At 63.5% G+C, this 44,602-nt stretch carries 40 protein-coding genes and 1 pseudogene; 23 read left to right on the top strand and 18 right to left on the bottom strand.

Annotation, left to right across the window (positions count from 1 at the left end; genetic code table 11):
* On the top strand, positions 1-407 hold a 407-nt coding region (locus IP83_RS18240), incomplete at its 5' end, for an OmpA family protein (RefSeq protein WP_156309850.1).
* Between the two features lie 139 nt (positions 408-546).
* Here IP83_RS18240 and IP83_RS18235 read toward each other — a convergent pair.
* From IP83_RS18235 to IP83_RS21085, 7 genes are all read right to left on the bottom strand, one after another.
* Entirely contained in the window at positions 547-2,088 is a 1,542-nt protein-coding gene (locus tag IP83_RS18235; RefSeq protein ID WP_054123657.1) for an MFS transporter, read from the bottom strand.
* Positions 2,078-2,782, bottom strand: a complete 705-nt coding sequence (gene queC, locus IP83_RS18230) for a 7-cyano-7-deazaguanine synthase QueC (protein ID WP_054123656.1) — start codon at positions 2,780-2,782, stop codon at positions 2,078-2,080. Before queC ends, IP83_RS18235 begins: the two co-directional genes overlap by 11 nt.
* Positions 2,783-2,831: 49 nt before the next feature.
* Positions 2,832-3,344, bottom strand: a complete 513-nt coding sequence (locus tag IP83_RS21000; protein WP_231625123.1) for a DUF3617 domain-containing protein — start codon at positions 3,342-3,344, stop codon at positions 2,832-2,834.
* A 51-nt stretch (positions 3,345-3,395) separates the two neighbouring features.
* Positions 3,396-4,304, bottom strand: coding sequence for an Hsp33 family molecular chaperone HslO (locus IP83_RS18220; RefSeq protein WP_054123655.1), 909 nt, complete (start codon positions 4,302-4,304; stop codon positions 3,396-3,398).
* A gap of 2 nt (positions 4,305-4,306) precedes the next feature.
* Positions 4,307-5,233 (bottom strand): ornithine carbamoyltransferase, encoded by a 927-nt coding sequence (gene argF / locus IP83_RS18215; protein WP_054123654.1) that lies wholly within the window; start codon positions 5,231-5,233, stop codon positions 4,307-4,309.
* Positions 5,230-6,423 (bottom strand): aspartate aminotransferase family protein, encoded by a 1,194-nt coding sequence (locus IP83_RS18210; RefSeq protein ID WP_054123653.1) that lies wholly within the window; start codon positions 6,421-6,423, stop codon positions 5,230-5,232. Before IP83_RS18210 ends, argF begins: the two co-directional genes overlap by 4 nt.
* A 142-nt stretch (positions 6,424-6,565) precedes the next feature.
* Positions 6,566-7,345 (bottom strand): cold-shock protein, encoded by a 780-nt coding sequence (locus tag IP83_RS21085; protein WP_054123652.1) that lies wholly within the window; start codon positions 7,343-7,345, stop codon positions 6,566-6,568.
* Positions 7,346-7,658: 313 nt separating this feature from the next.
* Here IP83_RS21085 and IP83_RS18200 point away from each other — a divergent pair, with 313 nt between their 5' ends.
* Genes IP83_RS18200 through IP83_RS18190 form a run of 3 tightly spaced genes read left to right on the top strand, consistent with a single transcriptional unit; the run spans position 7,659 to position 9,534 of the window.
* The gene (locus IP83_RS18200) at positions 7,659-8,093 is read left to right on the top strand and encodes a TIGR01244 family sulfur transferase (RefSeq protein ID WP_054123651.1); all 435 of its coding nucleotides are present in this window, start codon (positions 7,659-7,661) and stop codon (positions 8,091-8,093) included.
* The gene (locus IP83_RS18195) at positions 8,090-8,548 is read left to right on the top strand and encodes a hypothetical protein (protein ID WP_054123650.1); all 459 of its coding nucleotides are present in this window, start codon (positions 8,090-8,092) and stop codon (positions 8,546-8,548) included. The genes IP83_RS18200 and IP83_RS18195 overlap by 4 nt, the downstream gene beginning before the upstream one ends.
* A 5-nt stretch (positions 8,549-8,553) precedes the next feature.
* Positions 8,554-9,534, top strand: coding sequence for a sterol desaturase family protein (locus tag IP83_RS18190; RefSeq protein ID WP_054123664.1), 981 nt, complete (start codon positions 8,554-8,556; stop codon positions 9,532-9,534).
* On the opposite strand, the gene IP83_RS18185 is transcribed toward IP83_RS18190, so the two are convergent.
* Genes IP83_RS18185 through IP83_RS18165 form a run of 5 tightly spaced genes read right to left on the bottom strand, consistent with a single transcriptional unit; the run spans position 9,475 to position 16,104 of the window.
* The gene (locus tag IP83_RS18185) at positions 9,475-10,914 is read right to left on the bottom strand and encodes a hypothetical protein (protein ID WP_054123649.1); all 1,440 of its coding nucleotides are present in this window, start codon (positions 10,912-10,914) and stop codon (positions 9,475-9,477) included. The genes IP83_RS18190 and IP83_RS18185 overlap by 60 nt on opposite strands.
* A gap of 52 nt (positions 10,915-10,966) precedes the next feature.
* The gene (gene wecC, locus IP83_RS18180; RefSeq protein ID WP_054123648.1) at positions 10,967-12,286 is read right to left on the bottom strand and encodes a UDP-N-acetyl-D-mannosamine dehydrogenase; all 1,320 of its coding nucleotides are present in this window, start codon (positions 12,284-12,286) and stop codon (positions 10,967-10,969) included.
* On the bottom strand, positions 12,276-13,397 hold the full coding sequence (gene wecB / locus IP83_RS18175; RefSeq protein ID WP_054123647.1) for a non-hydrolyzing UDP-N-acetylglucosamine 2-epimerase: 1,122 nt from the start codon (positions 13,395-13,397) through the stop codon (positions 12,276-12,278). Before wecB ends, wecC begins: the two co-directional genes overlap by 11 nt.
* A 39-nt stretch (positions 13,398-13,436) precedes the next feature.
* Positions 13,437-14,423 (bottom strand): agmatine deiminase family protein, encoded by a 987-nt coding sequence (locus tag IP83_RS18170; RefSeq protein WP_054123646.1) that lies wholly within the window; start codon positions 14,421-14,423, stop codon positions 13,437-13,439.
* A 4-nt stretch (positions 14,424-14,427) separates the two neighbouring features.
* A complete protein-coding gene (locus tag IP83_RS18165) occupies positions 14,428-16,104 on the bottom strand; it encodes a M28 family metallopeptidase (protein ID WP_369817041.1) in 1,677 nt (558 codons plus the stop codon).
* 128 nt (positions 16,105-16,232) lie between these two features.
* On the opposite strand from IP83_RS18165, the gene IP83_RS18160 reads away from it, so the two are divergent.
* The 6 genes from IP83_RS18160 (at position 16,233) to IP83_RS18135 (ending at position 24,196) form a co-directional block, all read left to right on the top strand.
* The gene (locus IP83_RS18160; protein ID WP_054123645.1) at positions 16,233-18,962 is read left to right on the top strand and encodes a bifunctional [glutamine synthetase] adenylyltransferase/[glutamine synthetase]-adenylyl-L-tyrosine phosphorylase; all 2,730 of its coding nucleotides are present in this window, start codon (positions 16,233-16,235) and stop codon (positions 18,960-18,962) included.
* The gene (locus IP83_RS18155) at positions 18,959-19,432 is read left to right on the top strand and encodes a peroxiredoxin (RefSeq protein WP_054123644.1); all 474 of its coding nucleotides are present in this window, start codon (positions 18,959-18,961) and stop codon (positions 19,430-19,432) included. The genes IP83_RS18160 and IP83_RS18155 overlap by 4 nt, the downstream gene beginning before the upstream one ends.
* A 46-nt stretch (positions 19,433-19,478) precedes the next feature.
* A complete protein-coding gene (locus IP83_RS18150; RefSeq protein ID WP_231625121.1) occupies positions 19,479-20,234 on the top strand; it encodes a ferritin-like domain-containing protein in 756 nt (251 codons plus the stop codon).
* Between the two features lie 263 nt (positions 20,235-20,497).
* Positions 20,498-21,142, top strand: a complete 645-nt coding sequence (locus IP83_RS18145; RefSeq protein WP_082364834.1) for a M23 family metallopeptidase — start codon at positions 20,498-20,500, stop codon at positions 21,140-21,142.
* A 189-nt stretch (positions 21,143-21,331) separates the two neighbouring features.
* Entirely contained in the window at positions 21,332-22,870 is a 1,539-nt protein-coding gene (locus tag IP83_RS18140; protein ID WP_054123662.1) for an acyl-CoA synthetase, read from the top strand.
* A gap of 24 nt (positions 22,871-22,894) precedes the next feature.
* Positions 22,895-24,196, top strand: coding sequence for a cytochrome P450 (locus IP83_RS18135; protein WP_054123642.1), 1,302 nt, complete (start codon positions 22,895-22,897; stop codon positions 24,194-24,196).
* Between the two features lie 9 nt (positions 24,197-24,205).
* Here IP83_RS18135 and galU read toward each other — a convergent pair whose 3' ends face one another.
* Positions 24,206-25,105 (bottom strand): UTP--glucose-1-phosphate uridylyltransferase GalU, encoded by a 900-nt coding sequence (gene galU / locus IP83_RS18130; RefSeq protein WP_054123641.1) that lies wholly within the window; start codon positions 25,103-25,105, stop codon positions 24,206-24,208.
* Positions 25,106-25,229: 124 nt separating this feature from the next.
* Between galU and murA the strand changes: the two genes are divergently transcribed.
* Positions 25,230-26,513, top strand: coding sequence for a UDP-N-acetylglucosamine 1-carboxyvinyltransferase (gene murA / locus IP83_RS18125; protein WP_054123640.1), 1,284 nt, complete (start codon positions 25,230-25,232; stop codon positions 26,511-26,513).
* Complete coding sequence (chrA, locus tag IP83_RS18120) at positions 26,513-27,808, top strand: chromate efflux transporter (RefSeq protein WP_054123639.1); 1,296 nt, start codon at positions 26,513-26,515, stop codon at positions 27,806-27,808. The genes murA and chrA overlap by 1 nt, the downstream gene beginning before the upstream one ends.
* A 2-nt stretch (positions 27,809-27,810) precedes the next feature.
* On the opposite strand, the gene IP83_RS18115 is transcribed toward chrA, so the two are convergent.
* Both IP83_RS18115 and IP83_RS18110 read right to left on the bottom strand, forming a co-directional pair.
* Positions 27,811-28,092 (bottom strand): hypothetical protein, encoded by a 282-nt coding sequence (locus tag IP83_RS18115; RefSeq protein WP_054123638.1) that lies wholly within the window; start codon positions 28,090-28,092, stop codon positions 27,811-27,813.
* A gap of 83 nt (positions 28,093-28,175) precedes the next feature.
* Positions 28,176-28,433 (bottom strand): ribbon-helix-helix domain-containing protein, encoded by a 258-nt coding sequence (locus IP83_RS18110; protein ID WP_054123637.1) that lies wholly within the window; start codon positions 28,431-28,433, stop codon positions 28,176-28,178.
* 60 nt (positions 28,434-28,493) lie between these two features.
* Here IP83_RS18110 and IP83_RS18105 point away from each other — a divergent pair, with 60 nt between their 5' ends.
* The gene (locus IP83_RS18105; protein WP_054123636.1) at positions 28,494-29,279 is read left to right on the top strand and encodes a DUF4019 domain-containing protein; all 786 of its coding nucleotides are present in this window, start codon (positions 28,494-28,496) and stop codon (positions 29,277-29,279) included.
* A 45-nt stretch (positions 29,280-29,324) separates the two neighbouring features.
* Here the strand turns inward: IP83_RS18105 and phbB are convergent, their stop codons facing one another.
* Complete coding sequence (phbB, locus tag IP83_RS18100) at positions 29,325-30,047, bottom strand: acetoacetyl-CoA reductase (RefSeq protein WP_054123661.1); 723 nt, start codon at positions 30,045-30,047, stop codon at positions 29,325-29,327.
* A gap of 112 nt (positions 30,048-30,159) precedes the next feature.
* Positions 30,160-30,975: a hypothetical protein gene (locus IP83_RS18095; protein ID WP_231625118.1), complete on the bottom strand. Its 816-nt coding sequence runs from the start codon at positions 30,973-30,975 to the stop codon at positions 30,160-30,162.
* Positions 30,976-31,398: 423 nt separating this feature from the next.
* On the opposite strand from IP83_RS18095, the gene IP83_RS18090 reads away from it, so the two are divergent.
* From IP83_RS18090 to IP83_RS18045, 10 genes are all read left to right on the top strand, one after another.
* Positions 31,399-31,812, top strand: coding sequence for a DUF3576 domain-containing protein (locus tag IP83_RS18090; protein ID WP_231625124.1), 414 nt, complete (start codon positions 31,399-31,401; stop codon positions 31,810-31,812).
* A gap of 66 nt (positions 31,813-31,878) precedes the next feature.
* Positions 31,879-34,440, top strand: coding sequence for a leucine--tRNA ligase (leuS, locus tag IP83_RS18085; protein WP_054123634.1), 2,562 nt, complete (start codon positions 31,879-31,881; stop codon positions 34,438-34,440).
* Positions 34,441-34,471: 31 nt separating this feature from the next.
* The gene (gene lptE, locus IP83_RS18080; protein ID WP_054123633.1) at positions 34,472-34,927 is read left to right on the top strand and encodes an LPS assembly lipoprotein LptE; all 456 of its coding nucleotides are present in this window, start codon (positions 34,472-34,474) and stop codon (positions 34,925-34,927) included.
* Positions 34,928-34,934: 7 nt separating this feature from the next.
* Positions 34,935-35,969, top strand: coding sequence for a DNA polymerase III subunit delta (gene holA, locus IP83_RS18075; RefSeq protein WP_054123632.1), 1,035 nt, complete (start codon positions 34,935-34,937; stop codon positions 35,967-35,969).
* A 272-nt stretch (positions 35,970-36,241) separates the two neighbouring features.
* Positions 36,242-37,603: a sugar transferase gene (locus tag IP83_RS20985; protein ID WP_231625117.1), complete on the top strand. Its 1,362-nt coding sequence runs from the start codon at positions 36,242-36,244 to the stop codon at positions 37,601-37,603.
* 203 nt (positions 37,604-37,806) lie between these two features.
* Positions 37,807-38,073 carry a hypothetical protein gene (locus tag IP83_RS18065; protein ID WP_156309848.1) on the top strand — a complete coding sequence of 89 codons (267 nt, stop codon included), beginning with the start codon at positions 37,807-37,809 and terminating at the stop codon, positions 38,071-38,073.
* A 306-nt stretch (positions 38,074-38,379) separates the two neighbouring features.
* Positions 38,380-39,696, top strand: a complete 1,317-nt coding sequence (locus tag IP83_RS18060; protein WP_054123630.1) for an O-antigen ligase family protein — start codon at positions 38,380-38,382, stop codon at positions 39,694-39,696.
* 103 nt (positions 39,697-39,799) lie between these two features.
* Entirely contained in the window at positions 39,800-40,492 is a 693-nt protein-coding gene (locus tag IP83_RS18055) for a polysaccharide biosynthesis/export family protein (protein ID WP_054123629.1), read from the top strand.
* Positions 40,493-40,505: 13 nt separating this feature from the next.
* Complete coding sequence (locus tag IP83_RS18050) at positions 40,506-42,749, top strand: polysaccharide biosynthesis tyrosine autokinase (protein WP_231625116.1); 2,244 nt, start codon at positions 40,506-40,508, stop codon at positions 42,747-42,749.
* Between the two features lie 81 nt (positions 42,750-42,830).
* Positions 42,831-43,943 carry a hypothetical protein gene (locus IP83_RS18045; protein ID WP_156309846.1) on the top strand — a complete coding sequence of 371 codons (1,113 nt, stop codon included), beginning with the start codon at positions 42,831-42,833 and terminating at the stop codon, positions 43,941-43,943.
* 11 nt (positions 43,944-43,954) lie between these two features.
* On the opposite strand, the pseudogene IP83_RS18040 reads toward IP83_RS18045, so the two are convergent.
* A pseudogene (locus tag IP83_RS18040) lies at positions 43,955-44,215 on the bottom strand (integrase core domain-containing protein); the annotation flags it as partial.
* Positions 44,216-44,602 lie beyond the last annotated feature (387 nt).

The raw sequence follows: 44,602 nt of genomic DNA, 5'->3' as shown, positions 1-44,602 counted from the left end.
CGCCGCCCCCGCCGCCGCCGCCGCCGCCCCCGCCGCCGCCGCCGCCTGCTCCGGTCTGCAACAAGGGTCCGTACATCGTCTTCTTCGACTGGGATAAGTCGAACATCACGCCTGAAGCGGCTACCATCCTGGACAACGCGGTTACGGCCTATGGCAACTGCGCCAGCGTTCCGATCATGCTCGCCGGTTACACCGACCGCTCGGGCACGCCGAAGTACAACCTCGGCCTGTCGCAGCGCCGCAACGATGCGGTCCGTGGCTACCTGACCGCCCACGGCATCCCCGACGGTTCGATCACCAGCCAGGCGTTCGGTGAAGCTAACCCGCGCGTTCCGACCGCCGACGGCGTTCGCGAACTGCAGAACCGTCGCGTGGAAATCACGTACGGTCCGGGCTCGGGCATGTAAGCTCGGCAGAAGCCGGATAAGTTTGGGGGGCCGGAGCAATCCGGCCCCCTTTTCTTTTGGATGAAGCGGCCAGGGCTAGCTTTGAGAATTCAGGCCATCAAAGCGCCGGCCACGCGAGCGCGGCGCACCGTCTACGTGCTCAGCGCTCGCGAATGATGAGATCGCGGCGGCAGACCTCAAGCGCGACCAAAGCGAACGGCACAACCACGAGGATGCCCGCCAGACCGATGCGCAGGTTCGCCCCGAACGCGCCGGAGATTTTGCCTGCAGCATAGGGGCCGAGCGCGAGGCCGATCATTGTCGCAAAGAGGAAGAAGGCCGCCGTTGCAGTAGCGCGGGTCGTGGCCGGCACAATGTTGACGATCGTTCCGGCAGCCCCGCCAAGCGCGCAGCTGGCGAGAAACCACATCGGGAAGACGCAGATGTAGACGACGGTCAGTGAATGGGTCGCCAGCATGATGCAGTTCGGAACCAGCGATGTGAGCAATGCTGCGATCACCACCAGGATGCGCCGCGAGTGGTATCGGTCGCCAGCCAGCCGATCTCCCAATGCCCCGCCTGCGATCACGCCCAGCGCGCCGCCGATAGCCGCCGATCCCCCGACAATCAGCGCGACGGCACCGGCCGACGCACCAAACTCGCGGATCACCAACGAGGGGCCGAACGCCGAGTTGGCGTAGGTGATCACGCACATGAGCCCGTAGCCGAGGTTTAGCCCGACAACGGACTTTGAAGCCCAGATGACGCGGAAAGCTTCCGGATCATCGTGTCGCAAGGCGATGGCCCATGACGCAATAGCGTATGTTCCGATACCAAGTGCAATCCACTGCGCCGGATCACCGATCAGGTACGAAAGCAGGGTGCCCAGCATGGCAAGCCCAGCGGCGATGGCGAGATTGCCAACACGGGCGGAGGTGCCGCGCCGGGCCGCAGCCAAAAGTGTGAACGGCGGGACGATTGCGGCAAGATCTCGCACAAACGCAGCCCATGTAGCGGCCTGAGGTGCCGGGCGCGGAGCGCTATCCTGCGGCGGCGCCTCGAAGCGACCACGGATCGGCTCCCTGAGGCTGCGCACCCAAAACGCAAGCGCAAGGCCGGGCAGGCCGACGGCAAGGAAGGCCGCTTGCCATCCGGCCAGTCCAAACGGTCGCTCGGCAAGCGGCAAGGCGTTGTTCCAGCCGCCTGCAATTGCAGTACCAATGTAGAGCGAGAAGCCGCCGCCGAGGTAGATACCCGAAGAGAAGATCGCCACTGCAGTCGCGCGGCGATGCGCCGGGAAGTAATCCCCCAGCAGGGAGTACGAGCAGGGCCCGGCCGTTGCCTCGCCTACCCCGACACCGATCCGCGCCGCGCCGAGCTGGAGAAAGCTGCGCGAGAGGCCTGAGAGCGCCGTCATCACCGACCACAGCGCGAGCCCTGCCGCCAGCACGCGCGTGCGCATCGCACGGTCTGCCAGCTTGCCCAGTGGAATACCGAAAAGGGCGTAGAAAACGCCGAACGCCGTGCCGTACAGGAAGCCGAATTGGGCATCCGAGATGCCGAGATCGTGCTTGATATCCACGGCGAGGATCGTCAGCAGCTGACGATCAACGAAATTGACGATGTAGACTATGACCAGGACGAACAGCGCGTACCAGCTGTAGCGGTCAACACCGAACCATTGCTTCGGCTTATCCGTCATCTCCATACTTGGTGCCATCCTCTATCCCGGCTGCATCGAATCCCGCGCGCCGCAAACGGCAGCTGTCGCACACGCCGCAGGCTCGGCCGTCGGGCAGCGGGTCGTAGCAAGACCAGCTGGCCGCAGGATCGAGCCCGAGACGGGCCGCTTCTTGCGCGATTTCGCTTTTTTTGAGGTGTTGGAGCGGAGCGTGAACCCGCACGGTGCCGCCCTGGTCGCCAAGTTTGGTGGCAACCCGGGCGAGATTTTCAAAGCCGCCGATGAATTCCGGCCGACAATCGGGATAGCCGGAGTAGTCGAGCGCATTGACCCCGATGAAGAGATCCGATGCACCCGCCGCTTCGGCCCATGCCAGGGCAAGCGACAGAAACACGAGATTGCGGGCCGGGACGTAAGTAACTGGAATATCATCGCCCACGCCGTCCTTGGGCACGGCGATGTCCGCCGTCAGGGCTGATCCGCCGAACTGGCGCAGATCGAGCGGGAGGATCACCTGACGCTCGACCCCCAGCGCCTTTGCGATCCCTCGCGCAGCTTCGATCTCGACGCGATGACGCTGGTTGTAGTCGATCGTCAGCGCCAGAACCCGAAAGCCCTGCTCACGTGCAAGTGCCGCACAGACCATGGAATCAAGCCCGCCCGAAAGCAGAACAACAGCAAGAGGGGCTTGTTGGGAAACGGCTTCAGCTACCATGCCGCAGAGCTAAAGCCATGCACCGCGCGTGGCAATCCTCAGTGCGAAATCAGGAGGGACAAGCGCCAACGCGTCGCACCTCGGCGCGGACATTGAAGGGCAGCCCTTGCGCAATACCCTGCGTTTCCAGCTGAACCAGTTGCGCACTCTCGAAGCGAACCGACGTTTGGCCGTAACCGTTGCCCGGGCAGGTGTAGTGCACGGTTACCGTATCAGCCGTATCCTGCACGGTGAAGCTGCGGCACGCCTCGCGCATGTGGCGAATCTGGATCAGACGGCGACCGCTCTCGATGCAGATCCGGCTCCGACCTCCCGCCAGATCGCGATCGCGCACTTCCCATTGACCAGGCTGCAGCAGATCCAGCATGGCAAGCGACGGCCGCTGCGCAGCAAGTGTCGGTCCCGCAAAGGCCAGCAGCGCAAATGCGGCGGCGCCCAACGCCCAAACAACCGGGCGCAGCGCAACATGGGTAACGAGGCGCAGCAGGCGGTCCATCATGCAGGCGCGTCCCCCAAAGTGATCCGGCACCATGCCGGTTCGCCGAAATTCAATATAGGCCAATTTGCGCTGCGTTAAAGTGTTCTTTGGCAGCGACAAACCGAATCGGATGGATCAGTCGAGATCGATCTCGAAAACCTTCGAGCAAAACGCGCAGTCGACGAGAATCAGGCCGTCCTCGTTCCGCATTTCCTCGCGCTCTGCCGCTCCGAACCGCCCCAGAACCGAGCGGTAATAGTCACCGCTGCAGCGGCAGCCTTTGACGAGGCGCGTGCCTCGCTCCACCCGGACTTCGTTCTCCTCGTGAAACAGGCGCCAGAGGACGGTCTCAAGGTCGAGACCGGGGTCAACGAGCTCGGCAGGCGAAACCGCACCGCCCATGATGCGCATGTGCTCCCATTCCGGGTGATCGAGCTGGACGTGAAGCCGCTCGCGTCCCTCCTCGCCTTCGGGCAAGTGCTGGATCAGCAGACCGCCAGCGACACAGCCATTGGCATCACTGCGGATACCGACCCGGATCAGCGTCGGAATCTGTTCCGACTGGAAGAAGTAACTTTCGCAGGCCGCCGCCAGCGTTTCACCCTCCAGCGGCACGATGCCCTGATAGCGCTGATCGGTCGCCGCGAGATCGAATGTGATCGCGAGGTAACCGTCGCCGAACAGGGCGTGGAGCGTCGGGCTCGGGCCGAGGTCATCGAGCCGCGCCCGGTCGAACCGGGCATAGCCGCGCAGTTCGCCGGCGCGGTAGTCGCAAACCAGCAGATCGATCACCCCGTCCTGCGTCTGCGCCTGCATGGTCAGTTGGCTCTGCTCATCCTTGAGCAGCGAGCCGAGCAAGGCGGCGAGTACCAGCGCCTCGGCCAAAAGGTGACGAATTGGCGCAGGATAGGCGTGCGCCGCGATCACATCATCAAGCATCGGGCCAAGCCGCACCACGCGCCCGCGTGCGTCGCGATCCGGCACGGTGAAGGTCAGGACCCGGTCGAACCCGGTCGTTCCCGCGGATGCGCTACTGTCCGACATGCTCAGATCTGCCCGAAGGCCCAACGCAGGATCGACTTCTGGGCGTGGATGCGGTTCTCCGCCTCGTCCCACACCACGGATTGCGGCCCGTCGAGCACCTCGTCGGTCACTTCCTCCCCCCGGTGGGCGGGCAGGCAGTGCAGCAGGACAGCATCGGGTTTTGCCTCCGCCATGAGCGCTGAATTGACCTGAAATGGCGTCATGGCGGCTAGCTTGGCTTCGGCATGGGCCTGGCCCATTGATATCCACGTATCGGTCACCACCACGTCGGCCCCGCGAACGGCATCGGCAGCATTGCGGTACGTATCGATGCGAGCACCCCCGGCACGGGCAGCGGCGATGAAGGCGGGATCGCTGTCGTAGCCTTCCGGTACGCCGATGCGGACGTTGAACTTCATCAGCCCCGCCGCCTCGACAAACGAATTGAGCACGTTGTTGCCATCGCCCAGCCAAGCCACTTCGAGGCCAGGCAGCGCCTTGCCGTGTTCGAGCAGGGTCTGCAGATCGGCGACGATCTGGCAAGGGTGCGACAGGTCAGTCAACCCATTGATCACCGGCACGCTGGCATAGTGGGCCAGTTCCTCAAGCTTCGCGTGATCATCGGTGCGCAGCATGATGGCGTCCGCCATGCGGCTTAGTACGCGGGCCGTATCGGCTATGGTTTCCCCCCGCCCGAGCTGGGTCGTGCCGGCATCAAGCACGATGCCGCTGCCACCAAGCTGGCGAATGCCGATGTCGAACGAGACTCGCGTGCGCGTGGAGTTCTTCTCGAACACCATGGCGAGGACCCGGCCTTTCAACGGTGCATCGGCATCAGGCTGGCCCTTGGGCAGCCCGCGCCGCGCCGCCTTGCGATCCATTGCATCGCCGAGGATTGCGGCGAGGGCATCCCCGCCGACATCGCTCAGGCTGAGGAAGTGCCGGGTCATGCCGGCACAGCTTCTGCCGCGTAACTCGCGGTGGCGGCCGAGAGCTTCTCCATGAATTCCTCGATGTGGCTGTCGTCGATGACGAGCGGCGGCAAGACGCGGAAAGTCATGTCGCCGGCAGCCACCGTCAGCAACTGTTGGTTGTCCCGCATATGGGCGACGAACGGACGCGGCTCGATCTTCATCTTGACGCCGAGCATCAGGCCACGACCACGGACGAGTTCGAACATGTCCGGGTAGTTGCCGATGAACTGCTCGAGCCGGCCACGCAGGCGTTCGCCCTTGGCCTTGACCTCCTCGAGGAAGGCTGGTTCGGCCACGACGTCGAGCACGGCTTCGGCGGCGGCCATAGCGAGCGGATTGCCGCCGTAAGTGCTGCCGTGCGTGCCGATCACCATGCCGCGTGCAGCCTTTTCGGTTGCAAGGCAGGCGCCCAGCGGGAAGCCGCCGCCGATGCCCTTGGCGCTCGCCATGATGTCCGGCGTCACGCCGTACTGCTCATAGGCATACAGATCACCGGTGCGCGCGACGCCGCACTGCACCTCGTCGAAGATCAGCATCAGATCGTGCTCATCGGCCAGTGCGCGCAGGCCCTGCAGGAATTCCGGCGACGCATCGCGGATGCCGCCCTCGCCCTGGATCGGCTCGACAAGGAAGCCCGCAGTGTGGGGCCCGATCGCCGCCTTGGCGCCCTCGAGATCGTCGAAGTCGACATAGCGGAAGCCTTCGAGCAGCGGCATGAAGCCCTTGTGCATCTTCTCCTGGTTGGAGGCGCTGATCGTGGCCAGGGTACGGCCATGGAACGCGTTCTTGAACGTGATCAACTCATAGCGCTCGGTATTGCCGGCGTGCTGGTGATAGGCGCGCGCCGTCTTGATGGCACACTCGACCGCCTCGGCGCCCGAATTGGTAAAGAACACCGTGTCGGCGAAAGTCAGATCGACCAGCCGTTGCGCCAGATGCTCGCCCTGCGGGCTACCGTAGAGATTGGACACGTGCATCAGCGTCGCCGCCTGCTTCTGGATTGCGCCGATCAGATGCTGATTGCTGTGGCCGAGCAGGTTGACCGCAATGCCGCTGGCGAAATCGAGATAGCGCGTGCCGTCTTCGCTGATCAGATGGCAGTGCTCTCCGCGCACCGGACGCACGCCGCACCGGGGATAGACGGGCATCAACGGAGTGATCGACATGGGCTGGGTTCCTTCCTGCTTCGGCTCCCGTTTGGCCGGGAGTGTTGTCGTAAACGACAAATGGCGACCCGGGAGGGCCGCCATCTGTAGATGTCGGTGGCACAGGTCTTCAGCCGACTGGCCGAAGGACCACACGCCGCTATCAGTCTTGTCGGGGCACCAGATTGACTGCCGAGTACTTGCCCCGCCGATCGACTTCGAGATCGAACTCGAGCTTGTCGCCCTCGTTCAGCTCGCGCATGCCCGAACGCTCGACAGCGCTGATGTGTACAAAAGCATCCGGCTGGCCATCATCACGGGTGATGAAGCCGAAGCCCTTCATGGCGTTGAAGAACTTGACCGTGCCGGTCGCCTTTTCGCCGGTCAGCTGACGCTGGGGAGCGGCCGGCTTGGCCGCAACGGCGATCACATCACCGACGACCTGCAGATCGGCTGCCGAGATCTTGCCGCCGCGATCGACGAGGTTGAATTCAAGCTGCTGGCCTTCGGCGAGGCCTTCGAGGCCCGCACGCTCAACCGCGCTGATGTGGACGAACACGTCTTCGCCGCCATCTTCGCGCTGGATGAAGCCGAAGCCCTTCTGGCCATTGAAGAACTTGACGACGCCCTTGCCGGTGCCGACGACCTGGGCCGGCATGCCGCCGCCGCGCGGGCCGCCGAAGCCGCCGCCGCCACCACCGCCGCCGCGCGGACCGCCGCCGAAACCGCCGCGATCACCGCCGCCGAAACCGCCGCGATCACCGCCGCCGAAACCGCCACGGTCACCGCCGCCAAAGCCACCGCGACCACCGCCGCCGAAACCGCCGCGATCAAAACCGCCGCCGCCGAAACCACCGCCGCCGTAGGGGTCGAAGCCGCCCTCGTCACCGAAACCATCGCGCTTGTCGCGTCCGCGACCCCGCCGCCCTCTGTCAAAACCCATAAAAACCAATAAACCTTCGTTCCGCCCCTGCTTTCCTGGGTGCCGCAAGCCGGACGCGGCTGCCGACGGCACAACAAGGGAAACGCGCGAGACTCTGCTCGCCTGATCCTCTGCAGTTAAGACTATAGCCAACAAAAGGCTCCAGTGCGAACGGATTCGTTGCCGGGCACAACGTGGCGACCAAAGAGTGTGGCCTTTCTACCATGTTCTGGTGACACTTGCCCTTGACAGAGGCTTTCGGCAAAGCGGACCCCAAGCGTCGGCGCGGCGCAAGACGCCGAGAGCGCTTAGGCATTGGAGAGAGACGGCTGCCATGTTCCGCAAGATCGATGACAAGACTTTCGCCAGCCCCCAAATCGAACTGGCAGACGTCGCCGAAGCGCAGGCGCTTGGAATCGGCATGATCATCAACAACCGGCCGGAAGACGAGTCGCCAGACCAGACGCCGGGTGCCGAGATCGAAGCTGCCGCCAAGGCGGCCGGCATCGCCTATGTCGCGATCCCGGTGACGCATGCCGGATTCTCGATGCCGCAGGTCGAGGCAATGCAGGCCGCGCTGGCGGAAGCCGGTGACAAGCCGGTTCTGGCCTATTGCCGCTCGGGCACGCGGTCCACGTTGCTTTGGGCGTTGGCCCAGGCGCGGTCGGGCATGGCGCCGGAAGTTATCGCGTCCCATGCTGCTGGTGCCGGGTACGACGTCAGCCCGATCATGCCGCAGATCGATTTCCTCGCCGCGCAGGCGCGGTGAGGCAGGCATTCTCGGCCGTGTCGATCAGCGCTCTCCTTGCGATTCCCGGTGCAGGCATTGCCCTGCAGTCGCTCGGCTCGCTCATCGCAGTTCTGCTTGTCTTCGCGCTGGTCCGTGCGCTGGGCATGGGCAGTGACGTGCGGATCGCCGACGAGGCGGCAGCGCGGGCGCTCGCGGAAGAGGCGCGCTGCGGCTTTGATCCGATCGAAGTCGCACTTGATCGCGCCCGCATCGGCGCCCTTTTGCGCAACAGCGCGGGCGAAGTCATGCTCATCCGGCGGCATGGGGCGCGATTCGCCGCCCGCGTGCTGTCCTCGCATGCCGGTGCCCGTCTGGATCGCGGGTTCCTGACGCTGTCGACCGAAGATCCTCACTTCGGCAGCATCACGCTCGATCTGGGCGAGCGGGCGCAAGTCTGGGCAGCCAGCCTCCGCCGGCTGGGAGTCCGCGCATGAACGAGATGATCGCACCGATGCTTGCGGCGCTCGCCACCCCGATCACTCATCCGATCGACGCGATCGCCTATGCGGTCCCGGCTTTTGTCGCGCTGATCCTGATCGAAATCGCCTGGGCACGCCGCCATGCGCCCGATGCGTATGAAGCGCGCGATATGCTGACGTCGCTGCTCATGGGCCTTGGCAGCACGATCGCCGGAGCCCTCGTTGCGGGCGCGATCTGTGCTGCCGCAACATGGCTTTACGCCCACCGGGTTGCAACGGTGCCCTACGCTTGGTGGTCGTGGATGGCGGTGCTCGTGTTCGATGATTTCAACTACTACTGGGCCCACCGCACCGGACACCGCGTCCGCTGGTTCTGGGCGGCGCACGTCAACCACCACACCAGCCAGCACTACAACCTGAGCACCGCATTGCGGCAGACCTGGACCGGCCCGCTGGCGCTGTCATTCGTGTTCCGCATCTGGCCCGCCTTCATCGGCGTGCCGCCGGAGATGCTGCTCACAGCGGGCGCGGCCAACACGGTCGGTCAGTTCTGGATCCACACCGAAGCTGTCCGCCGCATGCCCGCCTGGTTCGAATGGATCTTCAACACCCCTTCGCACCACCGCGTCCACCACGCGACCAATCCGCTCTACCTCGACCGCAACTATGCGGGTGTGTTCATGTTCTGGGACCGCCTGTTCGGCACCTTCCAGCCTGAACTCGACGAGGAACCGGCGCGTTATGGCGTGATCCGCCAGCTCGGCACATTCAACCTGCTCCACAGCGTGTTCCACGAATGGAAGGGCATGCTGAAGGACTTCGCCGTCGCCCCATGGCGCTACAAGCTGGCCTATCTGGTGCGCGAACCCGGTTGGAGCCACGATGGCAGCCGCGACAGCAGCGACACGATCCGCGCCCGCTGGATGGAGCGCAACGGATACCTAGCGCCCGATGAGCCCCAGCGCATGGCGGATGAAGGCATCGCGGTCAGCCACCCATAGCATGTCGTCCGCGAGCTGGGGGTTCGCATAGGTCCAGCCGTCTGCTGAATAGACTTTGCCGAACGTCCCGCGCGTGCCGAACGCCAGCGAAACCGTGCGCTGCTCGCTCTTCAGCGTAAGCCCCTCACCCGCGATGGTCGCCGTCCCCGGCTCGAAGCCACGCCCCCACGGGCGCAGCGCAAAGACATAGGATTCGTTGCGGAAGCTGCGCACATCGGTGTTGAAGAAGACCGAGAGGTACACCTTGTCGAGCGCCGAGAGAGGCACTGCAGGCATGCGCCAATCGGATGTCGCGATCACCGGCCAAGGATAGTGCTGCGGATTGCCGTAGAGAATCTCGCTGCGCAGATCGACCAGCGCCTCGCGCGGGGGCTGATAGGGCTGCACCCGCTCGATCCTGAGGTTGTTCGACCAGGTGAAGCCGAATGAACTCGCATCGATCAGCGGCATCGCGGAGGGCGAACCAAGCCCGGGCGCGTTCGAGACGGTAACGTTCTCGTAGATGCGCAGATAGGCCTTGTCCTTCAGCTGATGCCCGCTCGCAATGTCACGCCAGCCCTGCTGCCCCTGCCAGCGCACATTGCGGAAATGCGAGACGAGCGTGCCGTTGATGTAGGTCGAATGCTCCTGATCGGCGATGCCGCCGACATTGCCCATGATCTCGCTGTCTTCGGCATAGATCATGGTCTCGCCGCCGGGTGCGAAGATCGCATTCTTGCCCCCGAAGATCCTCGCGCGCCGCAGCACTGCCGTAAACAGCCCCGGCGGCGCACCGCCATAGGTCTCGAGATGCAGCGCCCCCATCGGCTGGACCGCGCCCGGAAAATCAAGCTCGATATCGCGCAGTTCGAAGTGGATGCGGGCCCGGCCCATGTCGAGCGCACGCATCCGCAGGACAGCCCATTGGTCGCCCGTCCGGAATGTCACCCGCTCCCCCGGTATCGACGAGCGGAACATGTACTGCGTGCCATCAAGGTTACCGGTGATATCTGGCAGGTTCGGCGCAAAAGGATAGACACAGGGGCGCCCGGCACGGTCACGCGCCTCGTAGACGAACTCCATGCCGCCTTCGGCCCGGCCATAGAGCGCGGCGACATCGTTGCCCTGATAGACTTCGCGGCCCGCGGCCTGCGAAGCATCGCACTTCACGAAGAAGCGGTTCGCCGGACGGCGCAGCCCGCGCATCGGCATGTAGAAGGGATAGCTCGCATCGTGCGCGGCGTATTCGGCTGGCGTATGCGGCGGCGGCAATTCCGCCGGGACCACCGGCTGCAGCGGCGGCACGGCTGCCTTATGCGGCGCGGTCTGCGCATTTGATTCGCTGCCGAGCCCGCTGCAGCCGATCGTGCCGAGCAGCGCCGCTCCGGCTGCGAGCCACAATGGAACTCTCAAGGCGATCCTTCCAGCAACGGGCAGGCCCGCCCGCATCGCATCAGCTCGCGAGGCGCAGTGCGGTGCCGGCCGTGTCCGCATCCGGCTGATCGGGCCAGATGCCGCGCGTGTCATAGACGACCTTGCCGCTGCGCTCGGCGAGCGGGACAACCTTGAACACATCATGATCGACCAGCACAACAAGCAGATCGCAGGTCTCAAGCGCGTCATCGAGATCGATCAGGCCCGCCCCGGTATCGGTGAACTCGACCGGCAGCGCCTGCGCATAGGGCTCCACGACGCTGACGCGCTTGCCATACTTGCGCGCGATCCGCGCCGCGACAAAACGCGCCGGACTTTCGCGGAAGTCATCGATGTTCGCCTTGAAGGCGAGGCCGAGGCAGGCAATGCGCGCTTCGGGATGCGCGTCGATCAGCTGCGTGGCACGCTCGATCACATGGTGCATCTTCTGGTCGTTCACGCCGCGTGCGGCGCGAATCAACGGGGTGTGTTCGGGTGCGCTCGCGACGATGAACCACGGATCGACCGCAATGCAGTGCCCGCCGACGCCGGGGCCCGGCTGCAGAATGTTCACGCGCGGATGGCGGTTGGCGAGGCGGATCACTTCCCACACGTCGAGGCCCATGCGGTCTGCCACGATCGAAAGCTCGTTGGCGAAGGCAATGTTCACATCGCGATAGGCGTTTTCGACCAGCTTGGTCATCTCGGCCGAGCGCGCATCCGTAGTGACGCAGGTCCCGCGCACGAAGCGCTTGTAGAACGCCAGTGCTTTGCGAGCACAACGCGGCGTGATGCCGCCGATCGAGCGGTCGTTGTTGGTCAGCTCTTCGAGAATGCGGCCCGGCAGCACCCGCTCGGGGCAATAGGCGATCGAGACATCGGGCGTCTCGCGCGTCAGGCCGGGGAACTTGAGGTCAGGACGCAGGCCCGCCATCAGATCGCGCATCATCTCGGTCGTGCCGACGGGACTGGTCGATTCGAGGATCACCACGTCGCCAGCCTTGAGCACGCCGGCGACTTCGCTGGCGGCAGCTTGCACGTAGGACACGTCCGGCGTGTGGTGGCCGTCCTTGGCGAACGGTGTCGGCACCGCGATCACGAAGACGTCGGCTGGCTCGATCTGGGTCGAGGCGCGCAGCAAGCCGCGCTGGACGACGCCCTGCACGAGGCCATCGAGATCGACTTCCTCGATATGGATCTCGCCGCGGTTGATCGTGTCGACCACGCTCTGCGTCACATCAAGCCCGAGCACCTGGCAGCCCGAGCGGGCAATGATCGCGGCGGTCGGAAGTCCGATATAGCCCAAGCCGACAACGCAGACCTGCGGCTTCACATCACCGTTGCCGATTTTAGCGGACATTCCCCAAGAGCTCCACGATACGGCGCGCCGCGTGCCCGTCCCCGAAGGGATTGTGCGCGCGCGCCATGGCCGAATAGGCAGCCTTATCGTCGAGCAGGGTAAAGATTTCGGAAACTATCCGGGCGGTTTCGGTGCCCACGAGCTTGGCCGTGCCAGCCTCGACGCCCTCGGGCCGCTCGGTCGTCTCGCGCATCACCAGCACCGGCTTGCCCAGCGCGGGCGCCTCTTCCTGCACCCCGCCGCTGTCGGTCAGCATGATTTCGGCAAGGCCCAGCAGGCGGGCGAAATGCGGGTAGTCTAGCGGCTCGATCAGCGCGACATTGGTAAGGCCGCCGAGCGCGCCTTCCATCACCTTGCGAACATTCGGATTGGGATGGACCGGGAAGATCAGCGCGACATCGGGCCGGGCGGCAATCTGCCGGATTGCCTCGGCTATGGCTTCAAGGCCGCCGCCGAAGTTCTCCCGTCGGTGGCTGGTGACGCCGATGATCCGCTTGCCCGCAAAGCGCGCTTCGAGATCGGCAAGGCCATTGGCCAGCGCCGGTTCGGCCTCGATCTTCGCGGACACCCACTGCAAGGCGTCGATCACCGTGTTGCCGGTCACGTGGATAGCATCGGCCGCCACATTCTCCGCCCGCAGCGCAGCGGCCGAAGTCTCGGTCGGCGCGAAGTGTAGCGCGGCAATGGTGCCGATGATCTTGCGGTTCACCTCTTCCGGCCAAGGGTGATAGATATTGTGGCTGCGCAGCCCAGCTTCGACATGGGCCACCGGAATCTTGCGATAGTAGGCCGCCAAAGCCCCCGCCATCGCCGTCGCGGTATCGCCCTGAACCACCACCCAGTCCGGCTTCTGGGCATCCATCACGCCGCCAAGCCCTGTAAGCAGCGCGGCGGTCAGCCCATCGAGTGTCTGGTCGGGCTTCATCAGATCGAGATCATGGTCCGGCACGATCCCGGCAATCGCCAGGACCTGATCGAGCATGCCCCGGTGCTGCGCCGAAACGCAGGTCACCACGCGAAAGCGCGGATCGGAGGCGAGCGCATGCACCACCGGAAACATCTTGATCGCTTCCGGCCGGGTGCCGAAGACCACGAGAATCGTCTGTGTCATGCCAAGCCCCCTAACACCGCCGGGTTAAGGGGCGCATAATCAGGCGGAAGGCATCTGCTGGCTGGAGCAGTGAAAGCCGCCGCCGCCGGCCAGCACCGCATCGGCCATCAGCCCGATCACCGCGCGCCCCGGAAACAGTTCGGCAATCGCGGCGACGCCATCATCGTCATGTTGCGTACCAAACACCGGCACGATCACCGCATTGTTCGCAATCACAAAGTTCATGTAGCTCGCCGGCTGGACCATGCCGCTCCACTCGACCAGCCCCGGCGAAGGGACTTCCGCCACCTCGACCCCGAAATCGCGCGCCCGCGCCGCCGCATCCGCATAGATCGCGGCATTGGGATCATTCGGCCCCGTCGCACGCGGCAAGGCCAGTCGGTTCGGCGCCACGAAGCGGGCGAGGTTGTCGACATGCCCGTCGGTATGGTCGTTGATCAGGCCATCCCCCAGCCACAGCACCCGGTCGTAGCCAAGATCACGCGCAAGGCGGGCCTCAAGATCGTCTTGCGAAAGCGCGGGATTGCGATTCGGATTGAGCAGGCACTGCGCCGTCGTCGCGACTAGCCCGGTGCCATCGCCATCAAGCGCACCGCCTTCGAGAATCCAGTCACAGCGGTCGGCGGCAAGCCCGGCACTGGCGGCCAGATCAGCCCCGATCGCTTCATCCCCCGGCATCAGATACTTGCCGCCCCAGCCATTGAAGCCGAACAGCCGCGCGCGCCGCTCACTCTCGCCGCAAACAACCAGCGGCCCGGTATCGCGCAGCCAGACGTCGCCATAGACCCGGCGCTCCAGCCTCACCGCGCTAGAAACTAGGCTCCGCGCCCGCGCTTCGTTCGCCGCATCGCGCACGATCAGGCGGACTCGCTGACCGCTGTCGGCCACAGCGCTGGCGAACGCCGCGATCTGCACTTGCGCGGCCTCGATCACGCCGGACCATTCCTCCGCCAGATGCGGAAATCCGATCCAGAGCCAGTCCTGCGGATGCCATTCCGGCGGCATCCGCAGCGCAGTGTCGGTCATGGGATCACTTGCCCTTTGCTGCGGCGAGGCTCTTGTCGCGAACCGCGCGGAATTCGTCGTTGGGGTGCCAGTTGGGCCAGACATTGCTGTCGGCAAGCTCGCGGCCCAGGCGGTAGAACAGCTTCACGTCCTGCACCATGCCGGAGATGTCCCAGCTTTCCTGATACTCGTCGCTCGGCTGGTGGTAGCGCACGTTGACGTAATCGTCCGAAGCCGCCTGCCCGGCTGCGGTGCCGCCGTTGACGAGATCGACCCCGCGCCCGACGTCGAACATCGGCACGCCGCGCTTGGCGAGGCTGAAGTGGTCCGAGCGGTAGTAATGGCCGCGCTCGGGATGCTCTTCGGGAGATTCGCGCAGACCCATCTCGCCTTCCACCTTGCGCAGGATCGCCGTCAGCTCGGACTTGTCGCCGCCGGTCACGGTAATGTCCTTGGCGGGACCGCCTACCGCCAGCGCATCCATGTTCACCCCGCCGACCGTCTTCGCCAGCGGGAAGACCGGGTTCTGCGCGTAGTATTCGGAGCCGAGCAGGCCCGATTCTTCCAGCGTGACCGCAAGGAAAACCTGGCTGCGCGCCGCCCGGCCCGCCGCCGCGTTCATCTTCGCCAGCGCTGCCAACGCGGCGACGCCGGTCGCATTGTCGACCGCGCCGTTGCAGATGTCATCGCCCGTCGCATCGGGCTTGCAGCGGCCAAGATGGTCCCAATGCGCGCTATAGAGAACGTACTCAGCGGGGCGCGTCTTGCCCGGCAGCAGACCGACTACGTTGTGCGAGTTGGCCTTCTCGATCGTGTTGTCGAACGAGAGGTTGGCCTTCAGGCCAAGTGGCACCGGCTTGAAGCCCTTCTGCTGCGCCGCCGCCGTCAGCGCAGCAAGGTCCTTGCCCGCCGCCTTGAGGATCGCCTCGGCCACCGGCTTCTGGATCCAGCCGTTCGCCACGGTCTGGTCCGCGCCGTCATTGGCGGTCTGCACGAAGTGCTGCGCGCCCGACCAGCTCGATTCGACCACCTGCCAGCCATAAGCCGCCGGGAACGTATCGTGGATGATCAGCGCCCCTGTCGCGCCCTGCCGCGCGGCCTCCTCGAACTTGTAGGTCCAGCGCCCGTAGTAGGTCATGCGGCGCCCGCGGAAGAGGCCGTTCTCGCCTTCCATCGCGTAGTCCGGATCGTTGACGAGGATGACCGCCGTCTTCCCCTTCATGTCGATCCCGGCATAGTCGTTCCAGCCCAGCTCCGGCGCATTGATGCCATAGCCGACGAAGACCAGCTCGCTGTCCTTCACTTGCGTTTGCGGCGTGATGCGATAGCTGCCAGCCACGAAATCGCTCGAAGGCTGGAACGTCAGCACCTGCGCACCGCCGGTCACAGTCAGCGGGCTCTTGTTGATCGCCTTGATCGTCGCCGTGGGCACATCCTGCAGCCACTGCCCCTTGTTCCCCGGCTGAAGCCCCGCTGCCTTGAACCGCGCGATGATCGCCTCGAGCGTCTTGGGCTCGGCCGCCGTCCCCGGGCCCCGCCCCTCGAATTCGTCGGACGAGAGCGTGCGGATCGTCTCACGCATCAACGCTTCGTCAACCGCCGGGACCGCCGGGGCCGCACCGCTTGCGGCCAGCGGCATTGCCAGCGCAGCCCCGCAGAGCAGGACCAAAGCCTTGCGACCAAACGATTTGCCGATCTTCATCCTCGTATCCCTCATACCAATCACATCGCCCTTTCCGGCATGGCGCGCAGAGGTGGCAGAGCCCCCGCCCGCTGGCAAGCCGCACGCGCGCGCTTGATCGCGTGGCGCCGACCGTGCATCGCACCCGGATGACCGGCACCAGCCACACAGCGGACTGGGCGCACGCCCTCCACCGCGCCCGCGCCGAAGCGCCGTTCCTTGCCCGCGGGCTCGATCGCTTGCCCGAACTCGAGGCCTTGCTGCAGGCCGGGCGGATCGAGGATGCCCTCACTGCGGCCCACCAGGCTGGCGCAAACGAGGCCGACACCGGCATTGCCCTGCGCCGCCAGCGCCTCGCCCTCGCCGTCGCGCTTGCCATCGGCGATCTCGCGGGCGCGCTCCCCCTCGCGCGCGTCATGGCCGAACTCTCCACCTTTGCCGACCACGCGCTCGACGCCGCCATCATTGCCGCCATGCGCCGCCGCCTGCCCGATGCCGAGCCGCAGGGCTTCTCCGCCATCGCGCTCGGCAAGCACGGCGCGGGCGAGCTCAACTACTCGTCCGACATCGACCCGATCCTGCTCTACGATCCCGACCTCCTCCCCCGCCGCGAGCGCGATGATCCGGCCGAGGCCGCCCAGCGCATCGCGCGCACCGTCGTCGAACTGCTCGGCGCGGTCACCGGCGACGGCTATGTCTTCCGCGTTGACCTGCGCCTCCGCCCGGCCGCCGAAGTCACCCCCCTAGCTCTCCCCTTCGTCGCCGCGATAACGCACTACGAATCGAGTGCCCTTGCCTGGGAACGCGCCGCCTTCATCCGCGCCCGCCCCGCCTCGGGAGATATCGCAGCCGGGCAAGCCTTCCTTGATGCCATCCGCCCCTTCGTCTGGCGCCGCAGCCTCGATTTCGGCGCGATCGCCGAGATCGGCCGCCTCACCACGCGCATCCGCGACCACTACGCCGTTGGGCAGGCGGTCGGCCCCGGTTACGACCTCAAGCGCGGCCGCGGCGGAATCCGCGAGGTCGAATTCTTCGCCCAGACCCATCAACTCATCCACGGCGGCCGCAACCCCGCGTTGCGCCTGCGCGGCACCCGCGCCGCGCTTGATGCGCTGGCCGAAGCGGGCATCGTCGCCACCGAAGACGCCGCGCTGCTGGGCGAGAGCTACGACCGCCTGCGCACGCTCGAACACCGCCTGCAGATGATCGCCGACCAGCAGACGCACAGCCTGCCGACCGATCCCGCGATGCTCGAAGCCGTCGCGCGGCTGGATGGCCTGCCCTCCGGCACCGCGCTGGTCGAAGAACTCGCGCAGATCTCAGAAACCGTAGGCACCCGCTTCGACAACCTGATCGCCACCTACGCCCCGACCGGCGCGGTGCCCGTCACCACGCGGCCGCTCGAGCAGGAACTGAAAGCCCTAGGCTTCAGCGAACCCGGCGCGCTCGCAACCCGCATCGAGAGCTGGGAAAACGGCCAGTACCGCGCCCTGCGCAGCGCCGAAGCCCGCGCCGCTTTCGCCCGCCTGCGCGATACGCTGCTCGGCGCCCTCGCCGCCGCGCCTGATCCGGAGCGCGCCCTCCTCAGGTGGGAAGGCCTGCTCGCTGGCCTCCCCAGCGCGATCAACATCTTCCAATTGCTCGAAGCACGCCCCGCGCTCCTCGGCGTCGTCATGCGCGTGCTTGCCCATGCGCCCACATTGGCGGACGAACTCGCCCGCCGCTCTGACCTGCTTGACACCCTGATCGATCGCAGCGCTTTCGATTTGCCCGGCAGCGTCGAAAGCCTCGTCGCCGAATTCCGCCGCTGCGAGGCGGGCGACGATTACCAGTGCCTGCTCGATGCGGTGCGCCGCAAGGTCGGCGAGTGGCGCTTCGCCCTCGGCGTCCAGCTGATCGAGAACCAGCTCGGCGAGACCTGGCGCGATCCGCTCGACGTTGCCGCCGCGCTCTCGCGCCTTGCTGAAGCGGCTATCTTGGTCCTCTCCGAAGCGGCGACCGCAGAATTTGTCCGCGCGCATGGCAAGATCGCCGGTAGCGAACTCGTCATCCTCGGGCTTGGCAGGCTAGGCGGCGCGGCGCTGACCCATGCCTCCGATCTCGACATCGTGTTCCTGTTCAGCGGCGATCACACCGGCGAATCCGACGGGACCCGCCCGCTCGGCAGCACGCTTTATTTCAACCGCCTCACCCAGCGCGTGATCGCAGCACTTTCGGCCCCGACTGCCGCCGGCGCTCTCTATGAAGTCGATGTCCGCCTCCGCCCCAGCGGTGCCCAGGGCCCCATCGCCGTAAGCCTCGAAAGTTTTGCGCGGTATCAGCGCGAGGACGCATGGACCTGGGAGCACATGGCGCTGTGCCGCGCGCGGCCCTTGTTCGGTTCGCCGGAAGACTGCGCCGCGCTCTCGGCGATCATCGCAGACGTACTTCATCGTCCGCGCGATCCGGACAAACTAAGGGCCGACGTGCTCGCGATGCGCACCGAGATGGCGCAGCACAAACCGCCCGCCGGCCCGCTCGACGTTAAGCTCGCGCGCGGCGGGCTCGTCGATCTCGAATTCCTCGTCCACTACCTGCAGCTGCGCGAGCGGTCCGGATTCGATCCCGATCTCGGGCGTGCAGTAGACAGCCTCACGGCGGCCAAGCTGCTGCCCTGCCCCCTGCGCCTCGCACACGATCTGCTTGCGCGGCTGCTGATTGCCGTGCGCCTCGTTGCCCCCGACGGACGCTATCCGCCCGAAGCCAGCCGCGCTATCGTCGCACGGGCATGCGGCCTGACCGATTGGCCGGAACTGCTGGCGGCCGTGCTGGCAGCCCGCCACGCCATCGCGGCCTGCTGGCACACGATATTTGGCGAAGAACTGGAGATTGTTGAATGAGCGATACCATCGGCGCGGGCAGCCCGCTGCCTGACATTGCCATGACCACGCCCGAAGGCGGCACGGTGAAGCCGTCCGATTTTCGTGGTCGCAAGCTGGTGCTGTTCTTCTATCCCAAGGACGATACACCCGGCTGCACGACCGAGAACAAGGACTTCTCGAGCCTCGCGGCGGAGTTCGGGGCGGCCGGCACGGCGCTGCTCGGCGTGAGCAAGGACCCGCCCAAGAAGCACCTCAAGTTCATCGAGAAGCACGGCCTCGCTGCGCCGCTTGCGACTGATGCCGAAGAAGGCGGACTGTCCGACGCGCTCGGCATCTGGACCGAAAAGTCGATGTATGGCCGCACCTACATGGGCATGGAGCGCACGACTTATCTCGTCGGTACCGATGGCAAGATCGCGCAGGTCTGGTCGAAAGTGAAGGTCAAGGGCCACGCCGAGGAAGTCCTCGCCGCTGCCAGAGCGCTCTAATCCGGCGATGGCCCAAGCATCCGTTGCCGCTGCGATCCGCGGAGCCATGCTCACCGCGGATCCTGCGGCCAAGGCCATGGCAGCGCGCGCCGTCCGGCGTGACTGGGCAGCGGGGCGTCTGGCATTCATGTTCGATGTCGCGATGCCCGATGAGCCCGCGCGCCCCGCACGGCCCGAATTGCTACCGCCCAACGCCATGCCCAAGCGTGGGCGCGGCGGGTCGGAGCGCGGACGGCTCGCGCTGCTTCATGCCCTCGCGCATATCGAGTTCGTCGCGATAGACCTCGCGCTGGATGCGGCCGGGCGTTTTGGTGAACAGCGCGGGCCAGAGTTCGTTACCGACTGGCTCGACGTTGCGGCGGACGAAGCGATGCATTTTTCATTGCTCGCCCGCAGGTTACGCACGCTGGGATCGGATTATGGTGCGCTTCCGGCACACGACGGGCTGTGGGACGCGGCGCGCGAAACGGCACATGATCCCGCTGCGCGCCTCGCTGTGGTGCCGATGGTGCTCGAAGCGCGCGGCCTTGACGTTACCCCCGTGACGATCGAGCGGTTTACCGCCGCCGGGGATCTGCGCTCCGCACGTATCCTCGAACGCATCCTGGGCGATGAGATTCGGCATGTGCGCTACGGGACAACGCACTTCCTGAAATTGTGCGACGAACGCGGTGAATCGCCGCCCGACCTCTGGAAAACCCTTGTGGCGCGGCATTTCCGCGGGGCTGTTAAGCCACCGTTCAACGACTCGGCGCGTCGTGCTGCCGGTTTGTCGTACGAATTGATGACAGGGGTTGTCTGATTAAGACACTTCCCCCTAACCCGAAGCCAACGAGGCGGCGGGAGGGGTTTCCGCACAGTCTCTGAGAACTTTTCAGGCGGACCGGAATGATCCGGCGAGCCGTTGGGAAGGTCCAGATGGATCGGTTTCGGTCTCAGCGGCGCAGGTGATGCTGCAGGATCGGTGCGATTAAGGGTTAGCGGGTCGTAATGGTTAACAACAAGATTGTGAAACTGGTACTTGGCTCCATCGGCGCCGTTGCCTGTTTCTTCTCGGCTCCCGCCATGGCGAACAGCGCCGCGTCTGCCGATATTGCTGCCCCGCTCCGCGCCGCCGAAGCTGCCCGCAACGGCACTAGCGCTGCCCCAGCTGACGATGAATTCCACAAGCTCTTCGCAAGCTGGAAGGCCCTCGAAACGGGCGCACCGCTTGGCGCCGCTGCCCCCGCCCAGCGCAATGGCGGCGTTTCAATCCCATCGCTGGTTCCTGTTTCTTCCAACCGCGCGATGAGCAGCGGCTTCGGCATGCGCGTTCACCCGGTTCTCGGCGGTATGCGCGCGCACAAGGGTATCGATCTTCCTGCCACCACCGGCACCCCGATCCACGCGTCGGCTGATGGTGTCGTTGGCAAGGCTGACTGGTTCGGCGGTTACGGCCTGTTTGTAGAGCTGGAGCATGGTGGTGGTATGGAAACCCGCTATGGCCACATGTCGCGCATCGCGGTTGCCGAAGGCCAGCGCGTTCGCAAGGGCGACGTGATTGGTTATGTCGGTTCGACCGGTCGCTCGACCGGTTCGCACCTGCACTATGAAGTGCGCATCGGCGGCGAGGCGGTGAACCCCATTCCCTACATGCAGACCGTCGCCCCGGGTGTCTCAACCGACACCGTTCTGGCGCAGAGCGACGTTCCGGCCCCGCTGGCGCGCTAAGCGCCGCGACGAAAAGTCATCTTGGAGAGGATGGGAAGCAGGCGGCGGAAACGCCGCCTTCTTCTTTTTTGGCGTTCACTCGCGTCCGGAAATGGATTTGACTGACGAATCCCGTTGCGCCCTTTAATCGAGCGGTTAAACTCTCTCGCAAAGCGGACTGTCTGAGCCGCTGATCCTGAGAGGATGCGCATGCACTACCACCCGAGTTTCCACGCGAGGACCAACCCGGAAAAACCCGCCGTGATCATGTCAGGCAGCGGCGAGGTTGTGACTTATGGCGAGCTGGAAGCACACAGCAACCGCTTCGCCCAGTTGCTGCGGTCCCGCGGGATTGGCATCGGCGATACCATTGCGCTTTGCTTCGAAAATCACCCGGCATTCTTCTCGCTTTGCTGGGGCGCGCAGCGTGCAGGCATTGTCTACGTTGCCATATCTTCGCGTCTGGCGCCGCCCGAAGTTGCCTATATCGCGCGCGACAGCGGCGCGAAGCTGCTGGTCGGTTCGGGCACACTAACGCCCCTGCTTGATGCCGTTGCTGCCGATGCTCCCGAAGTTGCGCAGCTCCGCCTTGGCGGCTCGGGCGAGCATGACCTCGCCGCCGCGCTGGCAGCCATGCCGATCGACCCCATCGCCGACGAACGCGCGGGCTGCGACATGCTCTATTCGTCCGGCACGACCGGCAAGCCCAAGGGCGTGCGCGTACCGCTGCCCGAGGACCCGGCGATCGGCGGCGCCAATTCGCTCATCATGCTGGCAGGCGGCCCCTTCGGCATTCGCCCGGATGCAGTGTACCTTTCACCCGCACCGCTCTATCATGCTGCTCCGCTCCGCTGGTCGATGACCATTCACCGCTTTGGCGGCACGGTGGTCTGCATGGAAAAGTTCGATCCCGAAAAGGCGCTGGAAGCGATCGAGCGCTACAAAGTAACCGATAGCCAATGGGTGCCCACCCATTTCGTCCGCATGCTCAAGCTGCCGGAAGAAGTGCGCGCGCGCTACGACCTGTCCTCGCTGCGCGGGGCGATCCACGCGGCAGCACCCTGCCCCGTGCCCGTCAAGCGCGCGATGATCGAATGGTGGGGCCCGGTGCTCAACGAGTACTACGCCGGCACCGAGGGGAACGGCTTCACCTTCATATCGAGCCCTGAATGGCTGGCGCGCCCAGGCTCGGTCGGGCGCGCGCTGCTCGGCACGATCCGCATCTGTGACGAGAACGGCGATGAAGTGCCGCGCGGAACCGAAGGCCAGGTCTTCTTCGAAGGCGGTAATCCGTTCGCCTATCACAACGACCCCGACAAGACGCGCGATGCGACCAACAAGCACGGCTGGACCAGCCTAGGCGATGTTGGCTGGGAGGACGAGGATGGTTACCTTTTTCTCACTGATCGCAAGAGCTTCATGATCATATCGGGCGGGGTCAACATCTACCCGCAGGAGATCGAGAACCTCTTGATAACACACCCGAAGGTGGCAGACGTCGCAGTCATCGGAGCCCCCGATCCGGACATGGGCGAGCGCGTGGTCGCCGTTGTTCAACCGCACGACTTTGGTGAAGCTGGCCCCGCGTTGGCAGAGGAACTCACTGCCTGGCTCGCGCCCCAGCTAAGCCGGGTCAAGCTCCCCCGCCAGATCGATTTCCGCGCCGAGCTGCCGCGTGAGCCCACCGGCAAGCTGTTCAAGCGGCTGCTGCGCGACGAATACAAGGCCGCCGCCGCAGCTGCCGTCTGATCTCCACTTCGAAGGACGCTTACCATGGCCACCAAAGCCGACCACATCGTTCCCGAGGAAATCGGCCGCGCCGTGATTGATCCGGCAGCCTATGCCGCCTGGGATCCGCTGCTTGACCAGTTCGATATGCTGCGCAGCGACGGCCTGCAGGTCGCTCGCGTGGTCTCTTCGGCCGATCTGCACGAGCCGTTCTGGCTGGTCAGCTCGTTCGACGAGGTAATGGCGGCGAGCAAGGACAACACAACCTTCCTCAATCATCCCAAGCCGACCGTGTTCACGCTGCGCAGCACCGATGCGCTCGCCCGCGCGATCACCGGAGGCAGCCCGCACCTCGTGCAGTCGCTCGTCCAGCTGGATGCCCCGCTGCACCCCAAGCTGCGCCGGCTGACGCAGGACTGGTTCATGCCCAAGAACCTGCGCACGATCGAGCAGCGCGTGCGCACCATCGCCGAAGCAACGGTCGACCGCCTGCTGCAGGCCGGCGGCGAAGGTGATTTCACCAAGCTGGTCTCCTCACCCTATCCGCTCCACGTCGTCATGCAGATCCTCGGCGTCCCCGAGGAGGACGAGCAACGCATGCTCGTGCTGACCCAGCAGATGTTCGGCGGACAAGACGAGGAGCTCAACCAGTCCGGCATCAAGGATCTTCCGCCCGAGATGATCACCCAGATCGTCGCCGGCGCGGTCAAGGACTTCGAGGCCTACTTCGCCGCGCTCGCCGCAGAGCGGCGGAAGAACCCGACCGACGATGTGGCGACGGTCATCGCCAATGGCACAATCGACGGCCAGCCACTCGATGACGTGGTCACCGCAGGCTACTATATCATCACCGCAAGCGCAGGACACGATACGACAAGCGCGTCCACCGCCGGAGCGATGCTGGCGTTGGCACGCGATCCGGAGCAGTTTGCCCGGGTCAAGGCGGAACGCAGCCTTCTGGCGGGCATTGTCGAGGAAGCGATCCGCTGGACGACCCCGGTGCAGCACTTCATGCGCACCGCATCGGTCGATACCGAGCTTGGCGGCCAGAAGATCGCCAAAGATGATTGGCTGATGCTGAACTACGTTGCGGCCAACCATGACCCGTCGCAGTTTCCCGACCCGCGCCGGTTCGATGCCGCGCGGGAAGGAAACCGCCATCTTGCCTTCGGCGCGGGCGCACACCAGTGCCTCGGGCTCCATCTGGCCCGGCTCGAAATGCGCATCCTGTTCGAAGTACTGCTCGACCGGCTGGACAGCGTGGAGCTGGCGGGCGAACCCGCGCGCGCCAAGTCCACCTTTGTCGGCGGGCTCAAGCGCCTTCCGCTAAGGTGGAAGGCGGCTTGAGCCGCCACGTTACTGCGCCAGCAGACGCTGCATGATCGCGCGGACGTCGTCCGCCATGTCCGGTCGTTCGAGCGCGAGCGAAAGAGTGGCCTCGACGAAACCGGCCTTGCTGCCGCAATCGAACCGCCGTCCGGTGAAGGTTACCGCGTGGAACGGCTGGCTTCCGATCATGCGCGCCATTGCATCGGTCAGCTGGATCTCGCCGCCAGCCCCCTTCTCCTGGCCTTCCAGCGTGCGCATGACCTCGGGCTGCAGGATATAGCGGCCAGAAATGATGAGATTCGAAGGCGCTTCCTGGCGCTTCGGCTTCTCGACCAGCGCGGTCACTTCCGTCAGCTTGTCGGAAATGCGCGCACCGGGCGCGATCACGCCGTAACTGGAGACCTCTTCTTCGGGCACTTCGAGCACGCTGATGAGATTGCCGCCCACTTCGTTGTAAGCCTCGACCATTTCCTTCATGCAGCCGGGCGTGCCGATCATCAGCTCGTCGGGCAGAAAGATCGCAAACGGTTCATCGCCGACAATAGCGCGCGCGCACCAGATTGCGTGGCCCAGGCCCATGGGCACCTGCTGCCGCACTGTTACGAGATTGCCGGGCAGGATGCGGGTGGCATCAAGAATCGACAGATCCTTGCCCCGGTCACTCATTGTCCGCTCAAGCTCGAAAGCCGTATCGAAATGCTCGACGATCGCGGTCTTGCCTCGACCGGTCACGAAGATCAGCTGCTCGATGCCAGCCTCACGCGCTTCGTCGACCGCATATTGGATCAGCGGCCGGTCGATGATCGGCAGCATTTCCTTGGGGATCGCCTTCGTCGCAGGAAGAAACCGCGTACCCATCCCGGCTACAGGGAAAACCGCCTTGCGAACAGGCTTGCGAACAGGCTCGGAGGCGGTTTTGGCAGTCATGGCGTGTTGAGTCCCCTTGAAAGCGTCGGTTTTCAGGTCCGATGCGGATATGACATAACGAGCGCATAAAGCGCCACCATTTCGATCCTGTTGCGCCAATTGGCAAACAAGCTAAACGACCGCGATGGACAAGATCATCATTCGCGGCGGCAATCGCCTTTCCGGCACAGTTCCAGTCTCGGGCGCAAAGAATGCTGCACTGACACTGCTGCCTTGCGCACTCCTGACCGAAGAGCCGGTGACGCTGCGCAATCTGCCGCGCCTCGCGGATATCGATGGCTTCCAGCACCTGCTAAACCAGTTCGGCGTTTCGACCTCCATTGCCGGGGCCCGTCCGGAGGACTTTGGCCGTGTGATGACGCTGCAGGCCACCCGCCTCACTTCGACGGTCGCGCCTTACGATCTTGTGCGCAAGATGCGTGCCTCGATTCTGGTCCTTGGCCCGCTGCTATCCCGCGCGGGTGAAGCGACGGTTTCGCTCCCCGGAGGCTGCGCCATCGGCAACCGGCCGATCGACCTGCATCTCAAGGCCCTTGAAGCCTTCGGCGCGCAGATCGAACTGGCGGCGGGCTACGTCCGGGCGATTGCGCCGGATGGCGGGCTGCCGGGAGGTGACTATAGCTTCCCGATCGTATCGGTCGGCGCAACCGAGAATGCGCTTATGGCGGCCGTCCTCGCACGCGGCACCAGCACGCTGCACAATGCGGCGCGCGAGCCTGAAATTGTCGACCTGTGCAACCTGCTCGTCGCGATGGGCGCGCAGATCGAAGGCATCGGCACATCCGACATTACCATCCACGGTGTGAACCGGCTTCATGGCGCGACCTATATGGTCATGCCCGACCGCATCGAGGCAGGGAGCTATGCCTGCGCTGCCGCGATCACTGGCGGTGATATCACACTCGCCGGCGCGCGCGCCGAAGACATGGCCTCAACGATCCAGGCGCTGCGTGATGCAGGTGTTCTGGTCGAGCAGGTGCGCGGCGGCCTGCGCGTCGCCAGCGAAGGCCCGTTGCGCCCGGTCACGCTCTCAACCGCGCCGTATCCCGGCCTTGCCACCGACATGCAGGCACAGCTCATGGCGATGCTCTGCCTCGCCAATGGTTCGAGTGTGCTTACCGAGACCATCTTCGAAAACCGCTATATGCATGTGCCCGAACTCAACCGGATGGGCGCGCATATTGAGACGAAGGGCCGCACCGCAATCGTCCACGGCGTCAGCAAGCTGCACGGCGCCGAAGTCATGGCAACCGACCTGCGTGCTTCGATGAGCCTGGTCATCGCAGGCCTTGCCGCCGAAGGCGAGTCGCAGGTCCACCGTCTCTATCACCTTGATCGCGGTTATGAGCGGCTTGAGGAGAAGTTCGCATTGATCGGCGCGGACGTGGAGCGCGTCGGCGGCGACTGATGCCAGGGCCCACGCTGACAGAGCTGACCCGGGTTTTCGCGCGGATCGGTTGTCTCAGTTTCGGCGGACCTGCCGGGCAAATCGCACTGATGCAGCGCGAATTGGTCGAGGAGCGTGGATGGGTCGAGCAGGGCGCATTCCTGCGAGCGCTCAATCTCTGCCATCTTCTGCCCGGCCCGGAAGCGCAGCAGTTGGCGACATGGATCGGCTGGCGCCTGCATGGCGTGCGCGGCGGGCTGATCGCGGGGCTGCTCTTCGTACTCCCCGGTGCGGCCATCATGCTGGCGCTTTCTCTGCTCTATGTCGCAGCGTCCGGACCTGGCTGGTTTGCAGCGCTGTTCCTCGGAATCAAGGCGGCAGTGCTGGCGGTTGTGATGCAGGCCCTTCTGCGGGTGGCGAGGCGGGCCTTGGGGACGCGCTTCAAGCTTATGCTCGCTGTAGTTGCCGCCCTAGCACTCACCTTGCTGCACACCCCATTCCCGATCGTGATCGTGACCGCTGGCCTGATCGGCGCAGCGGCAGCACTTTGGGCACCGCAATGGCTGGGAGAGCATCATGCTACAGCCGCGGACGGCCCTCTCGCGCCCGCGCGTCAGCTTGTCGGCCTGACGGTCCGCACGGTGGCCTTGTGGCTCGCGATCTGGGGGCTCCCACTGGCAGCAGTATTCCTCATCCTCGGTCCGCAGCATATCCTCTGGCCGATCGGCCTGTTCTTCTCACGGCTTGCGGTAGTGACCTTTGGCGGGGCCTATGCCGTGCTAGCCTATATGGCCCAGGCTACGGTGAGCGGGTTTGGCTGGCTCACCCCGGGCGAGATGGCCGATGGCCTCGGCCTCGCCGAAACGACGCCAGGCCCGCTGATCATGGTCACCCAGTTTGTCGGTTTCATCGCCGCGTGGCGCCATCCGGGCGGGCTTTCGCCGTTGATGGCGGGGCTACTCGGGGCCGGTCTCACCACTTGGGTTACTTTCGCCCCTTGCTTCTTGTGGATCTTCGCTTGCGCGCCATGGATGGAACGGCTGGAGCGTGCCGAGCGACTTCAGGGCGCACTGGCAGCGATTACTGCGGCGGTCGTCGGCGTTATCGCCAACCTCGCGCTTTGGTTCGCCTTGCACGTGCTGTTCCGGCGCGTTGCGGAGTCTGGACTGCCTGACCTCGCCAGCCTCGATTGGCGGGCAGCCCTGATCGCGGCTCAAGCGGCGGTGCTGCTGTTTGGCCTGAAGCGCGGAATTGTGACGGCTATGGCGATCTGCGCCGCCACCAGTCTTGCGCTCTCTCTGTTACCGATCAGCTGACGTCAGACGCGGCGGCAGCGCTTTTTCGCGGTGAGCGTACGGTCGATGGCGCGACCGGCAAAGGCGCCGCCGACAGCGCCGGCAACGATCCCGACCGGGCCGCCCAGAACTGCCTTGCCGACAAGGGCGCCACCCGCGCCACCTGCGATCAGGCCGGCAGTGCCGCTCGAATGCCGACAGACGCGGTATGTACGGTTGGTGTGCCGACGCGCATCGGCTGTTTCGGGCAATGTGGCAGCCGCAAGCGTGGCTAACATGGTGACGGCAAAAAGGCTACGGCGCATCAATGGTTCTCCCGGACGAAGCATGACCCGTTGATTAGGGCTGATTGTGTCAGAATGCAGAATGAACGGGGATAGACCACGGTTCAGTCTGCGTCGGACCGCCCGCCCGATGCGGCAAGACGCGCGGCCAGCCAAAGTCGGACCGCGCCTGCCAGCCCGGGCGGTACTTCAGCCGTTATCCGTTCGGCATCGATGCGGGCGACGATGGCGTTGATGGGGACGGCTTCTTGCAGAGCGGCATCGCGCAACAAATCCCAGAACAGAGGTTCAAGGCTGATTGATGTCTTGTGACCGGCGATCTCGACCGATCGCTTGACCGGGGGGTGGTAAGGCGCTGGCATGCCTGGGGATACGAATTATTTGGGGTGGCCCGCAAGAGCCCGCCTCCGTACATCCCCCGGATGACCGCAGGCTATGACGCGCTTACCGAGAAGGAGAAAGAGACGCTGCGGCTGCTGCTGAACGGCCATGATGCGAAGTCCATTGCGCGCGAGTTGGGTCTTTCAGTCCATACCATTCACGAAAGGCTGCGCGATACCCGCCGCAAGATGTCCGTGTCGAGCAGCCGCGAAGCTGCGCGCTTGCTGCACCAGATCGAAGGACAGACCCCCGAAAAATCGTGGGACAAGGCAATCGGGGATGATGGCCCGACGACAAGCGCGCACCCCGCGGGGCAGACGACCCGAAGCGCTGGCGGTTGGCGCCGGGCTGGGTGGATCGTCGGAGGAACTGTGATGTTGATCAGTCTTGCCCTGCTCGCCATGCTAACACAGTCCGGCTCCCCTGCTCCGACTGGAAATGTTCGCATGGTTGCACCATCAACGAGCGTCTCGGTACCGGTCGCGCCTGCTTCAGCCAGCGAAGCTGCGGCAACCGATGCGGCACGGCGGTTCCTTGCGATGCTCGATCGGGACGATTGGACTGCGGGTTGGCAGGCTACCCACAAGTCGTTTCAGCTGCTCAACACCGTCGAATGGTGGGGTCAGGCGTCACAATCCGTGCGCGCACGGGTCGGGCGGCCGATATCGCGCGAACTTGCAGCAGTGGATTTCACCGCTGCACCGCCCAATGGCTACTGGGTGATCACTTTCAAGGCCCGCTACAGCAACAAAAGCAGCGTAACCGAAACGCTTCAGATCGTCTCCGACGTCGAGGGCTGGAAGGTTGCGGGCATCACGGTCGATTAACCCAACGGTGGTGCCCCGCTCCGGAAGGGGCGGGGCATGCACCCCTCAGTACATATGCTGGCCGCCGTTGATGCTCATGGTCGAGCCGGTCACGAAAGCGCCATCCTCCGAGGTCAGGAACGCAACGCCGCGCGCGATCTCGTCAGCCTGGCCGAGGCGGCCAACCGGAATCTTGGCGACAATCTTCTCCAGCACCGGCGCGGGCACCGCAGCCACCATATCGGTGTCGATATAGCCTGGCGCGATGGCATTCACGGTCACGCCATACTTGGCGCCTTCCTGCGCCAGCGCCTTGGTGAAGCCATGGATGCCGGATTTGGCCGCAGCATAGTTGACCTGGCCATACTGGCCTGCCTGCCCGTTGATCGAACCGATGTTGACGATGCGGCCCCAGCCGCGCTCGCGCATACCGGGGAAGGTGGCCTTGGCCATGTTGAAGCAGCCGCCGAGGTTGATGCGCATTACCTCGTTCCAGTCTTCAAAGCTCATCTTGTGAAGTACACCGTCGCGCGTGATGCCGGCATTGTTGACGACAATATCGATCGGACCGACATCCTCGGCAATCTTGGCACACATGGCCAGTGTCGATTCGTGATCGCCGACGTCCCAGCGATAAGACGCGATTCCGGTTCTTTCCGTAAACGCACGCGCCTTTTCCTCGTTGCCGGCATAATTGGCGACAACAGTGCGCCCCTGCGCCTGAAGTGCGAGGGAAATGGCTTCACCGATACCCCGAGTACCCCCGGTAACCACTGCAACGCGCGTCATCATCGTCTCCCTCTCCGGTCGATGATGCGAAGGGTAGTCGCAAGGCGGCTGACGGACAAGCGCTTAGGCCGCAGTCATACGACTGCACCGTAAAGGTTCGAAGCTAAAGCAATTAAAACCGGAACTGGGTTCCGACGTAGACAGCCTGGCTGTCTTTCTTGCCATCGGTCAGCGGACGAAGCCGATCGCGTTCCGGCGAGTACCGCACGCCGGCGGTGACATCCAGGTTCCGCGTCAGGCGATAGCTACCACCGAGATCGACCTGATAATCGTTCTGGCCCTCGTACGTCCGCGGAGCGTGGCCAACATGGTCACGCGTGTCGAGTTCGATCCGCGGAGCAAGCCGTGACGAAGGAGCGGGCGAAGATGCCGCGAAGCTGTCCTTGCGGCCGATGGCGCGCAGGTCAGGCATTTCGAGTCGCTGGATATCGAAGCGCGCGGTCTCACGCGAAATGCCCGGGGCTGCCGCAAAGCTCTGGTAGCCACGAGCGAGACCAAGGTTGTACACCATCGGCGCGATCCGAACCGGAGCAACGCCCGGTGCACTTGCCCCTGCCGAAAGCGAGGAGCGGACGACAAGGTTCTGCGTGCCGATTTCGCTGACACGCACCGCTACGGTCACAGCGCGATCAGGACGATTGTCCATACCGGCTGGCGTAAAACGAAACAGCCGTCCATGCCCCGGGGTGCGCCCCTGAATCTGCGCAGTGATTTCCGAAACAAGCTTGGGATCGACCGACGCCGGCGTGAAGGAACCAATGCCGCCGCGAGCAGACAGGCTTACCGGTGACGAGACGAGGCCACCGGTGAGTGCGCTACCAAGGGCTGGTGCCGCGACCATGCCAAGCAATGCGCATCCGACCAATGGCAGCACGCGCGCACGGAAAATTCCGCGCGAATTGCCTCCTTTGATCGTCTTGCCACTCATGGCCTGCACTGACTTTCCCTTTGCCGCACCGTGCAGATAGCCAAATCAGCGAATCTGCAAGCACGCTCTGTACGTGTGACATACGGTGCATTCAGGATAATTTCCAGTAGCACAACGATTTTCTGATCAGCTTGTAGCGGTCTTGGCCAACCTGTTGCACCCAGCCCACAGGCGACCGCCTCGCAGCCGACCGCGCCCATGTCGTTCATGTTTGCCCAAGCGCCAATGCGCCATTCATTGCAACGCCCTTGCGGCGCGGAGCGCGGGGGTGATAGAGCGCATTCGCAAGGCGTCTAACCGGCGCAGATTTCACAAGGCAGGACGCGCGGCGAGGCCGCTAAAGCGTTTGCCAGCAAGGACAGTATGCACGTGACGACACGCCTCCGCTCTTCTTCGTCTATCGCCCGGAGTGTCGCAGCCGGCATGCTCATCATCGCTACCACCGGGCTGGTCGCAGGATGCAGTCACAAGGCTCGCCCCAAGCTGGACCTGGCTGCCAGCAAGGTGACCACGATCGGCGTCAACGCCTATCTGTGGCGCGCAACGCTCGAAACCCTCTCATTCATGCCGCTGCTGCAGACCGACAGCAACGGCGGCGTGGTGGTTACCGACTGGTACGCAAACCCCCTCAATCCGGGCGAGCGGATGAAGCTGACCGTTTCGATCCTCGATCAGGATCTGCGCGCCGATGCGCTGAGGATCGCTGCAAGCCGGCAGGTCAGCCAGGCTGGCAACTGGGTCGATGCTCCGGTTCAGGCCGCCACAGTACAGAAGCTGGAAGACATCATCCTGACCAAAGCGCGCGATCTGCGCCGCCAAACGCTGGTCAACGGCTGATTTCCGGACAGGTCTGCGCTCGCCTGACAGTTGCACGGTTCCGCGCCGCTCCCTAGAGGGGGCGGCATGACTGCCGACCGCCAAGAACCCGTCCGCCCGGAAACCTCGCGCTTCGACCCTGCCACCGCTGATCTGCGCTGGCAGAGTACTTGGGACGAACGCCAGACCTTCCGGGCTGACGACACCTCACCTCGCCCACGCAGCTATGTGCTGGAGATGTTCCCCTATCCGTCGGGGCGCATTCACATCGGCCATGTGCGCAACTACACGATGGGCGACGTGCTCGCGCGCTACAAGCGCATGCGCGGGTTCGAGGTGCTTCACCCGATGGGCTGGGACGCCTTCGGCATGCCGGCCGAGAACGCCGCTATGGAAAAGGGTGTCCATCCAGGCGGCTGGACCCGCGCCAACATCGCCAATATGAAGGCACAGCTGAAGCGCCTCGGCTTCGCGCTCGACTGGAGCCGCGAGCTGGCGACCTGCGAGCCAGAGTACTACGGCCACGAGCAGGCGCTGTTCCTCGACCTCTACGCAGCGGGCCTTGTCACCCGCAAGGAATCGACCGTGAACTGGGATCCGGTCGACATGACCGTGCTTGCCAATGAACAGGTGATCGACGGACGCGGCTGGCGCTCCGGCGCGCTGGTCGAGAAGCGCAAGCTCAGCCAGTGGTTCCTCAAGATCACCGAGTTTGCCGACGAACTGCTCGAAGGGCTCTCCGGCCTCGACAAGTGGCCCGAGAAAGTCCGCACGATGCAGGAGAACTGGATCGGCAAGTCGCAAGGCCTGCAGTTCTGTTTCAAGCCGGTGGCGCCGCTGACCGAGGACATCGAGGTCTATTCGACCCGGCCGGACACGCTGTTCGGCGCCAGCTTTATCGCCATTGCTGCCGATCACCCGATCGCGCAGGCGATTGCGAAGGACTCGCCCGAGGCCGAAAACTTCATCGCAAAGTGCAAGCAAGGTGGCACTACGGCTGCCGAGTTGGAAACGGCGGAGAAGCTGGGCTTTGATACCGGCCTCAAGGTTGTGCACCCGCTCGATGAAAGCTGGGAGCTGCCGGTCTATATCGCAAACTTCGTGCTGATGGACTACGGCACGGGCGCAGTGTTCGGGTGCCCCGCGCATGACCAGCGCGACATCGATTTCGCGCGCAAGTATGGTCTGCCGGTCACCCGCGTCGTCGCCGATGGTGACAAGACCGATCCCGTATTCGAGGGCAATGAGGCCTATACCGGCCCCGGCAAGCTGGTAAACTCGCGCTTCCTCGACGGCATGGACGTGACCGCGGCCAAGGCCGCCGTGATTGCCCGCGCAGAGGCCGAAGGTTGGGGCGAGGGCAAGACCGTTTGGCGCCTGCGCGACTGGGGCGTGAGCCGTCAGCGCTACTGGGGCACGCCGATCCCGTTCATTCACTGCGAGATCTGCGGTGTTGTGCCGGTGCCCAAGAAGCACTTACCGGTCGTATTGCCCGAGGACGTGACGTTTGATGTACCGGGCAACCCGCTCGACCGTCACCCGACGTGGAAACATGTCGATTGTCCGCAGTGCGGCCACGCAGCCCGGCGCGAGACCGACACGCTGGATACTTTCGTCGACTCGTCGTGGTACTTCCTGCGCTTTGCCAGCCAGCCCGGTGACGCGCCGTTTGATGCGGAAGCGATCAGGAAGTGGCTGCCGGTCGAGCAGTATATCGGCGGCATCGAACATGCGATCCTGCACCTGCTCTATGCCCGTTTCTGGACTCGGGCGCTTGCCCGGATCGGCAAGGTCGAGGTGAAGGAGCCTTTCGCCAGCCTGTTCACGCAAGGGATGGTGACCCACGAGACCTACGAACGGCGCAATCCAGAGAACGGTCAGCCGGTGTATTTCTCGCCGCACGAGGTCGAGCGCACGGCGGATGGCGCAACACTGAAGGCCGACGGTGCGCCGGTGGAGATCGGCCGCGTTATCAAGATGTCGAAGTCGAAGAAGAACGTTGTCGACCCCGACGAGATCGTGGCCAAGTATGGCGCCGACGCAATCCGCTGGTTCATGCTGTCGGACAGCCCGCCCGAGCGCGATCTGCCGTGGTCGGAAGCCGGGATCGAGGGCTGCTGGCGCTTTGTCCAGCGACTGTGGCGCCTGTTCGGTGCAGCCGATGCAGCCGCATCGGGTGATGACCTCACGCTGCGGCGCAAGACGCATCAGACCGTCCATGCTGTGGCACAGGACATCGAGGCACTTGGCTTCAACAAGGCCGTGGCGCGCATCTACGAACTGACTGGTGCCACCGAGAAGGCCGCGCCCTCGACTGACCGTACCGCCGCCATCCGCACACTATTGCTGCTGGTTGCCCCGATGATGCCGCATCTTGCCGAAGAAGCCTATGCGACCTTCGGCGAAGGGCTGGTTGCCGATGCAGCCTGGCCCGAAGTCGATCCTGCCCTGCTGGTTGATGACGAAGTGACGGTCGCCGTTCAGGTCAAGGGCAAGCTGCGCGACACGCTGACCGTCGCCAAGGGCACTGCACGCGAAGAGCTCGAACGGCTTGCTCTAGCCTCGGACAAAGTGCAGCGTGCGCTGGACGGGGCAGAAGTGAAGAAGGTGATCGTGGTGCCCGATCGGCTGGTGAACCTTGTCGCATAAAGCTTTTCTGGCCGCCCTTGCGCCATTGGCGATGCTGGCCGGTTGCGGTCTACAGCCGATGTACGCAGGCGGCGGCAGCGGCAAGGTCGCGCAGTCGCTGGCCGGCGTGGACGTGACATCCATCGAGGGCAAAGCGGGCTGGCTCGTCCGTGCCGCACTGGTCGATCGGCTGGGCGCTGGCACGCAGACTACGCCCCGTTACCGGCTGGACGTGCGTCTTGATGAGCAGCTCCAGGGCCTCGGCCTGCTGTCCAACGATGCGGTAACCCGTGAGCGGCGGACATTGAGGGCACGCTATCAACTGATCGATTTGACGAGTGGCGAAATCGTGCTGGACGCCACAGCAGGTGCCGATGCGGGCATCGACATCGTTTCGAGCGAGTACGCGGTGATTGCGGCAGAACAGACCGCGCTTGAGAACCTCAGCCATGAGGTGGCCGACCAGATCGTGACCCGCGTCGCCACGAAACTGCGCAAGGCAGGCTGAGCGCGCCGTGAAGGCGACCCAGAAGACCTTTGCCGGCCAGATTGCGCGTGCCGCTGCGGATGCGACGGTCTTCTATTTCTGTGGTCCTGATGAGGCCGGCGCGGCAGATGCGGCAGCCCGGCTTTCTGCGCACATTGCGGCGCAACAAGGCCAGTTCGAACGCATCGAACTGGCCGGTGCAGACCTGCGACGGGATCCGGTTCGGCTGGCCGATGAGGCGCGTTCAGTTTCTCTGTTTGGCGACAAGCGCCAAATCCACGTCCGCTGTTCGGGCGATGAAATCCATGATGCGGTCGAGACCCTGATTGCCAGCCCAATCAAGGGTTGGCCGGTCTTCATCCTTGCCACTTCGGCCACCGACAAGTCACGCATTGCCAAACTGCTCGCAGACCGGCCTGATGCACTTGTCACCATGTTCCATCCGCCAGATCTCCGCTCGGTCACCCTCGCTGTGCGCGAAATGGCGGATCCGGTTGGTCTGCTGCTGACCGACGAACTGGCCGAACGCATTGCCCGTGGCGCGGCGCTGGACACGCGCATGGCACGCGGCGAGATTGAGAAGCTCGCGCTCTATCTCGATGCGAGTCCAGAATCGCCACGGCGGGTTGATACCGCAGCACTTGATGCCATCGCTGCAGTCAGCGAAGACGACAGTTTCATGCCCTTGGTCAACACCGTACTGGCTGGAGACATAACACATCTTGCATCCGAATTGGCGCGCATGCAGGAGCTCGAACTCAACCCGGTCGGCTTGCTTCTTGCGTTTGAGCGCCGTGCCGCACAGCTTGCGCAACTCGCAGGGCGGATGCGGGGACGCAGCGATATCAATACGTTTCTTGAGCAGGAAATGGCGGCGCGGCGTGTATTCTTTCGGGACAAGCCTGATCTCGCACAGCAGCTCCGGCGGTGGCGCGGGCGCAAGCTTGGCCGACTCGTTGAACGGCTGATGAACCTGCATTGCCAGCTTCTCGCGGACAACCGCAATGGTGAAACCATTTTATCTCAAGGTCTTGCAGAGATTGCGCGCGCAGCGGCCCGTTGAGTCATCCGACGAGTTGCCGCTCCTGTCAGACCGGCTGTGACGGCGATCACACCGACTCGCTTGATTTTGGTCGATAACGTTGTACGTTTTGCAACGCAGCATTTCTACCAATATCGAGGAATCTGCTTATAAGACATTTTGTTGTCCGGGTCGCACAACCGGAACGCTGATCTCAAGCGGTTCAAAAGGGTGCTTTGACGATGACGACGTTGCAGCGAGACAGAGATACTGTCGCGTCGCTCACCGGTACGGGGGGCGATGGACCATCTGGCGTGAAGCGCCAGCTCAAGCTGCCGCTTGCCCCGTCGCTCGAGAAGCGCCGCCTGCAAGCGTATCTGCTGCTTTTGCTCATCGATGGCCTGGTGATCGTCGGCTCTTTGCTGCTGGTCAGTCTACTCTACATGGGTCATGCCAATGATCCGCAGACCATCCAGCAGATCGAACTCTATGTGCCGCTTTATTGGGGCACGGCGCTGATGACCCGGACCTACTCGATCCAGGCGCTCACATCGCTTCGGTTCAGCCAATCACGCTCCATGATGGCGATGGCAACCGCAGTAACGCTGATGCTCTTCATTGCCTTCTTCACCAAATCCAGCGAGCAGGTTTCCCGCGTATCGACCGTTGCAAGTTTGGTCGTCGTCGCTGGCGGCATGGCATGGGCACGCGCTGTCATTCGGCCCGTGATCCGATCCGGCTGCGGAACGACGGCGCAAAACGTGCTGGTGATCGATGACGGCGGCAGTCCCGTACGCGTCCCGTATGCGTGGCATATCGATACGCGCGAACATCGGTTGCGGCCAGATCGCAGCGATCCGCATATGCTGGACCGGCTCGGCATGTTCATGACGAACATGGACAGAGTCATTGTGACCTGCCCGCCGGAGCGTCGCAAGGATTGGGCCCTTGTCTTCAAGGGCTCCAATATATGTGGCGAGATTGTTGATCCGGAAGTGCAGGAGCTCGGCGTTCTTGGCGCAAGCCGCGGACATGGTTTTGGCTCGCTGGTGGTCTCGGTTGGGCCGCTGGGTGTCAGGGCCCGTGCTGCCAAACGCACCATGGATCTGGCGATCGCTGGCACTGCAACCGTTGTATTGGCACCGCTGCTCCTCGTTGTCGCCTTGCTGATCTGGCTTGAGGATCGCGGCCCCATATTCTTCATGCAGCAGCGTCAGGGCCGAAACAACCGGCTCTTCTGGATCTACAAGTTCCGCTCGATGCGTGTCGAGAAGCTCGACGCCGCCGGATCGCGGTCAGCCAGCAAGGACGATGATCGTATCACGCGGATCGGGCGGTTCATTCGCAAGACGAGTATCGACGAGCTCCCGCAGATCTTCAACGTGCTACGCGGTGATATGAGCATCGTCGGGCCTCGCCCGCATGCCATCGGGTCGATGGCCGGTCAGAAGCGCTTCTGGGAGGTCGATCCTAGATACTTGCTGCGTCATTCACTTAAGCCTGGTCTCACCGGTCTTGCACAGATTCGCGGTCTTCGCGGTGCAACCGACTCGGAGTCCGATCTGACCAGCCGTTTGCAGGCAGACCTTGAGTATCTTGATGGATGGACGGCGATCAGGGACATCCGCATCATTTTTGCCACCGTCACCGTTCTGGTTCACGATCGGGCGTTCTAAGGCGAGCCGTTTCACAGGCGCGACAAAGCGGCCAGATTTGTCGATTTGCAACGCGCCAGCCGTCAATGTGCTTCAAAGCACGACGTTTTTGGTGTTCGCAGATGCAACATAAACTTGCACGCGACGCAACATTCGGGTTGATCGAATCACGAAAGCGTACTAAACATCTTTCCGTAAAGTTAATGGAGTGTGGGACTATGAGCATGTTCAAGATCGCCATTGCCGGTGCCGCTACGCTTGGCGTGGTTTTCGCCAGCTCGACCGCCTGCGCCGAAACGGTTCGCGCCGGTGCGGCAACTCCGGGCGTCATCTCGGTCAAGAAGACCAAGGTTCGTCGCACGACTGCGTCGTCTGGTCGTGAATCGCGTGAAGTTAGCGGGACCGACGTCGGTCTCGGTATTCTGGCTGCTGGCATAATCGGCGTTGGCGTCTACGAAGCAACGAAGTCGAGCGACAGCAACGGCGGTTGATTGTTTCCATTGCCTGCTTCGATCCTGAAGGGCTCGCCAAGGTGACTTCGCGAGCCCTCATCATAAGTGCATTTGGTGCGCAGCTTTCTTGCTACTGTGGGTTGTCTGCATGTGGGACTCCCCGATCGGGCTTTGTGTGTTGCCCCGTGGAGGTTCAATACCTAGACCGTCTGCGAGGGGGGTTCTGACATGTCAGGCGTGCAGGCGGTAACCGGATCTGGCGAGGCGCGACGTACCCCAACGAGTCGAACCGCCGACGCTTTGCCCCCATTGCGAACCAGCCCTTTGCCGGGGACTGCGCTTTGCATGGCCATCCTTGGACTTGGCCTCACTCTCGGCGGTGGTGGCACAGTCAATCCTCAGGCTGAGATGGTGCTGCAGGTGCTCACCGCCCTGCTGATGATCCCGCTCGTGATGTCGGTCGGTTGGCAGCGTGGCCTCGGGCGCGTGCAAACGCCTGCTTGGTTGCTGGGTGGTCTCATCCTGCTGATCCCGGTCATGCAACTCATCCCGCTCCCAGCGTCGATCTGGCACGCCTTGCCAGGACGAACAGTCGAGATCCAATCTCTCGCGCTGATTCAGGCTCATCAGTCGTGGATGCCGCTCACTATGGCCCCGGCGCGCACGTTCGCATCCCTGCTTGCAACGACTTTCCCGGTCCTGCTCATGCTGCAGGTATCGCGCCTCTCGCTTAGAGGGCGGTCGTGGCTCTGTGTTGTCATGGTAACCGGCGGCGTCGCCTCGCTGGTCCTCGGTGTCCTTCAACTCTCTCATACGGGCGGCTTTGAGTGGTCGCTGTACAGTCAGTTCAGCGAAGGCTTCCTCGTGGGCTTTCAGGCCAATCGCAACGCTGAAGCCGACGTTCTGCTCATTGGCATTCTTGCGATGGGTGTACTTGTCACATCCCGGCTTGCGGATGGTCGCCGCCACCCCCTTACCCTCGCGGCGCTGCTGCTCGGCCTGTTCACGTTCGGCCTTGGCCTGTTCATGACCGGTTCGCGCACGGGCATCGGCCTTGCCATGCTAACTCTGCTGCTTGTCGCTGTCATGCTTTGGCCGATGCTGAAGGTACGCATCTCCTCGGTCTACCTGCTCGGCGGTGGTGCTGCGGTCATCGCAGTGGGCGGCTTGCTTCTGCAACTGCAATCAGTCCAGAAAGTCCTCACCCGCTTTTCGCTGACCAAGGAAGCCCGTTGGGATCTTTGGGCCGATACTTGGTATTCCATTGGCCAGACTTGGCCCTTCGGGAGCGGGATCGGCACGATCGTTCCCATGCTTGAGGCCGCAGAACGGCTTGACATTGTTGACCCGACCCGGCCGGTGCGGGCGCACAATGACTGGCTTGAATGGACGCTCGAAGCCGGCCTGCCCGGGCTAATCGTGCTCTCACTGATCATTCTGCTCATCCTGGCCCTCGTTGTGCGTTCACTGATGGCTTCCCATCGGGCCGGGGCGAACCCCAGTCGGCGTGCTCAGGTCATTTTTGCGTGCGGATTGCTGACCGTCGAAGCCCTGCATTCGATCGTTGACTATCCCATGCGCAGCATGTCGCTCGCGATGCTGGCCGCAGTGGCGGTCGCATTCCTGATGGAGCCTGCTGCACTGCAGCGAAATCGGCAATGACCGTTAGAATTTACAGGGAGCCGTGCCATGTTGCACTGTGCAATATAAGCTGGCATCGTCCGTTTTGTTTGGATCACGAAATAGCCAAGGGGCCCAGAGTACAGTGAAAAAATCCGCGGCTATTCTCATGCTGCTGGCCAGTGCAAGCCTCACCGCCTGTTCGTCACAGCTGTACAGCGCGCTGCCCACACGGGATGCAGCATATGCGCTCATTCCTCCGATCGATCAGGCAACGACGCCGAGCGAGTATCAGATCGCACCAGGCGATGTCGTTTCGCTCTCGGTTTTTGGTGAGCCGGACCTGACCTTCGAGAAGCTCCCAGTCGATGATGCGGGGTTCATTCAGGTTCCCCTCGTCGGTACTGTGCGCGTAGCGGCACTGACCCCGGCTCAAGCTTCAACCCTGATCGCTTCCAAACTTGGCACCCGTTTCCTGCGCAATCCCGACGTCACGCTCAACGTGGTTGAACAGACCAATCAGGTGGTCACGGTAGAAGGCCAGGTCACTAAGGCGGGCTCCTATCCCGTCGATAGCCAGACGACTCTGCTCGGCGCGATCGCGCTGGCGCAGAGCCCCACACGGATCGCCAAGCTTAATGAAGTGGTGGTTTTCCGAACCATCAAGAACCAACGCATGGCAGCCCGTTTCGATCTTGGACGCATTCGTGCGGGCCGGGATCCCGATCCACAAATCCTTGGCGGCGATGTAGTTGTCGTCGGCTTTTCGCAGGTTAAGTCCGGTTATCAGGACTTCCTGCGGGCAGCGCCCATCTTCAACGTCTTCACTCGCTTCTAACCTCGGCGGTACCGTGCAGCAGATAACATCAGGCCCCGGCTCAGCCGACCTCGCCCTCGCCCCCGAGCAGCTTGCCACCAATAGCGGCTATGGCAGCTACGCGGACATAGATCCCTATGCGGACGGGAAGCCCTTGTTCGATATCAGGGAAATCATCGCGACCATCCGGGCAAACCTTATCGTCATCAGTGCGATCGTCGCAGCCTCGCTGGCCCTGGCCGTGATTGTCACGATGCTCCAGACGCTGCGCTACACGGCCCAGACAACGCTTCAGATCAACGACCAGTCTGCGCAGATCCTCGGCAAGCAGGATGATACACTGCAGGATCCGGTTGTTGCCGCATCCGACACCGAACGCTTCCTCCAGACGCAGGTCGATATTCTCAAAAGCCGCGCCCTCACCGAACGCGTAGCTCAACGGCTTCGCCTTGTAGGCAATGCCCGGTTCTACGACGCGATGGGTGTGCGCCAGCCGACGGGCGATCTTAGCCGGGCCGAGGTTAAAGACCTGACCATACGGACCATCGAGGCTGCGCGCGATGTCGATTTGCCGCGCAACACGCGCCTCGCGACAGTGAGCTTCGTGAGCACCCAGCCGGAGCTCGCCGCGCAGATTGCAAACGCCTTTGCCGCCGAATTCATCCAGACCAACCTGCAACGCCGCTTCGACAGCTCGGCCTATGCTCGCGAATTCATCTCGGGCCAGCTTGCGGAAGCGCGTGCCAAGCTCGAGCGCTCTGAGCGAGAGCTCAACGCATATGCACGAGACGCCGGGCTGATCCGCGACCGCGACGCATCGACGGGAGCTCAGAGTAGCCGTGTCGGCAGTTCGGTGACAACCACCAGCCTGCTCGAAGTTAACTCTACCGCCAACCAGGCACAGGCCAACCGCATCGCCATGGAAGGGCGCTGGACGCTGATCTCTCGAGGAAATCCGCTCGATTCGCCGGATGTGCTGGCCAACCCTGCGGTCTCCCAGCTTCTTGCCGAGCGTGCACGCAACATGTCCGAGCTTGAGAAGCAGCGAGCCAACCATCTTGAGGATTATCCGGCAGTTCAGCAGCTCAAGGCGCAGGTCGGCGTGATTGACGCACAGATCCAGAATGTTGCGCGCAGCATCCGTGCTTCGGTGAAGCAGCAGTATGACGCGGCCGTGGATGCCGAGAAAAGCTTGAAGCGCCAAGTCGCGGAGCTCAAGAGTTCTTCGCTGGCCGAGCAGGATCAACTCGTGCAGTACCGCTTGCTCGAACGCGAGGCTGATACCAACCGCACAGTCTACGAAGGTTTGCTGCAGCGCTACAAGGAGCTCAATGCAGCGGCCGGTATCAGCGCCAGCAACATTGCAATCATTGATACTGCTGTCGCGCCGATCCGGCCGAGCTCACCCAATTTGCTGCGCAATCTGTTGCTTGCTCTGGTGCTGGGTATCATTTCGTCCGCGATCGTGATCTACCTTCGCACGCTTCTCGATGACTCGGTCAAAGTGCCGGAGGACGTCGAAGGCAAACTGCAGTTGCCGCTTCTGGGCGTCATCCCGCTTGCGCAGGAGCTCGAAATCAATCTGGCGATGGAGGATCCAAAGTCGCCTATCAGCGAGGGCTACAACTCTCTGCGAAGCGCGCTGCTGTACTCCACTGCAGCCGGCTTGCCCAAGACCCTGCTGGTCACCAGCTCGCAGCCCTCGGAAGGCAAGTCCACCACCAGCCTTGCTATCGCCAAGGGTATCGCTCGCCTCGGGCGGAGCGTGGTCCTGCTCGATGTCGACTTGCGCAGACCCGCGCTGCATCGCACGATCCCAATGCTCAACGGCGAAAACGAGCTCGGTGTGACTAGCATTCTCACGGCACAGAGCACAGTCGAGGAAGCCCTGCGCGATACAGATGTTGATCACCTCAAGATCATCACATCCGGTCCGATTCCGCCAAGCCCCACAGAACTCATCAGCTCCAAGCGGATGACACAGCTGATCGAAGAACTGTCGGAAAAATTCGATCTTGTGCTGCTCGACAGCCCACCAGTCCTGGGTCTAGCCGACTCTCCGCTGATGGCCGCATTGGTCGATGGCGTGGTGATCGTCATCCAGTCCGACCGCAGCCGCCGCGGTTCGCTCAAGGCTTCATTGAGGCGCTTGCGCAGCATGCGCACCAACATCCTTGGTGCCGCACTGACTAAGTTTGATCCGAACGATGCCGGCAACCGCTACTCAGAGTACTACGGGTACAATTACTACCATTATAGCAACTCTGCGGCGAACTAGCCGATGCCCACGACTGCAAACTCCGGACTTCTCAGCCGTGTCCGTGCGTTTGCAGGGGGCTCGGGACTTGCTTTGCTTGCCGTGGCCGCGCTGCTCAGCGGTTCGGACCGGCAAAGCCGCGATTTTCCCAATTCCCCCAGTGTGGTGGGCTGGCCCTATGATACCGGGGCAGCGCGTGCGAAGGCCGCCATCGCGTTTGTGCGCAGCGGTCCGGCCAGCGCGATTGGATACGCACGCAGAGCCATCCTGTCGGACCCAATTTCAGCGCAGGCCGTGTCGATCCTGGGCAGGGCGGAGCTGTTTTCGCAGCACCAGCTCGAAGCCCGGAAGGCATTCCAGGTCTCGGGTCAATTGGGCTGGCGCGATGCCATGACCCAAATCTACTGGCTCGATCAAGCACTGCAGGATGAGAATTACAGGGTTGCTGCCGAACGCCTTGACGCGTTGCTGAGGCAAACGCCTGATGACGAGAACCGCGACCGCTTCCTCGCCGCCGTTGCCGCCACACCGGAGGGGCGCGCTGCACTCGCCGAGCGGCTGAAGCTGGCGCCGCCATGGGCGCTGCCGATGGCCTACGACTTGCGTGACCTCCCCACCGATGCGCTCCTTCAGCGCGTCGATCTTATGCGCAGGACGGGAAAGGGCGTTTGGGAATGCGCAGCATCCGAAGTGCTCGCCCAGAAGTTGATTACCCAGAACCTGCTTGATGATGCGCAGTCTGTATGGGCACTCAATTGCGGCTCTGCGGGGTCCCTGGTGTATGATGGCGGCTTCGAGAAGTTCGATATGCTGAAGCCAGCGACCGGCTTTGCATGGCAGATATCCGACCGGGGCGACGTCGAGATAGCAGTTCTAAAAAACGCAACGGGTGGGCAGAGCCTTAGTCTCTCCAACAGAAGTACTAGAACCTTACCCATCTTGAACCAGCTCGTAGTTTTAAAACCTGGCCGCTATCGCCTCGTTTGGCGCACTCCCGAAACTCCGCTGACGGAGGCACGCCAAATCCTTACATCACTGAATTGCACGTTTGATCTGAGCGACGCAGTTGAAGGCAATGCCGTCGCGGGAAAACAGAATACCTGGAGTCGCGATGTCATTGTCGATCGTCAATGCCCTGCGAGGCGACTCACTTTTTGGCTGCCCCCACGTGCGGAAGCTCATCTTGATAATGTCGAGCTTTTGACCGAATATTGAGATCAATAGCATTAAGAAACACTACTGCTGATGTTTGGGCCCGGGATTTGATGGTGCGGATTTGATGTGAAGCGGCGCGCTTCATTTGTCCAGCATTTGCAGATGAACTCGTATGGTGTGAGGCCCTTGAGCGTCTTGAGGCGCTTGGCGAAGTTATAGGCCGCGACGAAGTTTGCGAGATGCTCGCGCAACTGATCGTGGGTCTCGTAGTAGAAGCACTTGACGGTCGCGTCCTTGATGGTGCGGTTCATTCGTTCAACCTGCCCATTGGTCGTAAGACCGTATGTCCGCTGAGCGACTGAGGGCGACCCTACGCTCTGATGTCCGCTGTCAACGCTGCGGGCGTGCGCCAGCGACCGGCCCAGCCGGAGCCATTTGGATGATCGCACACAGGTGGAGGCAGGACCTGAAGGACGTCGGTGATCAAGCTCTGATGCGCGGGTTGGATACCGCATTACCGATTGAGCGTCTGGGGCTGTCCCTGTCTTACTACGGGCGTCGGACAATAGCCGGCCACAAAGCGTCTGTCGGGCGTTCCCCTGCCGTGACCCTGCCCCCGCCTGTGCGCGAGTGGGATAAGTCGATCAGACTGGCTGCACGACGGCTAGCGTCCGCGCTCGTGGTGTAATTTCCGGTGTAGGCGATGGTGTATTCCGGGG

Origin of the sequence: Novosphingobium sp. AAP93, assembly GCF_001296055.1 — a bacterium.
Lineage (GTDB): Bacteria > Pseudomonadota > Alphaproteobacteria > Sphingomonadales > Sphingomonadaceae > Novosphingobium.
The sequence above is the reverse complement of the archived record's forward strand: the minus strand, read 5'-3'. Positions and strand labels throughout refer to the sequence as shown.

Bases quoted from the DNA above. Each gene is read 5' to 3' on its own strand.
- IP83_RS18235 (WP_054123657.1), bottom strand. From the start codon at position 2,088: ATGACGGATAAGCCGAAGCAATGGTTCGGTGTTGACCGCTACAGCTGG.
- queC (WP_054123656.1), bottom strand. From the start codon at position 2,782: ATGGTAGCTGAAGCCGTTTCCCAACAAGCCCCTCTTGCTGTTGTTCTG.
- IP83_RS18220 (WP_054123655.1), bottom strand. From the start codon at position 4,304: ATGTCGGACAGTAGCGCATCCGCGGGAACGACCGGGTTCGACCGGGTC.
- argF (WP_054123654.1), bottom strand. From the start codon at position 5,233: ATGACCCGGCACTTCCTCAGCCTGAGCGATGTCGGCGGGGATGCCCTC.
- IP83_RS18210 (WP_054123653.1), bottom strand. From the start codon at position 6,423: ATGTCGATCACTCCGTTGATGCCCGTCTATCCCCGGTGCGGCGTGCGT.
- IP83_RS21085 (WP_054123652.1), bottom strand. From the start codon at position 7,345: ATGGGTTTTGACAGAGGGCGGCGGGGTCGCGGACGCGACAAGCGCGAT.
- IP83_RS18200 (WP_054123651.1), top strand. From the start codon at position 7,659: ATGTTCCGCAAGATCGATGACAAGACTTTCGCCAGCCCCCAAATCGAA.
- IP83_RS18190 (WP_054123664.1), top strand. From the start codon at position 8,554: ATGATCGCACCGATGCTTGCGGCGCTCGCCACCCCGATCACTCATCCG.
- wecC (WP_054123648.1), bottom strand. From the start codon at position 12,286: ATGTCCGCTAAAATCGGCAACGGTGATGTGAAGCCGCAGGTCTGCGTT.
- wecB (WP_054123647.1), bottom strand. From the start codon at position 13,397: ATGACACAGACGATTCTCGTGGTCTTCGGCACCCGGCCGGAAGCGATC.
- IP83_RS18170 (WP_054123646.1), bottom strand. From the start codon at position 14,423: ATGACCGACACTGCGCTGCGGATGCCGCCGGAATGGCATCCGCAGGAC.
- IP83_RS18165 (WP_369817041.1), bottom strand. From the start codon at position 16,104: ATGAAGATCGGCAAATCGTTTGGTCGCAAGGCTTTGGTCCTGCTCTGC.
- IP83_RS18160 (WP_054123645.1), top strand. From the start codon at position 16,233: ATGACCGGCACCAGCCACACAGCGGACTGGGCGCACGCCCTCCACCGC.
- IP83_RS18155 (WP_054123644.1), top strand. From the start codon at position 18,959: ATGAGCGATACCATCGGCGCGGGCAGCCCGCTGCCTGACATTGCCATG.
- IP83_RS18150 (WP_231625121.1), top strand. From the start codon at position 19,479: ATGCTCACCGCGGATCCTGCGGCCAAGGCCATGGCAGCGCGCGCCGTC.
- IP83_RS18145 (WP_082364834.1), top strand. From the start codon at position 20,498: ATGGCGAACAGCGCCGCGTCTGCCGATATTGCTGCCCCGCTCCGCGCC.
- IP83_RS18140 (WP_054123662.1), top strand. From the start codon at position 21,332: ATGCACTACCACCCGAGTTTCCACGCGAGGACCAACCCGGAAAAACCC.
- IP83_RS18135 (WP_054123642.1), top strand. From the start codon at position 22,895: ATGGCCACCAAAGCCGACCACATCGTTCCCGAGGAAATCGGCCGCGCC.
- galU (WP_054123641.1), bottom strand. From the start codon at position 25,105: ATGACTGCCAAAACCGCCTCCGAGCCTGTTCGCAAGCCTGTTCGCAAG.
- murA (WP_054123640.1), top strand. From the start codon at position 25,230: ATGGACAAGATCATCATTCGCGGCGGCAATCGCCTTTCCGGCACAGTT.
- chrA (WP_054123639.1), top strand. From the start codon at position 26,513: ATGCCAGGGCCCACGCTGACAGAGCTGACCCGGGTTTTCGCGCGGATC.
- IP83_RS18115 (WP_054123638.1), bottom strand. From the start codon at position 28,092: ATGCGCCGTAGCCTTTTTGCCGTCACCATGTTAGCCACGCTTGCGGCT.
- IP83_RS18110 (WP_054123637.1), bottom strand. From the start codon at position 28,433: ATGCCAGCGCCTTACCACCCCCCGGTCAAGCGATCGGTCGAGATCGCC.
- IP83_RS18105 (WP_054123636.1), top strand. From the start codon at position 28,494: ATGACCGCAGGCTATGACGCGCTTACCGAGAAGGAGAAAGAGACGCTG.
- phbB (WP_054123661.1), bottom strand. From the start codon at position 30,047: ATGACGCGCGTTGCAGTGGTTACCGGGGGTACTCGGGGTATCGGTGAA.
- IP83_RS18095 (WP_231625118.1), bottom strand. From the start codon at position 30,975: ATGAGTGGCAAGACGATCAAAGGAGGCAATTCGCGCGGAATTTTCCGT.
- IP83_RS18090 (WP_231625124.1), top strand. From the start codon at position 31,399: ATGCTCATCATCGCTACCACCGGGCTGGTCGCAGGATGCAGTCACAAG.
- leuS (WP_054123634.1), top strand. From the start codon at position 31,879: ATGACTGCCGACCGCCAAGAACCCGTCCGCCCGGAAACCTCGCGCTTC.
- lptE (WP_054123633.1), top strand. From the start codon at position 34,472: ATGCTGGCCGGTTGCGGTCTACAGCCGATGTACGCAGGCGGCGGCAGC.
- IP83_RS18065 (WP_156309848.1), top strand. From the start codon at position 37,807: ATGTTCAAGATCGCCATTGCCGGTGCCGCTACGCTTGGCGTGGTTTTC.
- IP83_RS18060 (WP_054123630.1), top strand. From the start codon at position 38,380: ATGGCCATCCTTGGACTTGGCCTCACTCTCGGCGGTGGTGGCACAGTC.